We start from the raw sequence: 47,022 nt of genomic DNA, 5'->3' as shown, positions 1-47,022 counted from the left end.
CTCCAGGACTCACAGGGATCGGATGTTGCGTTCGAGGTGCCACGACACCCAGTCGGAGACGAGCTTCGACCCGTCCATCTGGTCGTGGAGGTCCGAGGCCTCGGCGCGTGCCCAGTCCCCGGTGAGGAGGGCTGCGAGGTGGTCGAGGGCGTCGGTGTCGGGCAGGGCGGCACCGCTGGGCCGGCAGCCCGAGCACACCGCCCCGCCGAGGGCCGCGGAGAAGGCACGGTGCGGTCCGGGTGCCCCGCACTGGGCGCAGTCGGCGAGGCTCGGCGCCCACCCGGCCACCGACATCGCCCGCAGCAGGTAGGCGTCGAGAGCCAGCCGGGGCGGGTGCTCGCCCCTGCACAGGGAGCGGATCGCTGCGACGAGGAGGAGGAACTGCGCCCGGGAGACCGGCTCGGCCTCCGTGATCCTGCTCGCCGTCTCCGCCATCACCGAGGCGGCCGAATAGGCATCGTAGTCCGCGCCGATGCCGCGGGCGAAGGGTTCGATGAGCTCGACCTGGGTGACGATGTCGAGGTTGCGTCCGACGTGGCATTGGACGTCGATGAGCATGAACGGTTCGAGGCGGGAGCCGAACCGGGACTTCGTGCGCCGCACCCCCTTGGCCACCGCGCGGACGAGTCCGTGGCTGCGGGTGAGCACGGTGACGATGCGGTCGGCTTCACCGAGCTTGTGGCCCGAGAGGACGATGCCCTCATCACGATAGTTGTGCACTGCACCATTATCGCAGAGTGCACCATCGACCGCGCCGAGGTGGCCCGTGTCGTGCGCACGCGCCTGCCCGAGGTGGCCCGGCCGAATGCGAGCGGCGCAGCCCGGCCACACTGGCCGGCCTCGCCCCGCAGCCCGGCCACGCCCCGCCGACCGGCCACGCCGGCCGGCGGACGGTCACGCGGCCGACGGACGGTCAACCGGTCAGCGGTCGGACTCGGCGTCGCGCGCGGCGCGGTTGACCGCGGAGATGACGGCCTTGAGCGAGGCCTTCGTGATGTTCGGGTGGAGACCCGCACCCCAGCGCACCCGGTCCTCGATGGCGAGTTCGACATAGGCGGCGGCCATCGTGTCCGCGCCCGAGCCGATCGCGTGCTCCGTGTAGTCCTGGAGGCGCATATCGATGTCGAAGTTGTCGTTGAGGACGCGGACGAGGGCGTCGATCGGGCCCTTGCCGCGGCCTTCGTAGGTCCGCTCCTGACCGTCGACGATGAGGTCGACCTCGATGCGCTCGGAGGCGCTCGTGTCATCGACGGCACCGGATTCGGTCCGCAGGCCCACGATCTGGAAGCGACCCCACGTGGAGTCGGGGTCGTCGCTCGGCAGGTATTCGTGGTTGAAGATGCGGCGGATCTCCTCGGCGGTGACCTCACCGCCGGCTTCAGTGTGCTGCTGGACGGCCTTGGAGAACTCGACCTGCATGCGGCGCGGCAGATCGAGACCGTACTCGCTCTTGAGGAGGTACGTCACTCCGCCCTTTCCCGACTGCGAGTTGACGCGGATGATCGCCTCGTACGAGCGTCCCAGGTCCTTCGGGTCGACAGGCAGGTAGGGCATGTCCCATTCCATGAGGTCGACGGGCACGCCGTCGGCCTTGGCGTTGCGCTCCCGGTCGGCGAAGGCCTTGTTGATCGCATCCTGATGTGACCCGGAGAACGAGGTGAACACGAGGTCCCCGCCGTAGGGGTGGCGCTCGTGGACGCCGATCTGGTTGCATTCGGTGACGGTGTGGATGACCTCGTCGATGTCGGAGAAGTCGAGTTCGGGGTCGACGCCCTGCGTGTAGAGGTTGAGGGCGACGGTGACGAGGTCGAGGTTGCCAGTGCGCTCACCGTTGCCGAAGAGGCAGCCCTCGATCCGGTCGGCCCCGGCCATGATGCCGAGTTCGGCGGCGGCGACGCCGGTGCCGCGGTCGTTGTGCGGGTGGAGGGAGACGGCCACCTCGTCGCGGTAGGGCATGTTGCGGCAGAACCATTCGATCTGGTCCGCATACGTGTTCGGGGTGCCGCGCTCGACGGTGGCGGGGAGGTTGACGACGGTTTCGCGCCCCGCGCCGGGCTGCCACATGTCGAGGACGCTGCCGACGATGTCGAGCGCGAACTCCGGTTCGGTGTCGACGAAGATCTCCGGCGAGTACTGGTACCCGAAGTCCGAGCCCGACAGCAGCGTCTCGGCGTGCTTCATCACCGCCTGCGTGCCCTGGAGGGCGATGTCGCGGGTCTGGTCGAAGCCGTCTCCGTCGAACCCGAAGACGACCTTGCGGAAGACGGGGGCTGTCGCGTTGTAGAGGTGGACGGTCGGCATCTTCGCCCCGACGAGGGACTCGACGGTCCGTTCGATGAGATCCTCCCGGGCCTGCGTGAGCACGGAGATGCGCACGTCGTCGGGGATCGCGTCGTCCTCGATGATCGAGCGCACGAAGTCGAAGTCGACCTGGCTGGCGGCGGGGAAGCCCACCTCGATCTCCTTGAAGCCGAGCTTGACGAGGAGATCGAACATCCGCCGCTTGCGGTCGGGGGTCATCGGGTCGATGAGCGCCTGGTTGCCGTCGCGCAGGTCGGTGCTCAGCCAGCGCGGGGCCTTCCGGATGACCTGGTCAGGCCAGGTGCGATCGTGCATGTCGAGCACGATCCGATCCTGGAACGACTTGTACTTCGTGAATGGCATGGGGGTCGGCTGCTGCAGGTTCATCATTCCTCATCATCTGTCGTCGGGGTTTACAGCATGAGAGCCTCCGCGACGAGGGCGCTGTCCGAATCAGGACTCGTCGCGGCACGGAAGGAGGAGGAACCTGTGAGCCACGCCTCCACCGTAGACCGTGATGAGCCGCAGGCGGACACGATGTCCACATCTCAAGACGGGTACCGGGCGGTCACGGACGGCGGAGCCCACCCCACCGAGGCGTGGCCCGATCCCACCGAGACGTGGCCCCACCCCGCCGAGGCAGGGCGCTCAGTCGCGACAGCGGTGCGCTCAGTCGCCGAGGAAGTCGACCGAGGCCCGTCGCATCGTGAAGCCGACGCCCGTGTCGTCGGCGGTGCACGTCATGCCGTCCTCGGCCGAGGTGCACGTCATCCCCGAGGCGGAGATCGACTCACCGTAGCCGAGCACGCGCGCCGGACCAGAGTTCGCCGGGGCCTCCCGGCACGAAAAGCCCGCGCCCTCGCCGTTGGCGACGACGACGGAGCCCCAGTTGTCCATCTGACAGTCTTCGGGCTTCTCCGGGGGCGTGTAGTCGAACGAGGCGATGACGCACCGCGCCCGGTCGGCGTCGATCGTGCATTCGATGTTGCCCGACGGTGATGCGAACGTCTCGACGGCCGCCGGCGGGCTCGAGGTCTCCGACCCCTGGCTCTCCGTCGGCTCGGGTGTGGGCTGGAGGGAGGGTGAGTTCGGCGCCGAGGCGGTCTCCTCCGTGCTCTGCATCGAATCCCAGACGATGTAGCCGACGATCCCGATGGCGAGCACGAGGGCGATCGAAGCGAGCACCCACAGCCAGGCAGGGACTTTCGCCGTCTCCGGTTCGCGCCGGTACGGTCCGCCCGGACCGCCCGCGGATCCGGCCCCGCCGGGTCCCCCCGGTCCGGTCGGTCCACCGGGGCCCGGGTAGCCGCCGTTCTGATATCCCGCGGCGTAAGCGGCTCCGGCCGGTGCCGGAGTCCCGCTGTGCGGGCGACCCTGTTGTCCAGGCTGCCCGGGATGCCCCTGCCCGCTCACCTGTGGAGAGAACTGGCCGGGCGCCGCGGCGCCGAAGCCCTCGGCGGGGCGGGACACTCCTTCGGCCCCGCCGTAGTGCGGGGTGCCCTGCGGGTTCCACTGGCGGGGTGCCGCCGCGGCCTCGGCCTCGGCGAGGTCCGAGGAGTTGACCTTCCGGGGTGCCGCTGCGGGCTCATCGATCTCCGGGTCGCCGCCTTCGGCGGCCGCGATGGCGCGGAGCTCCTCGAGGCTGAGGACCTCGGTCGCCGCGGCGCCATCGGCGGAGACCATCGACTTCAGCCGGTCGATCTCCTCGGCGCTGAGCGCCTGCGTCGAGCCGTCGGCCTGCGGCGACTTGTCCTGGCCGATGAAGAGCTGCGTGGTGATCGAATCCGGAGACTCCTCGGCCGGTTTCCGGCGCCCGGGGCGCGGAGGATGATTCGGCACGGGTGGAATACTCATGAACGCCATTTTCTCACAGCCCCCGGCCTCCCCCTTTTCAGGTTCGTGAGAGGATGACCTCATGTTCAGTCGTCGCACCCGCGCAGGCGCGGGCCTCGTCGGACTCGCCGTCACCGTCTCCCTGGCGTCGTGCGGGCCCGCAGACGACTCCCCCGACCGCACGATCGCGGCACCCGCGCAGCAGGGTCCGACCGGTGACTTCGCCGTTCCGGTCCAGCTCGAACCCGGGACCGCCTCGGCGACGAAGACCGGCGAACAATCCGGCGAACAAGCCCGCGAACAGGACGGGGCGGCTTCCGGACAGGACCCGGCTCCGGCACTGCCGGGACTCGGACCGGAGACCTCGGCTCAGATCCCGGCCGAGACGACTCAGGCGCTCGTCGTCTCGAGCCCGGACGCGGACTCCGAGTCCGGGGAGATGCGCGTCTACCAGCGCACCGGCGACGAGTGGGAGACAGTGAAGACCTTCGCCACGCACAACGGGTCGGCGGGATGGCTGGCCGACCGCCGCGAAGGCGATCAGACGAGCCCGATCGGCGTCTTCACCCTCAGCGATGCCGGCGGCTATGCGAAGAACCCCGGCACCAAGCTGCCGTACACGCGGGACAAGGGCCTCTCCGCCTCGGCGAGCATCGCGTACGGACCCGAGTACGCACGGGTCTTCGACTACGTCATCGCCATCGACTACAACCGCACACCCGGCACTCCCCCGACCGACCGCACGCGTCCGCTGGGCAAGGAGCGCGGTGGCGGGATCTGGCTCCACCTCGACCACGATTCGGGGACGAACGGCTGCGTCACCCTGAAGAAGGACGACCTCGTGTGGCTGCTGGAGAACCTCGACCCGCAGGCGCATCCGCGGATCGCGATGGGTCCGGTCGCAGAACTGGCGAAATAGGAGGCGAGCGCATGCGAGAGGTCATCATCTCCCTCGTGCAGTCGATCAACGGCGCGTATGCCCAGGACGGGTGGTCGACGGGGGTGTCGACGCCCACGGACTTCACCTACTTCATCGGTCTGCGGAGGCGGGCCGGGGCGATCCTCATCGATCGCCGCACGGCGCTCAATCCGCAGCTGCCGATGATCAACGCGCCCGGCAAGGTGCTCGAGCACACCCCCGTCTATGTGCTCACGGAATCCGACGCCGCGGTCCTCTCTGAGCAGCTCGCCGAGCGCGGCCTCGACTACCGTGCCGTCCACTTCACCCCCGAGACCCTGCCCGAGGTGATCGCCGGACTCGAGACGACCGGGGACATGCTCCTCTGCGAGGCCGGCCCCAACCTCGCCTACCGTCTCCTCGACCACGGTCCGGGCGTCGAGCTCCACCTGAGCATCTCCCCGCGCTACCTCAAGGATCCCGGCACGCACTTCTCCGCCCTCGACGCCGACATCCCGCTGCGTGTCCGCGGCGTCGAACAGCGCGACGACCAGGTCATCATCCGCTACGTGCGCGCGTGACCTCGGCGTCGTCGCGCGTGTGACTGCGCCGAGGCGGTCAGGAGTCCATTCGCGTCCCCGCAGAAGCGGTCAGGAGTCCGTTCGCGTCCCCGCGGAGGTGGTGAGGAGTCGTCCGGGTGACTCCGCCGAGGTGGTCGCGCATCCGGTGGATGACTGCGCCGAGGCGGTCTCCCGGCCCGCCCTCGCCGAGGCCGTCGGCCCGCGACCGGGCATCCGATCACCGTCCCGGTGAGAGAAAGGTGACGATCTCCTCGTCGCCCGACGAATCCGCGCCGCCCGGAGAGCCTTCGCCGCCCGACGAATCCACGCCGCCCGGAGATTCCCTGCGCCCGGACTCGACGGAGGCGATCTCGCCACGCTCGAGGATCGCTGCCGCGGCGGCGCTCACCTCGGCGATGTCGATCGTCTCCACTCCCCCAGTGAGGTCGTTGCGGTCATCACCGGAGACGGGGGCGAGGATCGTCAGCTCCCGGAAGCGGACGTCGGCGGTCTCGGCGTCGGCGACGCGGATGAGCATCGACTGGGCGGCGCCGAAGACGCTGATCGCCCCGGATCCGCTCAGCGCCTCGATGCTCGCGACCCCGTTGAGGGCGAGATGCGTGCCCACGCCCAGATCGGCCGAGATCCCCGCAGCGGTGAAGTGTCCGCGCAGATGAGAGGCATAAACCGCGTCGAACGCGGTCAGCCCCCGGGCGAGCACCGGGTCACCGACGGACCAGCCGCCGATCGCGGCGACCGCAGCGTCGACCTCGGCGCCGAGGTCGGCCAGGCCCGCCTTGACGGTCTCGGGATGGTCGACCCAGTCCGGGCACACGAGCGGGGTGTAGGCGACGGGACCCTCGGGCAGCGAGCGGACGACGCCGATGATCTCGTGCTCAGCGCCGAGGTGGGCGGACAGATGCGGGCCGATCCAGCCGGAGGCACCGAAGAGGAGGATGCGCATCGGCTCAGTCTACGACCCCGGAGCGCCGAGACGGCTGCGCAGACATCACCGCCCAGGCGCGACCGCGCAGCGACCCCGGCACCGAGACGACCGTGCGTCCGCTCAGTTCGAGTAGAAGACGCGCACGCCCTCGCTCGCGGTGAACGTCATGTACCCGCCTTCGAAGTTCTGGCGGGTCTTGCCGCCGGAGGAGAACTCGCCGGTCGTCGGCAGACCGAGCCGGCTGCGCTCCCACCCGAGCTCCTTCCACTTGCTCAGCATCCCGTAGCTGAGCGGCTGACCCTTCGTCGCCTGCGAGTACGTGATGATGCCGTGCTCGAACCCCTGGTAGACGGCGTCGGCACGGTACCTGAACGTCACCTCGTCGGTCGTGGGGAACCCGAGAAGCCCCTTCTCGTACTGCAGCGCCGCGTACGCGGAGCGGATGCCGCCCTTGTTGAGGTGGGCACCGGTCGACTTCGACCAGTAGACGACGCCCTTCTCGAAGAACTGGTACGCCCCGTCGGGATTCGACAGGGACCGCTCGGGACCCGTGGGCTCGCCGGTGGCGGCCTTGTTGGCGCGGTAGTACGACCCGATCGCCCCGCCGACGGAGTAGCCGAGGTCGTCCTGGAGGGCGGCGGCATTCGTTCTCATCGCCCCGAGCCGGGAGTAGAACGCGCCGCCCGGACAGTCCGTGTAGCTCGTGTCCCGATGCCCGGAGACGGTCTTGAGCGTGACCTTCTGCCCTGCCGGGTACTTCGACGTCCCGCCTCCGCCGGAGGTCAGGGTCATCGACCCGGTCGGGGAGAATCCGTACGTGTTCGCCTTCCACGCGATGACCCGCTCGACGGCCTTCTGCGCGGCCGAGCTCGGCGCCGATCCCGTGTACGTGCCGAGCACGCTCACCCCGATCGTCGAGGAGTTGAACCCGGACGCGTGCGCCCCGGTGATCGCCTTGTCGATGCTGCCGGCCCGGCCTTCGTAGATGTTGCCGAACCGGTCGACGAGGAAGTTGTAGCCGATGTCGCACCAGCCCCGCGACTGCGTGTGGTAAGCGAGGTAGCCGCGGATGATGCCCGGCGCCTCGGCCTCGGAGTACGAGTTCGACCCGGCAGTGTGGTGGACGAAGACGCCCTTCGCACTCGAGGTCTGATCCGACTGGCAGCGCACGAGGCTCTCATCGGCACCCCATTCGGCGCGGGTGATGATGTTGGCCTTGAGCCCCTCGTTGTACTTCTGCGGGGACAGGCCCGACGGCGATCCCAGATCGGGTCGCTGCGCCAGCGACTCGTCGGCGTCGGTGACCGGGGTCGCGGCAGTCGTGATCGTCAGGTCCGTCGTCGCCGCACCGGCGGCGGAGGCGCGGACCTCGACCGCAGTCGAGTCGAGGACGGGAACGGCCTCGGACTCCCCAGCCGCGTCGGTCGACTGCGCGGCCTCCGGTGAGGACTCATCGGGGCCCGGGTCGTCTGCGGCCGGCAGGTCCTCCCAACCAGTCCAGGTGCCGTTCGTCTCCGAGCGGAACTCGAGTCCGGGGTCCTCGCCGTTCCAGCGGGCACCGAGGATCGTCACCTCGGCGGGGTCGAGGGCGATCCGCTCGACGTCGCCGACGGCGGCGGAGTACGTGTCGACGGCCGTTCCCCCGCCGGCCGTGGAGCCGGTGGAGGAGTCCGGGGACGACGCATCCGGCGCCGAGGCGGGCGCTGAGGACGGCGAGGACGTGGTGTCCGGCGATGGCGCGGAGTCGTCCTCGCCGCCTGCCGGGGCACTGGGCGACGGGGCGCTGCTCGACGGCGCGGACCCGAGCCCGGGTTCGGAGGTCTCGGCGGCGAGCGCCGGCACGCCGATCGAGGCGGCGATGAGGGTGGTGGTCACGGCGGTCACGGTCAGGGAGAGAGCTCTCATGGGCGTCCTGCTTCCTCGCTCGGTCACGGCTGCGACGATACCTCAGCTGAGAGTCACTTGTGAACCCTCTCACACCGATTCCGCGCAGGTTCGCTGCCCGAAATGACCGCGCGGTAGGCTTCTGTGGTCCCCTCCCGCCCGATCCGTGAGAGATCTCCATGCCCCAGCCCAGCGACCCTCAGCGCAGCCGCGAGCTCACGCGGCTCGAAGCGCTCCTCGACACCGTCGCGAACCGCTGGCTCACCCGTGTCCCCGCCGGTCTGCGGGAGTTCCTCGCCTTCGGGATCAAGCAGGCCTGGGCGTGTCTCTTCGGGGCGCTCATGCTCGCCGCCATCATCCTCACCTCGTGGTGGTATCCCGCCGATGCGCCGGTCGCCCGCAACGACGTCCTCGTCATCATCGCCGTGCTCATCCAGATCGGGATGCTCGCCTTCCGCCTCGAGACCGGTCGCGAGTTCCTCGTCATCGTCCTCTTCCACATCGTCGGCACGGTCATGGAGCTCTTCAAGACGGCGGTCGGCTCCTGGAACTACGCCCCCGGCGGCATCCTCCACATCGGCGCGGTGCCGCTGTTCACGGGGTTCATGTACGCGGCCGTCGGCTCCTACATCGTCCGCGTGTACCGGCTCTTCGATCTCCGGTTCAGCCACTACCCGCCGAGGTGGATCACCGCGGTCATCGCGGCAGCGATCTACGTCAACTTCTTCGCCCACCACTTCGTCATCGATATCCGCCTGTTCCTCGTCGCGGCCACCGTCATCGTCTACCTCCGCTGCGTCATGCACTTCCGCGTCCACACCCGCACCCTGCGCATGCCGATCCTCCTCGCCTTCGTCCTCGTCGCGTTCTTCATCTGGATCGCGGAGAACATCGGCACCGCGGCCGGCGCGTGGCTCTACCCCTCGCAGGCCGAGGGCTGGGAGCTCGTGCCCGTGACGAAGCTCGTCGCGTGGTTCCTCCTCATGATGATCTCCGTCGTCCTCGTCACGTTCGTCTACCCGCCCCGACCTCCGGAGGCGACGACACACCGCGGTTCCGCCGCCGACCGCCCCTGAGCACCGCCGCCGGCCCTGTGAAGCACCTATACTCGGGACCAACGACGTCGAAGGGGACTTCATGGCTGCCGCGGAACCGGACGCGCCGAGCGCACTCGAATCGGCCATGCGCCCGCCCTCGGGCACCTATCTCCATCTGAGCAGGAGAATCGTCCTCCGCGTCGTCGCCGGTCTCGTCGTCCTCGTCCTCCTCGCCGTTCTCCTCGGCATCGTCGTCGTCCGCCGCTCCTTCCCCACGACTGACGGTGAGATCAGCCTGCCGGGTCTCGATGCGCAGGTCACCGTGACCCGGGACGGCAGCGGCATCCCGATGATCGAGGCCTCGACCGCGCACGACCTCTTCCTCGCCCAGGGCTTCGTCCACGCCCAGGACCGGTTCTGGGAGATGGACTTCCGACGCAAGGTCACCGCGGGGCGGCTCTCGGAGTACTTCGGCCCCTCGCAGTACAGCACGGACGCCTTCATCCGCACCCTCGGCTGGCGCAAGGTCGCCGAGGAGGAGGTCGCCCAGCTCGATGAGACGACGCTCGGCTATTACGAGGCCTACGCCGAGGGTGTCAACGCCTACCTCAAGGACCGCTCCCCCACCGAGGTCTCCCTCGAATACGGGATCCTCGGCCTCCAGGCCGGACCGATCGAGATCGAGGAGTGGACGCCGGCCGACAGCGTCGCCTGGCTCAAGGCGATGGCGTGGGATCTGCGGTCGAACCTCGAGGACGAGATCGACCGGGCGATCACCAGTGCGGCGCTCACCGAGGAGCAGATGGCCGACATCTACCCCGACTATCCCTACGACGAACGACCGACGATCATCGACGGCCCACCCGGTGACGCCCCGCCGGCCCCCGCCGACGATCCACCCGAGGGCCAGTCCGCGACCGGCGGGACCACAGACTCCAGCGACGACCCCGCCGCAACCTCGGAGGGGAATGACGGGGATCCCGCCACCACCTCGGCGGGGGACGACGGCTCCCCGCAGGCCGGTGGATCCCTCACTCCGGGCAGCGGACCCGCCACCGGTCCCGTATCCGACGGCACCCTGCCGGAGAGCCTCGGCGAACTCGATGCCCGACTGCGGGAGATCCCGGGCCTGCTGGGGATGAACAGCCGCGACATCGGCTCGAACTCGTGGGTGGTCTCCGGTGCGCTCACGGACACGGGCGCGCCTCTGCTCGCCAACGATCCGCACCTGTCGCCGGCGATGCCCTCGGTCTGGTACCAGGTCGGGCTGCGGTGCTCCCAGGTCACGCCCGCATGTCCGTTCGACGTCTCGGGGTTCTCGTTCTCGGGCCTGCCCGGGGTCGTCATCGGGCACAATCAGTCGATCGCGTGGGGCATGACGAACCTCGGCCCCGATGTCACGGACCTCGTCGTCGAGAAGATCGATGACGCCGACGCGATCTACGACGACGAGAGGGAACGCGTCGTCACGCGGCAGGAGACGATTCGGATCGCGAAGGAGGAGTCGCGGACGATGACGGTCTGGGAGACGAAACACGGCCCGATCGTCTCCAGTCTCGACGACACGTATCGCACGGTCCTCGACTCGACCTCCCCGACGGCGAACAGCGGGCTGGCCGGTGCCCGCTACCAGCTCGCCCTCGAATGGACGGCGCTCACCCCCGGTCGCACCGCCTCGGCGATCTTCGCGCTCAACAGGGCGACGAACTGGGAGGAGTTCCGGGCCGCCGCCGAACTCTTCGACGTGCCCTCCCAGAACCTCGTCTACGCCGACGTCGAGGGCAACATCGGCTACCAGGCGCCGGGGAAGATCCCCCGCCGCGGCACCGCCGACGGCATGCTCCCCCGCCAGGGATGGGACTCAGGCCAGGACTGGCAGGGCTGGATCGACTTCGACGAGCTGCCCTCGGCCCTCAACCCTGAGCGCGGGTGGATCGTCACCGCGAACAACCCCGTCACCCGGCCGGGCGAATCCGAGCGCCTCGGCGACGACTACGACGACGGGGACCGGGCGACCCGGATCACCGATCTCCTCACCGAGGCGATCGCGGCGGGTCCGGTGAGCGCCGATGACTTCGCGGCGATCCAGGGCGATGATCTCAATCCCCTCGCCGATACGCTCGTGCCCCGGCTGCTCGCGCTCGACGCGAACGGGGACCCCGACATCGAGGCCGCCCAGGAGATGCTGCGGACCTGGGACGGCCGCGACGCCGCGGACAGTGCGGCAGCCGCGTACTTCAACGTCGTCGTCTCGACGATCCTCGCCGAGGTGTTCGCCCCCAAGCTGCCCCCGGAGGTCCGTCCCTCCGGGGGCAGCCGCTGGTACCTCGTCATCGACGATCTGCTCACCGAACCGCAGTCGCCGTGGTGGACGGACGCCGAAGTCACCGGTCGGGACGAAGCGCTCACCCGGGCGCTCAGGTCGTCGTGGACCCGGACGGCCGACCTGCTCGGTCCCGAACCGGTGACCTGGCGGTGGGGCACCCTCCACGAACTGACGATCAGGAACGCGAGCCTCGGCGAATCCGGGATCACCGCGGTGGAGAAGCTCTTCAACCGCGGGCCCTTCGAGGTCTCCGGCGGCTCGGGCGTCGTCAACGCCACCGGATGGGACGCCGCGGTCGGCTTCGAGACGGACTGGGTGCCGTCGATGCGGCAGATCATCGACGTCGGGGACTTCGACCGCTCGCGGTGGATCAACCTCACCGGCGCCTCGGGTCATGCGTTCAACCCGAACTACGCCGATCAGACGGAGGACTGGGCGGCGAATCGGACCCGACCGTGGGCGTACTCACCGCAAGCGGTGGCCGCAGCCGCGGAGGACACGCTCGTCCTCACGCCGTGACGGGCACCGGCACCGTGCCGGGCCCTCAGTCGCGTGGGAGGACCTTCGTCTCGAGGAAGTTCGCGACATCGTCCTCCCAGCGCACGGGGTCGACGTTCCATTCCTTCGTGTGCCGGGCCTTGACGTACGGGGGCATCGTCACGAGGTCGCGGCGGACCGAGGCGAGGGCATGGGAGGGTGAGGACGGAACGAACTCGTCGTCGTCGGAGTGGATGAGGAGGACGGGCACATCGAGCTCCGCGGCCCGGGTCACCCAGTCCATCCGCCCGAGGTCGAGCGGGGTCTCGAGGCCGGTGATGGGGCGCGCCCACGGCTGCGTGATCATCTCGAGCGTGAGCTTCGCGACCGGGGTCGGGAGCATGTTCTTCTTCGCCTGGCCGTCGAGGACGTTGATCCAGTCGACGACGGGTCCGTCGAGGACGAGGGCGGCGATGTGCTCGCGGTTGCGTCCGCGCGAGGCCGCCTGGAACGCGATCGCCCCGCCCATCGACCAGCCGAAGAGGACGACGTTGCGGGCTCCGTGGGCGAGCGCGAAGTCGATCGCGGCGTCGACGTCGATCCACTCGGTGTCGCCGAGGCCGTAGCGCGAGGAGGACTCGATGCGCACCTCGGCGTCGTTGCGGTAGGACATCGCGATCGCCGGCACGCCGAGCGTGTTGAGCACGGGGGCCGCCCGCAGGCCCTCGGCGCGGGTGCTCGCGCGCCCGTGGATGAGGATCGCCCACGTGTCGCGGGGTTCGGGGTGGTCGGTGGGCAGGTACCAGGCCGGCAGCGTCCCGGCGTCGGAATCGAGGTCGATGTCCTCGAACTTCACTCCCGCCGCGAGCGGGTCCGGGTAGACGACGCCAGTCCAGCGGCCATGCCGGGCGCGGCGTATATCGCCCTTGGTCACGCTGACGACCTCGCGGGAGACGGTGCGCGAGCGCGGATCGTATTCGACGATGTCGCCGATCACCGCATGTCCGGCACCCTGGTTGAAATAGAGGCCGTAGAGGCCCGGCACCGTCGTCTCCTCGTCGGCCGGGAGGTGGATGCGCATGTTCGGGGAGAAGCCGTCGATGTGGAGGATGTCGAGCTCTTCGGGGGCGTTCTCGGGAACGACGATGCGACGGGCGAAGTACGCGGCGAGTCCCGAGGAAGCCACTGAGATCACAGCGCCGATGCCGGCGCCGACGCCGACTGCGGCGAGCAGCAGGCGTGTGGGGAACTGAGAGTCGCGTGCCATGGTGTCATTCTCTCCCACGGAATGAGATCTCTCCAAACGCTGTTGACCTCATGGACGAGTCGTGGACGCCGCAGCGTCGGGCCCGCACCGTCCCGGTGGTGGGACAATGGACACCACCGCACCGAGCAATGAGACCGGAGGTCACCATGAGCCACACTCCCACCCCCGCCGCCGACGGCACCGAGGAGGTCCGCTGGCAGGACGTGCTCACCCCGGAGGAGTTCGCCGTCCTCCGCCAGGGCGCCACCGAGCGTCCGTTCACCGGCGAGTACAACGACACGACGACGGTGGGCATGTACCAGTGTCGGGCGTGCGGGGCCGACCTGTTCCCCTCGGACACGAAGTTCGCCTCGCACTGCGGGTGGCCCTCGTTCTACGCTCCGCTCGCCGAGGACCGGGTCCGCTACATCAGGGACACCTCGATGGGCATGGAGCGCATCGAGGTCCGCTGCGCGAACTGCGACTCCCACTTGGGTCACGTGTTCTCCGGTGAGGGCTACGACACCCCCACCGATCAGCGCTACTGCATCAACTCGATCTCGCTGCGGCTCAACGAGGACACGCAGGATGCGTAAGTGAGCGAGCTTGTCATCAAGCCGTTCGCGGAGCTGACGACGGCCGAGCTCTACGGCATCCTCCAGCTGCGCTCCCAGGTCTTCGTCGTCGAGCAGGACTGCGTCTTCCTCGACCTCGACGGGGTCGACACCCTGCCGGGCACGCTCCATGCGTTCCATCCCGGAGACGGCGGAACGATCCCCGACTCCCACGGCGCCGAGGCCGGCGTGAGCCTGATGCCGCGCGCGTATGCCCGTATCCTCCCGGAGGGCTTCGCAGACGGGCCGGCCGCGGTGCCGGGAGCCCGCAGCATCGGCCGGGTCATCACGGATCCGGCTGCCCGCGGTCAGGGATGGGGCAGGCGCCTCATCGCCGAGGTGGTCGCCGAGTTCGCGCACCTGCCGCTCACGCTCAACGCCCAGTCCCACCTCGAGGGGTTCTACACCGGGTTCGGCTTCGCCCCGAACGGTCCTCGCTTCGACGAGGACGGCATCGAGCACACGCCGATGGGGCGGACCGCGACCCCGGCCGACTGAGCGCCTGTCGCCTGAGGTCCGGGGTCGACCAGGCCGGGGCCCTGAGGCTCGATCACCGGCCGGGGCCCGGGCCCCGGCCCGGAGGTCTACGAGGCCGGTGAGGAATCGCTGACGTTCGAGGCGTCGACGGCGGCGATGATCCGGGTCATCGTCGCATGGAGATCGCGCACCCCCGCCTCGTCGATGTCGAGCTTGGCCATCATCTGGCCGGGAATCGCCTCGGCTGCCCGGCGCAGATCGGCACCGGTCGGGGTGAGCGTGACCTCGACGACGCGCTCGTCGCTGGCGCTGCGCGCACGCGTGACGTAGTCGAGGGCCTCGAGCCGCTTGATCAGCGGTGAGACCGTCGCCGGTTCGAGGCGGAGCAGTTCTGCGATGCGCCGGACCGGCAGGCTGCCGTGCTGCCAGAGGGCGAGCATGACGAGGTACTGCGGGTGGGTGAGGCGCAGCGGCTCGAGCACCGACCGGTACGCGGAGATCACCCCGCGTGAGGCGACGGCGAGTGCGAAGCAGATCTGGCTCTCGAGAGCCAGCGGATCATCCAGGTCCATGAGTGTCCTCCCACGATTAGTTAGTGCACTAATATTCAGTGTACTATTGAGTTATCAGTTTCGTCGCCTCGCACCGGGACGGTCCCGGTGCGATTCCGTCGAGGAGGACCTCCATGACCGAGTACCACGATCCCCAGCGCCGCGTCGCCTGGCTCAATTCCTTCTTCCGCCGCATCGTCGGACCCGCGCAGGTCGACAGCTCGCGCCCCGGCGGCTACTTCGAGGACGAGCACCTGCGCCACGAACGCCTCGACGCCCTCGGCCTCGAGATGCGCACCGACGCCGCCGGCCACTCCTACGTCGTCGCGAAGACTCCGCAGCCGCCGACCGCCGACTGAGGCCCGTCTCCCCCGCACGTCCGGCGCCGCCGGACGCTGTTCCCAGCCTGCTCCCACACACAGATCCACCGACGCGCTTGAGGCCGACACTCCGTGAGAGTGTCGGCCTCATGTGCATCTGCGGTGCTCAGCGCCAGTCGGTGATGATGTCGACGAGGCTGCGGCGCGGGCCCGTGTAGAACGGGATCTCCTCGCGCACGTGCCGCCTGGCCTCGGTGTTGCGCAGGTCGCGCATGAGGTCGACGATGCGGTGGAGCTCCTCGGCCTCGAAGGAGAGCAGCCATTCGTAGTCGCCGAGGGCGAAGGCCGAGATCGTGTTCGCCTTGATGTCCTTGTAGCCGGCCGCCGCGATCCCGTGGTCGCGCAGCATCGTCGACCGCTCGCCCGGGTCGAGGAGGTACCAGTCGTAGGACCGGACGAACGGGTAGACGCAGATGTAGGAGCCGGGCTGATCGTCGGTGAGGAGGGCGGGCAGGTGGGCCTTGTTGAACTCGGCGGGACGGTGGAGTCCGACGACCGACCACACGGGTTCGAGGATCCCGCCGAGCAGGGTCCGGCGGATCGCCGAGTACGCGGCCTGGATGAGTTCGATCGTCGGGGCGTGGTACCAGAACATGACGTCGGCGTCGGCGCGCAGGGCGGAGACGTCGTAGACGCCGCGGACGACGAGTCCCTGGTCGATGAGCGGGGCGAGCGCCTCGTCGACCTCGGCGGCCAGCGGCGCCCGGTCGGCATCGCCGAGCTCACCGGCGGCGGCGAAGACCGAGTACGCGATGTAGCGGATCTCCTGGTTGGCCTGCTCGATCTGTTCCTCGGTGGGTTGCGTGTAGTCGCTCACAGCGTCTCCTTCGTCTCGGTTGGGTGGTGGTCTGCTGGCCGGCTCAGCCTCTGCGCGACGGTCTCAGCGCGGGCGAGGCAGGCGGGGATGCCGACTCCGGCGTACGCCGAGCCGACGAGTTCGAGGCCGGGGATCGACTCGATCTCGGCGTCGAGGTCCGCCATCGCGCCGAGGTGGCCCGGCAGGTACTGCGGCAGCGCATCGTCCCAGCGCTGCACCTGGCTGACGATGATCCGGTCGCCGGTGCGTCCGGTGATCTCCTGCCAGTCGGCGAAGGCGCGGTCGCGCAGCGCCGTGTCGTCAAGCTCCTGCCATGTGCCGGGGGCGTCGCCGAAGCGTCCGACGCTCATCCGGATGAGCGCGGTGCCCTCGGGGAGGCGCTCGGCCAGCCACGGCCATTTGTTCGACGCGAACGTCGAGGCCTTGATGAACGTGTCCGCCGTCGCCGGGACGAGGAATCCCGAGCCCGTCAGCGGTCCGTCGCCGAGGTCGAGGAGGGCGACGACGAGCGCGGTCGAGGCGTAGGGCACCGCACGGAGCCGGCGGGCGGGACCGGGGGCCGCCTCGGCGAGCAGTCCGGCCGTGACCGGGGCGGGCGTGGCGAAGACGACGGTGTCGGCGGTGTCCTCACCCTCCGGGGTCGTCAGCGTCCAGGTTCCGTCGTCGCGCCGCTGCACGGCAGTGACCGGGGAGTTCGTGCGGATCTGCCCGCCGGCCGCCGTGATCGCCGACTCGAGGGCGGGGATGAGACGGCTGATGCCGCCGACGAGGGACATGAACACCGGCGCGGCGTCGGACGCCGCGGCCTGGTCATCGCGGGCGCTGAGCAGGGCGGTGACGAGATCGAGCACCGAGGTGCCCTCGGCGACCGCAGGCAGGAGCGCGGGCACCGTGGCGGCCAGCGACAGATCGCGGCACCGGCCGGCATAGACCCCGCTGAGCAGCGGATCGACGAGCGTGTCGACGAGGTCGTCGCCGAGGCGGGCGGCGAGGAACTCCCCCACCGAGGTGTCGGAGTCGGCGAGCGCGGGGGTGAGCACTTCGGCCGCGATGCGCGCGGTGGCGGCGTCGCCGAGGAGATCGCGGACGACCTCGGGGTCACCGGGCACGCCCATGACCGTGCGCTTCGGGATCGCCTGGAGGCGACCGGCGGCGAGCACCTGCGAGGAGTGGTGAGGCGAGGGGAACTCGAGGTCGAGGCCGAGTTCGGCGGCGAGCTCCCGGGTCTCGGGACGGCGGACGAGGCTCGCCTCGGCGCCGAGGTCGAGACCGACCCCGACGTGACCGCCGAGCGTCGTCGACTTCAGGCATCCGCCGAGGCGGTCGCCGGCTTCGAGCACGGTGACCTCGTGTGAGACGGCGAGGCGGTGAGCGACGGCGAGCCCGGAGATGCCCCCGCCGACGATCGTCATCCTGCTCATCGGGTGCCTGCCGCCTCCTCGGCGATGAGCTGCTGCGAGAGGCGGTGCACCTCGGCGACGATCCGACCGGGCACCTCCGGGTCGGTGTCGGGCAGGACGCCGTGCCCGAGGTTGAAGACGAAGCCCGCATCATGGGCGAGGCCGGCGCGGACGATGTCGGCGATCCGGGGGGCCAGCGCCTCCCACGGGGCGAAGAGCAGCGCCGGGTCGAGGTTGCCCTGGAGGGCCTGTCCGGGACGCACCCGGGTCGCGGCGTCGGCGAGGTCGACGCGGAAGTCGACGCCCATCGCATTCGACCCGGCCTCGGCCATCGAGGAGAGCAGCTCACCGGTCTGGACGCCGAAGTGGATGCTCGGGACGTCGTGGGCGGCAAGGGCGGAGAACACCGCGGTCGAGTGCTCGAGGACGTGGTCGACGTAGTCGCGGCGGCTGAGGTAGCCCGCCCACGAGTCGAAGAGCTGGAAGGCCCGGGCTCCGGCGGACAGCTGGACGTCGATGAACGTCGCGGAGATCCGGGCGAGCTTCGCCAGCAGCAGGGAGAACGTGTCGGGATCGGAGATCATCAGCGACTTCGTCTTCTCATGGTTCTTGCTCGGCCCGCCCTCGATGAGATAGCTCGCGAGGGTGAAGGGGGCGCCGGCGAACCCGATGAGCGGCGTCGCCTCCCCGAGTTCGGCGGTGATGCGCCCGATCGACTCGGCGATGTCGGGGATGTCGGCCGGATCGAGCTCCGGCAGCGCCTCGACATCGGCGCGCGAGCGGATCGGCGAGGCGAGGACGGGCCCGCGCCCGGCGACGATCTCGACATCGACCCCGGCGGCCTGGAGCGGCACGACGATGTCGGAGAAGAAGATCGCGGCGTCGACTCCGTGCCGGCGCACCGGCTGCAGGGTGATCTCCGTGACGAGCTCCGGGTCGCGGCACGAGGCGAGCATCGAGGTGCCCTGGCGCAGCTCACGGTACTCGGGCAGCGACCGCCCGGCCTGACGCATGAACCAGACGGGGGTGTGGTCGACAGGCTCTCCCCGGAGAGCGGCGAGCAAGGTTGAGGTCATGGCCCCATCCTCCCATTCCCGGTGCCCGCGCGCCCAACCGGAAACGGTTTCAAGACGGCGCGTCTTGCGGATTCTTCGCCCGCTGTGCGGCGTGGATGATTCCCCCACAGCATCCGCTGTTCTATCGTGACCAGTGTGGTCAACACCTCACCTCTCAACCGCATTCCGGCGGAGTTCTCCGCCGTGACATCGGTCCTGCGCGAAGCGCGGAACACGAACAACGTCTCGATCTCGGAGATCCCCGCGCCGGCGAAGCTCGCGCCGTACTCGTACGCCCTCGGCGCCGAGGTCACCGCCGATGAGACCTTCCTCTCCGCGAGCGGAGAGTCCATCGAGGAGCTCGCGACCGGACGCATCGTCGTCCTCTTCGATCCCGAGTCCCCCGCCGAGTGGGAAGGCAGGTTCCGGATCGTGTCCTACATCCGGGCGGAGCTCGAACACGAACTCGGCAATGAGACGATGCTCGGCCATGTCGCCTGGTCATGGCTCGAGGACGCGCTCGAATCCAATGACTGCGAGGTCGTCGCGGCGGGCGGGACGACGACGCGGGTGCTCTCGGAGAGCTTCGGCACCCTGGCGACGCGGCCGGCGACGATAGACTTGGAGCTGCGCGCCTCGTGGACCCCGATCATCGACAGTCCCGATGAGATCGGCAACCACCTCGAGGCCTGGATCGATCTGCTGTGCACAGTCGCCGGACTGCCGCCTCTGCCTGAAGGAGTATCAGCCCTGCCCGGGCGCCGTCGATGACTACCGAACCACCGCTCCTGACCGCCCCTGCCCACGGGGTCCCCCCGCTCACCGACACCCCCGCCGGACTCGCCGATGCCGTGACCGCGCTGTCAGCGGTGACCGGGCCGATCGCCATCGACGCCGAACGCGCCTCGGGCATCCGCTACGGCCAGCGCGCGTTCCTCGTCCAGCTGCGCCGCGAGGGTGCGGGCACGTTCCTCCTCGACTCCGAGGTCCTCGGCGACCTCTCCCCGCTCAACCCCGCGCTCGGCTCCGATGAGTGGGTCATCCACTCCGTCACCCAGGACCTGCCGTGCCTCCAGGAGCGCGGCATGGTGCCCGCCGCCCTCTTCGACACCGAGCTCGCCGCGCGCCTCCTCGGGTGGGAGAAGTTCGGCCTCGCCGCGGTCGCCGAGGCCACCCTCGGGATCCGGTTGGCCAAGGAGCACTCCGCGGCGGACTGGTCGACGCGGCCCCTGCCGGAGGAGTGGCTCAACTACGCCGCCCTCGACGTCGAAGTCCTCGTGCCGATCCGCGACATCCTCGCCGAGGAGCTGCGGCAGGCGGGCAAATGGGAGTTCGCGCAGCAGGAGTTCGCGCACCTGCTGTCGTTCGAGCCCAAGGTCCACGCCGAGCCGTGGCGGCGCACGAGCGGAGTCGCGAAGCTGGGGTCCCGTGCGGAGCTGGCGAAGGTGCGCGCCCTCTGGGAGGCCAGGGACGCGATGGCCGCCGAGACCGATCTCGCCCCGTCGAAGGTGCTCCGCGACCGTGAGCTCATCGATCTCGCACGAGCGCGGGTGCGTTCGAGCGATGACATCCTCGACCGCTGGCCCAGGCTCTCCCGCACGGAGTCCGTCCGGCTCTTCCGCGCGCTGCGCAAGGCCGGACAGCTGACCCCGGAGGAGCTGCCGCCGAAGCGGGAGCGTAGCAGCCAGCCGCGTTCGCCGTTCAGCCACACGGAGCTCAAGGAGCGCACCGCCGCCCTGCGCACCGCTGTCGCCGAGGTGGCCGCGGCACAGACGATGCCCCATGAGGTGCTCCTCCAGCCTGCGATCGTCAAGTCGCTCGCGGCCTCGGGCCGCACCGACGTCGAGGAGTTCCTCACCGAGCGCGGGGCACGGCCGTGGCAGGTCGAGCTGACGACTCCCGCGCTGTCCGCGGCGCTCGCCGCGCTCCCGCTGCCGTGAGCGCACCCGAACTCGTCCTCATGGTCGGGCAGGTCGGGGCGGGGAAGACGACTCGGGCCAAGGAGCTCGCGACGGCGCTGCCGGCGGTGCGGCTGACCCCCGATGAGTGGATGCGACCGCTCTTCGACGACCCGGAGGCCGACGGAATGCGCACCGTCGTCGAAGGCCGACTCATCGCCACGGCCGTCGAGATCCTCCGCGCCGGGGCCTCCGTCGTCCTCGACTTCGGACTGTGGACCCGTGACGAGCGGATCGCGCTGAGCTGGCTCGCCGGCACCGTCGGGGCCCGTGCCCGCACCGAGTACCTCGCCATCGATCCCGCCCAGCAGGCGGCCCGCGTCGCCGAGCGCGGCAGGAGCGACAGCACCGCGTGGCCGGTCACGCAGGACGCGCTCGATGAGTGGCGGACCCTGCTCGAGGAGCCCACCCAGGCCGAGACCGCCGGCGATTTCGGACCGCAGGCCGCAGCCGACTGGGGCGACTGGATCGCCCGGAAGTGGCCTAGCGCTCTCACCGAGGTCTAGCGGTTCGGCTCACGCGCCTCGGCGGGTGCCCCGTTCTGCCCGGCTGCGCACCTCGGCGGGGAGGATGTTGACGATCTCGGCGACCATCGAATCGACGTCGAGGCCGACGTATTCGAGGATCTCGTCGCGGGTGCCCTGCGGCAGGAATTCGTCCGGAGCCCCGAGTTCGACGACGCCGATCCGGGAGTCCGCGGCCCGCAGGTCGCTGCGGATGCGGGAGCCGATGCCGCCGAGGCGCACCCCGTCCTCGATGACGGCGACCTGGGAGTGCTCCATCGCGAGGTCGATGACGTCAGTGGGCACCGGCAGGACCCAGCGGGGGTCGATGATCGTCGCGGTGATGCCCTCGGCGGCCAGCGCCTCGGCGACCTCATGGGCGCGGGAGGCGAAGGGGCCGACGGAGACGATGAGGACGTCCTTGGGCTCGCCCTCGGGGATCTCGCGGAGGATGTCGACGCCGCCTGTGGTCCGGCGCACCGCGGGCACGTCGGCGCCGACGCTGCCGCGGGGGAAGCGGATGACGGTGGGCGCGTCGGAGACGGCGACGGCTTCGCGCAGCTCCTCGGTCAGCCGGGCGCCGTCGCGGGGGGCGGCGAGCCGGAGGCCGGGGACGATGCGCAGCATCGCCATGTCCCACACCCCGTGGTGGCTCGCCCCGTCGGGTCCGGTGATGCCGGCCCGGTCGAGGACGAAGGTCACGCCCTGCCCGTGGAGGGCGACGTCCATGAGGATCTGGTCGAAGGCGCGGTTGAGGAACGTCGCGTAGATGCAGACGATCGGGTGGAGCCCGCCGTACGCGAGTCCCGCCGCCGAGGTGACGGCGTGCTGTTCGGCGATTCCGACGTCGAAGACGCGCTCGGGGTAGGCTTCGGCGAACTTCGCGAGCCCGACCGGCAGGAGCATCGCGGCGGTGACGGCGACGACGTCGTCGCGGTCGCGGGCGATCTCGAGGACCTCGTCACCGAAGACGGAGGTCCACGAGGTCTGCTTCGACGGGGTCGACCGTCCCGTCACGGGGTCGATGACCCCGACGGAGTGGAACTGGTCGGCGTCGTCGTTGACGGCGGGGTCGTAGCCCTGGCCCTTCTGCGTGATCATGTGGACGATGACGGGTCCGCCCTCGTACTGCTTGGCGCGGGCCAGGGCCTTCTCGACGGCGGCGAGGTCGTGCCCGTCGACGGGGCCGAGGTATTTGATGCCGAGTTCGTCGAACATGCCCGTCTGCTCGGCGCTGACCATGTCCTTGAGGCCGCGCTTGACGCCGTGGATCGCGGAGTAGGCGGCGCGGCCGGGTGCACCGGACTGCTGGAGGGTCGACTTGCCCCACGAGAGGAGCTTCTCGTAGCTCGTCATCGTCCGCAGGTCGTCGAGGTGGGCGGCGAAGCCGCCGACGGTCGGGGCGTAGGAGCGTCCGTTGTCGTTGACGACGATGACGAGTTTGCGCGGCGGCGTCGAGGTGTCGGCGGCGATCGTGTTGAGTGCCTCCCAGGCCATGCCACCGGTCAGCGCCCCGTCGCCGATGACGGCGACGACGTGGCGGTCGCTCTCCCCCTTGAGCTGGTGGGCCTTGGCGATGCCGTCGGCCCACGACAGGGACGCCGAGGCGTGGGAATTCTCGATGACGTCGTGGTCGCTCTCGGCCCGGCTCGGGTAGCCGGAGAGGCCGTGCCGCTGGCGCAGCGTGCCGAACTCGGCCATCCGACCGGTGAGCAGCTTGTGGACGTACGTCTGGTGGCCGACGTCGAAGAGGATCGTGTCGCGCGGGGAGTCGAAGACCCGGTGCAGTCCCATCGTGAGTTCGACGACGCCGAGGTTGGGGCCGAGATGGCCTCCCGTGCCGGCGACCGTGGTGACGAGGAAGTCCCGGATCTCCTTCGCGAGCACCTCGCACTCGGCCGCATCGAGTCCGCGCAGATCCGCAGGACTCTCGATCGACTCCAGGAATGTCATGCGGCCTCGCTTTTGGGATGTGACGACGGACGATGCTCATCGTCCGCCGAGGGTACGGCTGTTTCCACTCGGAACATTTTAGCGCGTTCCCAAGCCGCAACCCAGCTTGTGAGCGTGGATGTTCCGTCGGTCACAGCTCTCAACGCGAGAGTCCCCCGCCCCGACCCCGGGAAGGAGTCGAGACGGGGGACGCTGCCGGCGGACGGATCAGGCCGTCGCGAGCTGCCGCAGCACGTACTGGAGGATGCCGCCGTTGCGGTAGTAGTCGGCCTCACCCGGGGTGTCGATGCGGACCACGGCGTCGAAGTCGACGGTCGTGCCGTCGTCCTTCGTCGCGGTGACCTTGACGGTCTTCGGGGTGGTGCCCTCGTTGAGCTCGGTGACACCGGAGATCGAGAACGTCTCGGTGCCGTCGAGGCCCAGCGAGTCCGCGGATTCCCCGGCGGGGAACTGGAGCGGGAGGACGCCCATGCCGATGAGGTTCGAGCGGTGGATGCGCTCGAAGCTCTCGGCGATGACCGCGCGGACGCCGAGCAGCTTCGTGCCCTTGGCCGCCCAGTCACGCGAGGATCCCGAACCGTACTCCTTGCCGCCGAGGACGACGAGCGGAATGCCGGCGTTCTGGTAGTTGACCGACGCGTCGTAGATCGTCGTCTGCGGAGCGCCCTCCTGCGTGAAGTCACGCGTGAAGCCGCCCTGGACGCCGTCGAGGAGCTGGTTGGCCAGGCGGATGTTCGCGAACGTGCCGCGGATCATCACCTCGTGGTTGCCGCGGCGCGAGCCGTAGGAGTTGAAGTCCTTGCGCTCGACGCCGTGGTCGATGAGGTACTTGCCGGCCGGAGTGTCGGCCTTGAAGGAGCCGGCGGGCGAGATGTGGTCGGTCGTCACCGAGTCGCCGAGCTTCGCGAGCACGCGGGCGCCCTCGATGTCGGTTACCGGCACGGTCTCGAGCGTCATGCCGTCGAAGTAGTTCGGCTTGCGCACGTAGGTCGACTTCTCGTCCCATTCGAAGATCGCACCCTCGGGCGTCTGCAGCGCCTGCCAGCGCTCGTCGCCGTCGAAGATCCGACCGTACTCGGTGTCGAACATGTCGGTCGAGATCGAGGAGTCGATGACCGCCTGGACCTCTTCCGGCGAGGGCCAGAGATCCTTGAGGTAGACGTCGACGCCGTCCTTGTCCTGGCCCAGCGGCTGGTTCTCGAAGTCGAAGTCCATCGTCCCGGCCAGCGCGTAGGCGATGACGAGCGGCGGCGAGGCGAGGTAGTTCATCTTCACATCGGGGCTGATGCGGCCCTCGAAGTTGCGGTTGCCCGAGAGCACCGCGGTGACGGCGAGGTCGTTGTCCTGGATGCTCTCGGAGATCTCGGCATCGAGGGGACCCGAGTTGCCGATGCACGTCGTGCAGCCGTAGCCGACGACGAAGAAGTTGAGCGCCTCGAGGTCCTCGATGAGCCCGGCCTTCGTGTAGTAGTCGGTGACGACCTTCGAGCCCGGGGCGATCGACGTCTTCACCCACGGCTTCGAGTTGAGTCCGCGCTCCCGGGCGTTGCGGGCGAGCAGACCCGCGGCGAGCATGACCGAGGGGTTCGAGGTGTTCGTGCACGAGGTGATCGAGGCGATCGCCACGGCGCCGTTGGCGAGTTCGAAGTTCCGTCCGTCACCGGTCGACACGGGAGCCGACTTCGACTCCTCGCCGGGAGCGGCGTAGTTGTGGATGTCCTTGGCGAACTGGCTCTTGGCGTCGGAGAGCTCGATGCGGTCCTGCGGACGCTTCGGACCCGAGATCGAGGGCACGACGCTGGAGAGGTCGAGCTCGAGGTACTCGGAGTAGGCGACCTCGTTGGCCGGATCGTGCCAGAGTCCCTGGGTCTTCGCGTAGTCCTCGACGAGCTGGATCTGCTCGGGCGAGCGACCCGTGAGCTTGAGGTAGTCGATCGTCACGTCGTCGATCGGGAAGATCGCGGCGGTCGAGCCGAACTCGGGGCTCATGTTGCCGATCGTCGCACGGTTGGCCAGCGGCACCGAGGCCACGCCCTCACCGTAGAACTCGACGAACTTGCCGACGACACCGTGCTGGCGGAGCATGTCGGTGATCGTGAGGACGACGTCGGTGGCGGTCACGCCCGAGGGGATCTCCCCGGTGAGCTTGAAGCCGACGACGCGCGGGATGAGCATCGAGACGGGCTGGCCGAGCATGGCCGCCTCGGCTTCGATGCCGCCGACGCCCCAGCCGAGGACGCCGAGGCCGTTGACCATCGTCGTGTGCGAGTCGGTGCCGACGAGGGTGTCGGGGTAGGCGCGCAGCACCCCGTCGACCTCACGCGGCATGACGACGCGGGCGAGGTATTCGATGTTGACCTGGTGGACGATGCCCATGCCGGGGGGAACGACCTTGAAGTCGTCGAACGCGGTCTGGCCCCAGCGGAGGAACTGGTAGCGCTCGCCGTTGCGCTGGTATTCGATGTCCATGTTGCGCTCGATCGAATCGGCCGTGCCGAACGAGTCGATCTGGACGGAGTGGTCGATGACGAGCTCGGCCGGGGCGAGCGGGTTGACCTTGTCCGGGTCGCCGCCGAGCTCGGCGACCTTCTCGCGCATCGTCGCGAGGTCGACGATGCAGGGCACACCGGTGAAGTCCTGCATGACGACGCGGGCGGGGGTGAACTGGATCTCCGTGCTCGGATCGGCGCTGGGATCCCAGTTCGCGAGGGCCTTGATGTGGTCCTCGGTGATGTTGGCACCGTCTTCGGTGCGCAGCAGGTTCTCGAGCAGCACCTTGAGGCTGAAGGGAAGCTTCTCCGAGCCCTCAACCTGATCGAGGCGATAGATCTCGTAGTCCGTATCGCCCACGGTCAGGGTGCTCTTCGATTTGAACGTATCGACGTTGCTCATCGTGATTCTCCTGTTTCATTCGACACTCATCCAAGAAACCGGGCGCTCGGCCCTGCGCGCGCACCGATTTACGCGACACAAATGTTTCCAAAAGTATCTTGACGTCAAGATAAATTCTAGCGCATTCGACCGCTCTTGACCACCACCGCGACACCGCTTCCGCCTCGGGTTTTCCACCCGTCGGTCTCCGGTTGGCACCACAGCGCCGGGGACGTCCGCGCTCCTATTCTGGAGGCGGACATCGCCCATCTCCGCACCTGTCGCGGACCACGTCAAGGAGTCTCCATGGACCCGTTCACCCTGGGCGCCGGCTTCGGCTTCGGTGCGCTCCTCGTCGGCATCATCTTCGCCGTCATCTGCAATGCGCTGGCGAAGGAGAAGGGCCGCTCCGCCGGCTGGTGGGGCCTGCTCGGCTTCCTCACGACCTTCCTCGCCCTCATCGTCCTCGTCCTCCTGCCCGCGAAGACCCGGGTCGCCTGATCCGCGCCGAGGCGGTCCCCCGGTCCCGAGGTGAGCACCGTCTCCTCAGCGCCGCAGCACCGTCTGATCAGCGCCGCAGCACCGTGACGGTCTCGACGTGCGCGGTGAGCGGGAAGAGGTCGTGACCGACAAGGCTCTCGATCGTGTAGCCGCCGGCGCTCAGCTGCGCGAGATCGCGGGCGAGCGTCCCGGCGTCGCACGAGACGTAGACGATCGTCTCGGGGCCATCGGCGCTGAGCCGGTCGGTCACCGCCTTCCCGGCGCCGGCACGCGGCGGGTCGAGGAGGAGGACATCGGAGCTCGGGAAGTCGGCCGTGTCGACGCGGCCGGCGACGAACCGGGCATCGATGCCGGCGGCATTGATCCGGGCGTTCTCGATCGCCGGACCGACCCCTTCGACGCCGAAGAGCCTCGCCCCGGTCGCCTCGGCGGCCGTGATGCCGAGCAGCCCGACCCCGCAGTAGAGGTCGGTGAGCGTGCGCGCGTCGGCCGGCACGGCCGCCCGCACCGCGTCGGTGAGGACGCCCGGCGCGTCGACGTGCACCTGCCAGAAGCCGTCGGCGGCGACGCGGAAGTCCCGTCCCGCCGCCGTCTGAAGCAGATGATCGGTTCCCCGGATGACCTCGAGCACCGGCGCCGAGGCGGTCGACCGTCCCGCACCCCGGTGACGGCTGCCTCCCCGGCCCTGACCGCGGCGTCTCCCACCGCGACCGGCACCGGACCGACTCGCCGATCGGGCGGGGGCGGCGGGGCCTGCGAGGATCGACCACTGCTCGGGCAGGGACTCGGCGAGCACGTCGAGTCCGGCCCGGTCGGTCTCCCCGCGGACGATGACCGCGCCGGTGCTGCCCGCCCACGCGAACTCGACCCTCTCGGCACCGGGCAGGCGCAGGGACGTCAGGTCCGCCTCGGCGATCGCGGGCACGGCGAGCGGGGCACGGGTGACGGGGACGACGTCGTGGCTGCGGGAGCGCAGCATCCCGAGCTCACCGGTGCCGCTCACGGCGAGCTGAATGCGGGTGCGCCACTCGAGCCCGGTCTCCTCCCCCGGTGCCGCGGCGACGGTGACGTCCCGGTCGATGCCGCCGATGCGGGAGAGCTGATCGGCGATGACCTGGCCCTTGAGCTCTCGGCTGTGGGCGAGGTCGACGTGGGCGTACTCCATGCCGCCGAAGAGCCCGCCCCCGGCCTCGGCGAGGAAGCCGGCGCGCCGGTCGGGCACGCGGTGCGGCGACGGGTCGAGCACCTCGGTGACCTCGGCGCGCAGGACCTTCCCGGTCTCGGTGAGCCGGGCGCGGATCGACTCGCCGGGCAGGGCGCCGGCGACGAAGACGACACGACCGTCGAGGCGGGCCACTGAGGTGCCGCCCGCGGCCGGCCCCGCGATGCGCAGCTCGACCACGTCACCGGGTGAGAGCGGATCGGCCGTCATGGCTTCGGCACCTGACCGTAGAGCGGGGCCTCCGAGTCCGGACCGTCGCCGCTGTGGGCGCGCGAGTACGAGCGCAGCCGCCACGGGACGGAGACGACGACGACGTTGGGGACGAGGAGCAGGCGGGTGCGCAGCTTGATCGCGATCTGGTTGTGGAGAAGGTGCTCCCACCAGCGTCCGACGATGTACTGCGGGATGTAGACGATGACGAGGTCGCGCGGTGAGCGCCGCCGGATCGCGAGGACGTGGGCGATGAGCGGGCGGACGAGTTCGCGGTACGGCGAGGCGAGCACCGTGAGCGGGACGGGCAGCTCCATCTCGTTCCACCGCTTCTGCAGCTTCTCCGCCGCCTCCTCGTCGACGGCGACGGTGACGGCTTCGAGCTGGGTCGACCGCGCCACCCGCGCATACGACAGCGCCCGCAGGGTCGGTTTGTTGATCTCGTTGACGACGACGATCGCGTGCGTGTTCGACGGGATCGTCCGCGAGTCGACGTTGGCCTCGGGGGCGAGTTCGCTCGCGACCCGCGAATAGTGGCGGTGGATGGCGCCCATGACGAGGAAGAGCCCGGCCATCGCCGCCACCGCGATCCACGCCCCGGCGAGGAACTTCGAGACGATGACGACGATGAGGACGCCGGCAGCGATGACGCAGCCGACGGTGTTGACCGCCCGGTTGAAGCGCATCCGCATCCGCGCCTTGGGGTCGATGACGAGCCGCAGGCGCTTGTTCCAGTGGAGCACCATGCCGAGCTGGCCGACGACAAAGCTCGCGAAGACGCCGACGAGGTAGAGCTGGATGAGGGTCGTCGCCGAGGCGTTCGTCGCGACGACGAGGACGATCGCGGCGACGGCGAGGAGGAGGATGCCGTTGGAGAACGTCAGCCGGTCGCCCTTCGTCGCGAGCTGCCGGGGCAGGAAGCCGTCACGGGCGAGCCGGGAGGCCAGCCCCGGGAAGCCCTCGACCGCGGTGTTCGCGGCGACGATGAGGACGAGAGCGGCGACGAGGACGACGAGGAAGAACATCAGGGGCGTGTCGGCGAAGATCGTGTGGGCGAGCTGCCCGAGGACCGGTTCCTGCTCGTATTCGGCCGAGACGGGGCTTCCGTCGGGGCGGACGAGGTAGAGGTGCGGGTCGTCGACGTACTTCACCCCGGTCACCGAGGCGAGATACGTCAGTCCGGTGAGCATGACGGCGGCGAGGAATCCGGAGAGGACGAGCGTGTTGCCGGCGTTCTTCCCCCGCGGCTTCTTGAAGGCCGGCACCGCGGTGGCCACGGTCTGGACGCCGGCGAGGGCCACCGACCCGGAGGAGAACGCGCGGAGGACGATGAGGACGGTCGCAAGCCCCAGGGTCGCCTGATCCGTCACCGCATCGTGGACGATCGTGTAGTTCGCGGTCTCGGCCTGCGGGGTCTCACCGAGCCCGACCTGGACGAGGCCGACGATCATCGTGAGGAACACCGCGCCGAGGAAGAGGTACGTCGGGATCGCCAGGAGCACCGGGGTGGCCCGGGACCCGCGGAGGCCGGCGAGGGAGATGACGAGGATGCCGACGATCGCCACCGGCACCCGGTAGGGCGCGAGCAGCGGGAACGCCGTCGTGATGTAGGCGGCGAAGACCGTCATCGACACGGCCAGGGTGAGGACGTAGTCGACGAGGAGGGCGGCGGCGACGATGAGACCGGCGCGGGGGCCGAGGTTCTTCGACGCGACCTCGTAGTCCCCTCCTCCCGACGGGTAGGCGCGGACGTTGAGGCGGTAGCACGCGACGATGACGAGGATGACCGCGCCGACGGCCGCGCCGATCCACGGGGCGGCGGTGATCGAGACGAGCGTCGTCAGGGACAGGGCCAGGAGGATCTCATCCGGGGCGTACGCCACCGAGGAGAGCATGTCCGAGGCGAACACGGGCATGGCGATGCGCTTCTTCAGCGCAGGAGCACGCCTGTCCTCACTGCGGAACGGCCGTCCAACGAGTAGTCTTTTGACGGCATCAGAAAAACTGCTGGCCACGAGCACCAATGGTAGAGCAATTGTCGGAAGGGATGACCATGCACTTCGTCATCATGGGCTGCGGCCGAGTCGGGGCGACCCTGGCCAGGGCACTTGATGCCAACGGCCATTCCGTCGCCGTCGTCGACCGGGACCCCGATGCCTTCCTCAAGCTCGGGCCGGACTTCACAGGATCGACGATCACCGGCCTCGGATTCGACCGGGAGACCCTCACGCAGGCCCGCACCGCCGACGCGTTCGCGTTCGCCGCGGTCTCGAGCGGAGACAATTCCAACATCCTCGCCGCGCGTGTCGCCCGGGAGACCTTCGGTGTGCCCAATGTCGCGGCCCGCATCTACGATCCCGATCGGGCGCAGGTCTTCGAGCGCCTCGGCATTCCGACGGTGCCGACCGTGCGGTGGACGGCCGAGCAGGTGATGCGCAAACTCGTCCCGCAGGGGTCGATCACCGAGTACCGGGAGCCCTCGGGCAACCTCGTCCTCGCCGAGGTGCACCTCGACCCCAGCTGGGTGGCCCGGCCGATCGCGGAGATCGAGGAGGCCACCCAGGCCCGCGTCGCGTATGTCACGCGACTCTCGGAGGGCATCGTCGCCACCGACGACCTCCTGCTCCAGGACGGTGACCTCGTCCACCTCATGTGCCCCGTCGACCGCCTCGACGAGATCGCGCGCATCCTCGACAAGCCCGTGACCTCCAGGGAGGAAGAAGAATGAGAGTCGTCATCGCCGGAGCCGGGTCGGTGGGCCGTTCGGTGGCCAGGGAGCTGCTCGACAAGGGCCACTCCGTCCTCCTCATCGACCAGAGCAAGGAGGCCCTCGCGCACGAGAAGATCCCCGGCGCCCAGTGGCTCCTCTCCGATGCGTGCGAGCTCGCCGGTCTCGGGGAGGCGAAGCTCGAGGAAGCCGACGTCGTCGTCGCCGCCACCGGTGACGACAAGACGAACCTCGTCCTCTCCCTCCTCGCGAAGACGGAGTTCGGGGTGCCCCGCACCGTCTCCCGGGTCAACAATCCGAAGAACGAATGGCTCTTCGACGACAACTGGGGCGTCGACGTCGCGGTGTCGACGCCGCGGCTGATGACCGCGCTCGTCGAGGAGGCCGTCGAGGTCGGCGGTCTCGTCCATCTCATGAGCTTCGAACGCGGGCAGGCCGGCCTCATGGAGTTCACCGTCAACGAGTCCTCGGACCTCGTGGCCTCCCGGATCGGGAACATCGCGTTCCCCGTCGACACCGTGCTCGTCGCGATCATCCGCAACGCCCGCGCCTTCGCGCCGAGCGCCGATGACGTCGTCGAGGCCGGCGACGAGCTCTTCTTCCTCTCCTCCCCCGATCAGGAAGGGGCGCTGCTCAGCCTGCTCCAGGCCGCGGCCAGGGCCGACAGCACGGACTGAGCACTCCGACGCGCTGACCGCTGACGATCAGTCGGCGCTCACTCGTGGTCGTCGCCCCGGGCGACGAGTTCGTAGACGGGGTTGTGGGCGGCGAGCACACCGTCGCGGTCGCAGAACCGACCCTCGAGGACGAGGAGCGCGCCGGGCTTGATGCCGCTGATCTCGCGGCGGCCGAGGAACTGGGCCTCGACGTCGCCGGTGCCGTCGGAGACGGTGATCGTCAGGCGCGGGTTGTCGGCGTTCGTCGACCGCGTCACGGCGCTGACGACCCCGGCGACGCGGACCATCGCCCGCGGGGCGATGTCGCCGATGCTCACGACGCCGGGAATCCGGCTGGCCATCCGCAGGTCCTCGCGGGCATCGTCGTCGCGGGAGCCCAGGCTCTGCGTGAGCCGGCTGAGAAGATCGAGCATGGCGATCAGCGGACCTCGGTGATCTCGGGTCCGCGGGCGAACGGGTTGATGTCCTCGGTCTCGTCCTCGGGCTCGGGGGCCGCATCGACCTCGGGGGCGGTGAGGGCGATGAGCTCACGGGGAGCCATCGCCTCGTCGCCGCGGTCGACGACGACACCGCGCACGAGCGCGCTGAGCTCAGCGCGCACCTCGGCGTCGGTGACGGCCTTGCCGGAGAACACGGCGCGGACGAACCAGCGCGGACCGTCGACGCCGGCGAACCGCATCGCACGCTTGCCGGGACGTCCGTCCTCGGTCTTCGCGGGCACCTCGACGGCGAGCTCACGGCCGAGCCCGGTGTGGAGTTCGGTGCACTCCCCGCCCTGGGATTCGACGGATTCGGTGAGCTGCCGGCGCACGGTGTTCCACAGTCCCTCGGATCGCGGGGTGGCGAACGCCTGGAGCTGGACTCCCCCACCGTCGTGGATGAGGGTCACGGCGAGCACGCGCTGCGAATCGTCGTCGGTGTCGAGGCGGATCTGCATGCCGTCGACGACGGGCACCTTGAGCGCACCGAGGTCGAGGCGGTTGAGCTCGGGGTAGTCCTCGGCCGCGTCGAAGGGGCCCTTCTCGGCCCGGTCGAGCGGTGCGGACTTCTCCAGGACCTCATCGTCGTCGAGGTCCTCGGCCTCCGCCTCGGTCTCGGCGACCGCCTCGGCGTCATCAGCGCTGTCGTGATCGTCAGCGCTGTCGTGATCGTCAGCGACGTCCTCGTCGACGATCTCCTCGTCGGTGCTGCGGTCGCTCGCGGACTCCTCGTCCACGGTCGATGACTTCTTCGAAAAACGTGAGAACAGTCCCATTGTCCTTCACTCCACTTCTGCGTTGAGACCGGAGACGACTCCGCCGGTGGAGCCGAATCCGCCGGTGCCGCGGTCGCTGTCGTCGAGGGTGTCGACGACGGTGAATGCGGCCTGTCGGATCTCCTGAATGATGAGCTGGGCGATGCGGTCACCGCGGGTGATGCGCAGCGGCACGGTCGGGTCGAGGTTGATGAGCGGCACCTTGATCTCGCCGCGGTATCCGGAGTCGATCGTCCCCGGAGCGTTGACGACGGTGACGCCGTGCCTGCTCGAGAGCCCCGAGCGGGGGTGGACGAAACCGGCATGGCCGGGCGGGAGCGCGATCGCGATCCCGGTGGGCACGGTGCGCCGTTCGAACGGTTCGAGGGTGAAGTCGATCGCCGAGCACAGGTCCGCGCCGGCGTCGGACGCGTGGGCGTAGCTCGGCGGGGCCATTCCGTCGTCGACGAGGGTGATTTCGATGCGCAAGCCTTCTGTCACAAGGTTGCACTCTAGTGCCCAAGCCTGAGCGCTTCAAACATGCGCGCTGTGGGAGAATGGAGGACATGGCTCAGACTCATACCGATTCGCAGGTGGCCTACCGGGAGAAGGTCAGCCCCTCGCCCGCCATGTGGGTGCTCATCGCCGTCGCCGCCGTCTCGACAGCGGCCATGGTCCTCCCCGTCTGGACGCTCGGCGCCTTCATCCTGCCCGTCGTCACGTTCGCTCTGCTCGCGTGGTGGCTGCGCTCGCTGGGGATCACGATCATCGTCACCGACCACCAGCTCTTCGTCGGCGATGCCCACATCGATCGCACGTTCCTCGGCGGCGTCGAGGCCCTCGGCATCGAGGCGGCCCGTGAGGCCCGTGGCACCGGACTCGACGCCCGCGCCTTCCTCGTGCTCCGCCCCTGGGTGAAGACCGCAGTGCGCATCGACATCGACGACGCCTCCGACCCCACCCCGTACTGGCTCGTCTCGAGTCGGCACCCCGAGGAGCTCGCCGCCGCCCTGCGCGCCTGAGGACGGCCGCGCCGCGCGCCCGCGCCGCCGGTGCCCGCCTGCACCACAAGCGCCCGACCAACGAAAAACGCGCCCTCGAAGGGGCGCATTCGTCTTGGTGGGGATGTCGCGACGCTCAGCCTGCGCAGTCCGTGCAGATGAGGATTCCGCCCTCATCGCTCGCCAGCTGCGAACGGTGACGGACGAGGAAGCACTCCATGCAGGTGAATTCGTCGTTCTGCTTCGGAAGCACGCGCACCGAGAGCTCTTCGTTCGACAGGTCGGCGCCGGGAAGTTCGAACCCTTCGGCCGCTGCCGTCTCGTCCTCGTCGATCTTGCTGGCCTGCGCCTGCGAGCGCTGCGCCTTGAGCTGCTCGATCGAGTCGCTCTTGATTTCGTCGTCGTGCTTGCGAGGTGCGTCGTAGTCGGTTGCCATATGGCCTCATCGCTCTCTGTCGGGTGTGCTGAAATGGAGTTTCAGCCCCTGTCGCCTATCGTGTCCCCAGCATTGTGCACTGCCCAGTACCCTTTGGCAAGAGCAGATGGTACCCTGTCACGGTGATTCTCGTCACGATGACGAAGGACACACATACGACTCTCGAAAAGCTCTGCGAGAATGCAGGAGACGACGCTGAGCGAGCATGCCGGCCTCGGAGAGAAACGACCACACGTCGGCGATGACTCGACCTCATCCCCGGCGGCCTATTGTCGGAAGGACGGATGCACGATGAGTGAATTCGCAGATCAGCTCGATAACAGAATCGACGATGTCCGTCATCGCCTACACGACGCCAGGGATGCCGGCGACGACTTCCTCGTCGAGAGCCTCATCGACGACCTCGAGAACCTCCTCGAACTCGCCGACCGCAACGACGTCGACACCGGCCCGATCGCCGAGGTCATCAAGGCCGAGACCGGCGCGATCCCGGTCATCCCCGAACCGCGGGAATCCTGACCCGAGCAGCCACGCCTCAGGCGCACAGACCTCAGACACACGGATGCGGCCCCTTCCGAGATCATTCGGGAGGGGCCGCATCCGTGTGGGCCGGGCTGCTGCGCCGGTCTCAGGCCGAGGGCCAGTTCGGCAGGGTCGGGCGCTCGACCCGGCCCCGGCAGCATTCGATGCTGCACGCCCCGCTGCCGGGGGTCAGCGCACGTGTGCCGGGGATCGCCGGGGTCTCCGGAGTCTGCCCGGACAGCTGCGCGATGCGCTCCTCGACGAGGTCGACGAGGCCTGAGACGAACGTCGGATGCGTGCCGACGGTGGCCACGCGGGTGAACGCGAGGCCGAGCTCCTCCGCCGTCTCCTTCGCCTCGGTGTCGAGGTCGAAGGCGACCTCCATGTGGTCGGAGATGAAGCCGATCGGGGCGAGGACGACACCGGTGACGCCCTCGGCGGCGAGCTCCTCCATGCGGTCGTTGACGTCGGGTTCGAGCCACGGCACGTGCGGGGCACCCGACCGGGAGCAGTAGACGAGCTCCGCGGGCAGCCGGTCCGCCTCGGCGAGACCGCCGAGGAGGTGCTCCATGAGCTCCTCATGCTGGGCCTGGTAGCCCACGGTCGCCACCGCCGAGGCCTCCTGCATGACATCGGGGATCGAATGCGTGACGAAGAGGATCCGGTGACGGGCCGGGTCGAGGGCGCCGACCTGGGTCCGGAAGTCGTCGAGACCTTCGCGCAGCAGCGCCGCGCACGCCTCGGCGTAGCCGGGATGGTTGAAGAACTGACGGACCTTGTCGAAGCTCACCTCGACGCCCTCGTCGGCGAGACCTGAGACCGTGCCGGCGAAGTCCTCACGGTACTGCCGGCACGAGGAGTAGGAGGAGTACGCCGAGGTGTCGATCGCGAGGAAGCGGGAACGGCCGGCCGCCGCCTCGGTGCGGGCGACATCGGTGAGGTAGGGCTCCCAGTTGCGATTGCCCCACACGAGCGGGAGGTCGAGGCCGCGCCGCTCGAGTTCGGCGCGCAGAGCCGCCAGCAGCGCCTTGTTCTGGTCGTTGATCGGGGACTTGCCGCCGAATCCGTAGTAGTGCTCTCCGACCTCCTCGAGGCGCTCGTCGGGGATGCCGCGCCCCGCAGTGACGTTCTTGAGGAACGGAACGACCTCCTCGGGCGATTCCGGTCCGCCGAAGGACATGAGGACAAGGGTGTCGATGGGGGCTGTCGTATTCACGTCAGAGATTTTACAGCGTGTAGAGATCGCTTGCCCGTTGTCCGCACCCTGAGCACGATCGACTCACGATCGCCGCCCGCCGCTGCCCGTGCGCACCCCGGCCCGCCGAATTCGCCGGGATTTCGCGACTCGCGAGCAAATCTGCGGGGCTGAGCGGTGTGGTCGTGACACGATTCTTCATGAGAAGCGATAAAGGAGCGAAATGCGTGAACTCATCTTGCACGGGGTCGATGCCGACGGCACTCATCTGCTCCTCGGCGATGACTCCGGGGCACAGTATCGACTGAGACTCGACGAGTCCCTCTATGCGGCTGTGCGCAAGGACAGGGCTGTCGTGCGCTCCGACTCCCCCATCCGCCCGCGCGACATCCAGGCGATGATCCGCGGCGGGATGAGCGCCGAAGAGGTCATCGCGGCCACCGGCGCCGACCCCGACCAGGTCCGCACGTACGAACGCCCGGCCCTGGCCGAACGCGCCCACATGGCCCACACCGCGAGCCGGCACCCCATCTACTCCGATCACGACCCCAACGGCGACCCGACCCCGCTCGTCGAGCTCAGCCAGACCCGTCTGGCGATGCGCGATGTCGACATCGAGACGATGGACTGGGACGCGTGGAAGCAGCAGGACGGCAACTGGTACGTCGAGCTCAGCTTCATCGCCGCCGACCGCAAGCGCACCGCCGGGTGGAACTACTACCGCGGCTCGCTCACGGCCCTCGACGATGAGGCGAAGTGGCTCGCGGACTCCGGTCCCACGGACACCGGTCCGATCCCCGGCTACAGCTCGAGCCGCCGCACCACCGAGGAGATCGACACCCCCGACCCGCAGGCGCCGGAGCGGCCGGCCGAGCAGCCGGCGACGCTCGGCGACCACCAGGCCGAGACCGGGCGAATCCTCGAGAACCTCCGTCGTCGCCGTCGCGATGACGATGAGCCCCGCGGTCGCCTCCGCGCCGTCACCGAGGATCCCGAGACCCACCCGCAGGGCGCGCACACCGCGCCCGGGCGTCCCGCCGATGCCACCGACGATGAGGTGTTCGCGTTCGAGGACCGGATCGCCGAGGCGGCGAACCGCTCGAGCGCGGCGACGGTCGGCGACCGTGAGCCCGCGCAGGCCGAGGTCTCATCCGGTGGCGATGAGGAGCCGCAGGAGCCGACTCAGGAGGTCGGCACGTTCGACGACGACAACCAGCTCTCCCTGCTCAACGAGCCCGGGGTCAGCGACGGTGTCGAGACCTCGAAGGACACCGAGTCGAAGGCGAAGAAGAAGAGCAGCCGTGCCTCGGTTCCGAGCTGGGACGAGATCATGTTCGGATCGAAGCGGGACTGACGTCCGTTCCCAACCGCAGCACGCGGTCGCCGGAGTCGATGAGGCTCTCATCGTGGGTGACCATGATGACCGTGTGACCCGGAAGGTTGGCCCGCAGGTCCGCGACGAGGCGGTGCGCCGTGGCCGCATCGAGGTGCGCGGTGGGTTCGTCGAGGACGATGACCTCGGCCCCGCTGAGCAGGGTGCGCGCGACGGCGAGGCGCTGCCTCTCCCCTCCTGAGATCTCCGACCCGTGGTCCCCGACCCAGCGGTCGAGGCCCTCGGGGCTCGCCCAGTGCCCGAGCCCGGCCGCGGTGAGCGCGGCGAACATCTCCTCATCATCCGGCACATCCCGGCGCGCCAGGGCGAGGTTGCCGCGCACCGTCGACCGGAACACGTGCGCCTCCTGCGGGCACCACGCGATCCGACCGGCGAGCTCGGCGGGATCGAGCGCGAGGACGTCGATGCGCTTCCCGTTCCGCTCCCGTGCGTCGTAGCGCCCGCGCCACGGGGTGAGGAATCGCAGGAGGACGCTCACCGTCGTCGTCTTCCCGCTGCCGCTCTCCCCGCACACGACCGTCCACCGGTCCGCATCCGCGAAGAGGTCGAGATCGTCGAGGACGGGGACGCCGTCCCAGCCGACGGTGACGTCGGCGAGGTCGAGGTCGGTGAGCGCCGAGGCGGCCGCCGGGCTGACGGCGGCCTCATCGTCGTCGACGGCCTCGTCGTCGGCCTCATCGTCGTCGTGGCGGGAGTCCGCGGTGACGGGCGGCAGCCGGTCGAGGGCGATCCCGAGGGCGGGCATCTGCCGCCATGCCGTGAGCGCCGAGGCCAGCGGGTCGACGAGACCGAAGGTGCTGAGGACGACGACGGCGAGGATCTCCGTGGGCGCCGGGGAGATGAGGGCGATGACGATGGCGGCGAGCACCGTGGTCACCTCGACCCACAGCTGGGCAGCCCCGAAGTTCCGCGCCGAGGCGCGCTGCGCGGTCTCGAGCTCGTCTTCGGCCGCAGTGAGCCGGGCGAGGACGGCGGCGGTCGCGCCGTTGGCGCTGAGATCGGTCTTCGCCCCGAGCGCGCGGGCGAGGAGGGAGAGGATCCGTGCCTGTCCTGCGCGGATCCGCCGGGCCCACGGCGCCTCGGCGCGGACGAAGACGAGGGGGACGACGACGAGATTGACGAGCGCGAGAGCGACGAGGACGGGCACCGACCCCGGATCGAGGATCGCGGTGGCGACGATGACGGCGACGACGACGAGCGCGGAGACGACGGGCGGGAAGAGGGTGCGCGGCACGAGGTCCCGGACCTCGTCGGCATCGGCGACCATCGTCGTCAGCGCCGTGTCCGAGGTGAGCATCGTGCGGTCGCTCATGCCCGCGCGCTCGAAATGCGACCACAGCACCGAGCGCAGGCGCCCGAGGGCGGAGAAGATCGCCGAATGGAGGTTGAGGCGGCTGACGTAGAGGAAGATCGAGCGGCTGAGACCGAAGAAGCGCACTCCGACGATCGCGACGAGCAGCGTCATGATCGGCGGCCCGTACGAAGCTTCGACGATGAGCCACCCGGAGAGTGCGGTGAGCGAGATCGCGGCGAGGCTCGAGGCGCACGCGGTGAGGAGGGCGATGAGCATCGTCCACCGCATCAGCGGCAGTGCGGTGCGCAGCGTTGCCGCGCGCCGGCGCAGACTCCCGGGTACGGGCACGTCGTCGTGGCCGCGTTCGGGCGGCTCGACCGTCGTGTCCCCGGAGCGGTCGTCGGCCGCCGGGGTCCCAGCGGATGCCCGCGCCCGGGCCTCAACGGTCGCCGTCGTGCCCGGGGTCGTCGTGCCCGGGGTCGTCGTGCCCGGATCACGCGACTCGGCCGTCGCGGTGCCCGCGGTGCTCTCCTCGACCGGGCCGGCGGAGGCGGAGACCGGGGCCGCGGTGACACGCGGGGTGATCGTGTCGGTCGCGAGCGCGAGCACCCGCGGGTCATGGCTGGCGAGGACGACGCGGGTCGAGGCGGCCGCCTCGGCGATCATCGCGATGATGGTCTCCGCATTGTCGTCGTCGAGGTGGGCGGTCGGCTCATCGAGGATGAGGAGATCGGTGTCCCTGCCGCCCACGCGCACGAGGGCGAGCCGGCGCAGCTGTCCGGGGCTGAGCGCGCCGGTGGGCAGGTCGAGAGCAGTGGGAAGGCCCGCGGCGCGCAGTGCGGCCTCGGCGGTGGCACCGGTGAGTCCGAAGGTCGCGAGCTCTTCACCGAGCGTCGCCCCGAAGGTCCGCGGGGTCTGCGGCACGAGGGCGGCGCGGGCGGGGTCCAGGGTCGCCGTCGCTCCCGCCGCGAGGCTGCCCGAGAGCGCCGCGAGGATCGTCGACTTCCCCGCCCCGGAGGGGCCGAGGACCGCGGTGATGCCCGGGGTGGTCGGGATGGAACCGTCCCAGGCGACGGTGGTTCCGTCGGCGTAGGTCACGGCATGACCGGCGTGCGCAGCCGCCTCGGCGGGACCGGTTTCATCCTCGGCCTCGGCGAGGAGTGCCTGGGCCCGGTCGTAGGACTCGCGGCCGTTCTCACTGGCGTGGAATCCGGCGCCGAGGGCGCGCAGCGGCATGAAGCACTCGGGGGCGAGCAGCAGCGCGAGCAGTCCGTCGCTCAGGTCCATCGTGCCGTAGACGAGGCGCACGCCGATGACGACGGCGACGAGGGCCACGGAGATCGTCGCGATGAGTTCGAGGGCGAGGCTCGAGAGGAACGCGATGCGCAGCGTCGCGAGATTCGCCTGGTGGTAGTCGGTGCTCAGCCTGCGCAGGGTGCGGGCGTGCTCCCGGGACCGGCCGAGTCCGATGAGGACCGGCAGGCCTTCGGCGAGTTCGGCGAGGTGGTCCGACATCCGCTCGAGCGCGCGTGTGCTCTCTGCCGTCGTCTCCTCGGTGTAGCGGCCGATGAGAACCATGAACAGCGGGACGAGCGGCAGGCACGCGATGATGATGACCGCCGAGAGGAGGTCGGCGAAGAGGATCCGCACGAGGAGCACCGCGGGCACGACCGCAGCCTGGGTGAGTGCGGGCACGACCGTCGTGAAGTAGTCGTCGAGGTCGTCGACCCCGCGCGTCACCGTCACCGCGGCCTTGGCCCGGGGCATCCCGCGCCTGGCCAGGAGCGTGGAGAGGATGCCGGCGCGCAGTCCGCGCTTCGCCGCGGCGGCTGCCCCGGTGCCGAGGCTGTGGTCGGCCCACAGGCTCGCTCCGCGCAGTCCGGCGCCCAGGAGGCCGAGGACGATCCACAGTGGGAGCGAACCGAGGTCGAGGATCGTGCGCACGAGCGCCTCGGCGATGAAGACGATGCCGACAGCGCGTGCTGCCGCGCTCGTCACGGAGAGGACGAGGCTCCTCCTGCCGTCGGGCAGCGACAGGAGGATCCCCAGTGGCGAGCTCACGAGCGGATCGCCGCCGGCACCTTGTGGGCGTCGGGGATGTGCGACTCCGTGAGTCGGTTGAGGTACTGCCGGTAGCTGAAGATCTGGTAGCCGAGCACGATCGGGAAGAAGATCGCGGTGACGACGAGCATGACTCCGAGCGTGTAGTCCGACGACGACGCGGTGGCGATCGTCAGCGAGAACGCCGGATCGAGCGTCGAGGGCAGGACGTTCGGGAACACACCGGCGAAGACCGCGCCCATCCCGGCGAGGAGGAAGACGCCGTGGAGGAAGAACGCCTTCTTCTCCGCCCCGGCCCGCAGTGCGACGAACGAGGCGATGAGCGCGATGAGGGCGATCGCGACCGGCACGATCAGCCACGCGCCGTGGCGGATCGAGAAGGCGAACCAGAGGAGGAAGGGAATCGCGAACGGCAGGGTCGTCGCCCGTGCCCAGCGGCGGGCCTTGGCCCGCAGCTCACCGTCGGTCTTGAGGCAGAGGAACATGAGCCCGTGGACGAAGCTGAAGCCGACACCGCCGAGTCCGCCGAGGAGGGCGGGCCAGCCGAGCCATGCGAAGGGACCGCCGACCATGTCGCCGTTCTCGTTGAGCGGCAGACCCGTCGTCGTGATGACGAGGAGGGCGCCGATGAGGAACGCGACGACGGCCGAGCCGATGGCCATCGCCCAGGTCCAGAACGTCAGCCAGCGCTGCGTGTGGCCCTTTCCGCGGTATTCGATGGCCACGGCGCGGAAGATGAGCCCGAGCAGGCAGAGCGTGAGCGGGATGTAGAGGGCGCTGAAGAGGGAGGCGTACCAGTGCGGGAACGCCGCGAACATCGCGCCGGCCGCCGTGATCAGCCACACCTCGTTGCCGTCCCAGACGGGTCCGATCGAGTTGAGCAGAACGCGCCTGCCGCGCTCGTCCTTCGTGAAGATCGGCATGAGCATGCCGACTCCGAGGTCGAACCCGTCGAGGAACAGGTAGCCGATCCACAGGACGGCGATGAGGACGAACCAGATCGTTGCCAGGATTTCCATCTGTCTTCTCCTCCTCAGTACGCGAACGACAGAACGTCGTCGTCGTTGCCGGTGATCGTGGGCTTCTTGTTGGACTCGGCGAGTTCGGGCATCGCCGAGGCGACCCCTCCTCTGGTGTACTTGATGATGAGTTTGAGTTCGACGACCATCAGCCCGCCGTAGACGAGGGTGAGGCTGATGAGGGAGAACAGCAGCATCGCCGGGGTCAGCTGCGGTGAGAGGGCAGCTTGGGTGAACATGTAGACACCGTCGAGCTGGGCCGGGTTGGGGGCGACGACGAAGGGCTGGCGGCCCATCTCGGTGAAGATCCACCCCGCCGAGTTCGCGATGAACGGTGCGGTGATCGCCAGCAGCGCCCCGCGCATCATCCAGGGCGACGCCGGCACCGTGCCCTTCCTCGTGATCCACAGGGCCAGCGCGCACACTCCGACGGCGACGAAGCCGAAGCCGATCATCGCACGGAAGCCCCAGTAGGTGACGATCATGATGGGCTGGTAGTCGATCGGCTCGCCGGCGTGCTCGCCGTAGCGCGGATCGTCGGGTAGGTTCGTCCCGTACCGCTCCTGGTACTCCGGCAGGAGGGTGTTGACCCCGTGGACCGGGGTGCTGAAGTCACCCTTGGCGAGGAACGAGAGCAGACCGGGGATCTCGAGCACGGACTGGACGTCGGAGCAGTTGTTCGACTGCAGGTCGCCGACGGTGAGCACGGAGAACTCCGTGCCGTCGTGGCAGGCGCCCTCGGCCGAGGCCATCTTCATCGGCTGCTGCTCGAACATCAGCTTCGCCTGGATGTCACCGGTGATCGAGACGCCGGCGAAGGCGATGATGCCGGAGATCGCGCCGATGCGCAGGCACTTGATCCACACGCGGTAGTCGATCGCGTCGCGACCGGGCACATCGGGGGCGCTGCCGACGATGACCCTGCCGTCCTTGCCGACGGTGTCGATGCCGTCCTTGCGCCGCCGGTAGAGGTGGTACCACGAGATGCCGACGAGGAAGCTGCCGCCGACGGCGACGGCGCCGAAGAGCGTGTGGGTGTAGGCGGCGATCGCCGTGTTGTTGCCGAGCACCGCCCAGACGTCGGTCATCACCGGCTTGCCGTCGACGAGTTCGACGCCGACGGGGTGCTGCATCCACGAGTTCGCGACGATGATGAAGAACGCGGAGATCCACGAGCCGATGACGGCACACCACAGCACGGTGAGGTGGACGGGTCGGCTGAGCCTGCCCCAGCCGAAGATCCACAGACCGAGGAACGTCGATTCGAGGAAGAACGCGATGAGCGCCTCCATCGCCAGCGGGGCGCCGAAGACGTCGCCGACGAAGCGGGAGTACTCGCTCCAGGCCATGCCGAACTGGAACTCCTGGACGAGACCGGTGGCCACGCCCATGATGAAGTTGATGAGATAGAGCTTGCCGAAGAACTTCGTGGCCCGCAGGTAGACCTCATTGTCGGTGCGGTGGTACATCGTCTGGAGGATCGCGACGAGCATGCCGAGCCCGAGCGTGAGGGGAACCATCCAGAAGTGATAGACGGTGGTGATGCCGAACTGCCAGCGTCCGATGAGCACCGGATCCAGTTCCATGGGCTTCTCCGTTCTAGTCGTCGAGGGGAAACTTTCTACAACACGTAGAATTCTACGCTTGGTAGAACTCTGAAAGCCACTGTCTCACATTCCAGCCCGGACCATCCCGGCATCCGTGTCCGCGCAGGTCAGCACCCACAGACGGGAGAATAGGCACGGCTGACGCAGAGGCGCGTCTCACATGGAATTCGACACCATGTAGAGGTAGAATGGGGGCTCCAGCCGGACCGGCGCCGCAGGCGGCGCGGTCACTACCGAGGACAAGGACATCGTGGGAACTCTGGGCGAACTCGAACGCAGCGTCATGGACGCCATCTGGGCGCACGAGGACGGCCTCAGCGCCGCGGAGCTGCGTGACGCCCTCGCCGACCGTGACCTCGCCCTCACCACGGTCCACACCGTGCTCACGCGCCTGGAGAAGAAGGGCTTCGTCACCCGCGATCGGAGCATCCGCCCGCATCGCTACCTCGCGGTCTCGACCCGTGAGGACCACGTCGCCGAGCTCATGACCGAGGTGCTCTCGCAGGCCCCGGATCGTCAGGCCGTCCTCGCCCGCTTCCTCGGCACCGTGTCGGAGGCCGACGAGAAGACCCTGCGCAGCCTTCTGGGGCGCAACCACTCGACGCGCTCCTGACGGCGGGCCGAGTACCACCATGAGCATCGTCGGGTGTCTCCTGGGAGTGTTGGCGTTCCTCCTCGCCTGGCCGGTTCCCGCGCTGCTGCGCCGGTTTCGCAGCGACCCGATCTCCGAGGTCATCCTCTGGCAGGCCGTCGGACTCTCAGGCGGGCTCTCGCTCATCGGCGCGGCCTTGGCCTTCGCCGTCGAGCCCGGAGCACCGAATCTTCCCATCGGACTGTGGGATCTCATCCGCGGCGAATCGCATGCACAGCTGTCGATCCTCGCGTGGATCTTCCTCATCATCGCGCTGGTGCTCATCGGGCGCCTCCTCGGCTGCCTCGCGCTGACGTTCTACTCAGCGCGGAGAACTCGACTTCGCCATGCCGAGATCTTACACCTGCTCAGCGAGCCGTCGCAGAATTATCCCGACACCCGCATCATCTCCTCGGACGAGCCCGTCGCCTACTGTCTGCCCGAAGGGCCGCGCAAGGGCACGGCGGTCCTGTCGACAGGCCTCCTTGAGGTTCTCAGCGAGGCCGAGCGCTCCGCGGTCATCGCGCATGAGAAGGCGCATCTCGACTTCCGCCACGACATCCTCGTCATCCCGTTCGCGGCGTGGCATCGGGCGCTGCCGTTCTTCTCGGCCACGGCGATCGGCCTCAATTCCGTCAATCGCCTCATCGAGTTCATGGCCGACGACCAGGCGCGTCAGACCGTCGACCCGGCGGTGCTCGCACGCGCCGTCGCTGCGGCCGCGTCGATCAGTCCCGAGCATCGGGAGGGTCTGAGCGCCGAGCGCATTGCACGCCTGTCCCAGCCGCGCCATCCCGCACGCACGATGGTGCGCCTGTGCGCCTGCCTGGTGGCAGCGGGCCTGCTGCTCATTCCGACGGTGCTCCTCTTCGTGCCCGTCGCTCCCCTCCACTGATCCGCGCGCATTGCGCTGAGCACCGCCTCGGGCACCGTGGGAGCACGGTCGCTCCCCCGCGCCGAGGCGGTTGCCGCGCCCTCAGCTGTCGATGCGCTCGGCGTCGAGGACGGCGGCGCCGGAGACGATGAACTCCTTGCGCGGGCCCACCGAGGAGCCCATGAGGAGTTCGAAGGTCCGCTCCGCCGCCTCGGCGTCGGCCATCGTCACCCGCCGCAGGGTGCGGTCGGCAGGATCCATCGTCGTCTCCGCGAGCTGATCGGCGTCCATCTCTCCGAGGCCCTTGTAGCGCTGGATCGGCTCCTTGTACGACTTCTTCGACTTGTCGAGCTTCTTCAGCAGCGCGTGGAGTTCGGCCTCGGAATACGTGTAGACGATCTCGTTCGGGGTGCCGCGCTTCGTCACGACCTCGACGCGGTGGAGCGGCGGCACGGCGGCGAAGACCCGGCCCTCCTCGACGAGCGGCTTCATGTAGCGGAAGAAGAGCGTGAGCAGCAGTGTGCGGATGTGCGCGCCGTCGACGTCGGCGTCGGTCATGATGATGACCTTGCCGTAACGGGCCGCCTCGAGGTCGAAGCTGCGACCGGAACCGGCGCCGATGACCTGGATGAGGGCGGCGCATTCGACGTTGGCGAGCATGTCCGCCAGCGAGGCCTTCTGGACGTTGAGGATCTTGCCGCGGATCGGGAAGAGCGCCTGGTGGTCGGAGTTGCGCGCCGACTTCGCCGTGCCCATCGCCGAATCGCCCTCGACGATGAAGAGCTCGGTGTTCGCGACCCCGCTGTCGCGGCAGTCGTAGAGCTTCGCCGGCAGCGAGGACGCCTCGAGCGCGGTCTTGCGGCGCTGGTTCTCCTTGTGGGTGCGCGCCGAGATCCGCGACTTCAGCTCCGCGACGACCTTCTCCATGAGGACCGCGGCCTGCTGCTTCTCCGCGCGCTTCGTCGAGGCGAGGATGCCGCCGAGCTGGGCTTCGACGGTCTTCGCGACGATCTGGCGGACCGCGGCGGTGCCGAGGACCTCCTTCGTCTGCCCCTCGAACTGCGGTTCGGCGAGCTGGACGGTGACGACGGCGGTGAGGCCGGCGAGGACATCGTCCTTCTCGAGGCGGTCCTTGCCGAGTTTGAGCTTGCGGGAGTTCGCCTCCACGGCCTTGCGCATCGCCTTGAGCGTCGCCTGTTCGAAACCGGCGAGGTGGGTGCCGCCGTGCGGGGTGGCGACGACGTTGACGAAGCTCTTGATCTTCGTGTCGTAGCCGGTCCCCCAGCGCAGGGCGACGTCGACGCCGACCTCGCGTTCGACCTCCTTCGACACGAGATGTCCCGAGGAGTCGAGGACGGGCACGGTCTCCTTGAACGAGCCCGTGCTCTGCATCCGCCAGGTGTCGGTGATCGGCGGGTCGATCGAGAGGTGGTCGACGAACTCGGTGATGCCGCCGTCGAAGCGGAAGTCCTCGACGCGTTCGGCGATGACGGCGCCGGTCTCATCGCGGGCGACGCCGCGGCGGTCGACGATGGTGAGTTCGAGGCCGGGGACGAGGAACGCCGTCTGCCGAGCGCGCTCGACGAGGTGCTGGTAGTCGAACTGGGCGCTGCCGAGGAAGATCTGCGGGTCGGCCCAGTAGTGGACCTTCGTGCCGGTCACTCCCCGCTTGGCCTTGCCGACGATCTCGAGGCCGGTGGCCTCGTGGAACTCCTCGAACGGGTTGTCCGGGCTCGGTGCCTTCCCCTTGTCGTCGAAGCGGCCGGGCACCCCGCGGCGGAAGGACATCTTGTGGATCTTCGAGCCGCGGGTGACCTCGACGTCGAGGCGCGAGGACAGGGCGTTGACGACGGAGGCGCCGACACCGTGGAGGCCGCCGGAGGCGGCATACGACGAGCCGCCGAACTTGCCGCCGGCGTGGAGCTTCGTCATGACGACCTCGACGCCGGTCAGACCGGTCTTCGGTTCGATGTCGACGGGGATGCCGCGGCCGTGGTCGGTCACGGCCACGGAGCCGTCGGCCTCGAGTTCGATGAGGATCGAGGAGCCGAACCCGCCGAGCGCCTCGTCGACGGCGTTGTCGATGATCTCCCACAGACAGTGCATGAGCCCGCGCGAGTCGGTCGTTCCGATGTACATGCCCGGACGCTTGCGCACCGCCTCGAGCCCTGAGAGCACGGACAGATGCCGTGCGCCGTAGCTTTCCTCTTCCACACTCTTCCTCTCGTTCGATTGAATTCTAATCGCCGTGGTCCCCCGCGCCCGGGTGCGGGGTCGCCGTGTCGGCCAGGTTTCCTGGAACAATGGCCCCATGACCCGCCCACGTCTCC

41 protein-coding genes are annotated in these 47,022 nt (G+C 69.2%); 18 read left to right on the top strand and 23 right to left on the bottom strand.

Annotated elements, in window-relative coordinates; all coding sequences use genetic code 11:
* Positions 1–9 precede the first annotated feature (9 nt).
* From recO to FFS20_RS17950, 3 genes are all read right to left on the bottom strand, one after another.
* Positions 10–720, bottom strand: a complete 711-nt coding sequence (recO, locus tag FFS20_RS10450) for a DNA repair protein RecO (RefSeq protein ID WP_137825787.1) — start codon at positions 718–720, stop codon at positions 10–12.
* A 201-nt stretch (positions 721–921) separates the two neighbouring features.
* Positions 922–2,691, bottom strand: a complete 1,770-nt coding sequence (gene leuA / locus FFS20_RS10445) for a 2-isopropylmalate synthase (protein ID WP_137825786.1) — start codon at positions 2,689–2,691, stop codon at positions 922–924.
* A gap of 279 nt (positions 2,692–2,970) precedes the next feature.
* Positions 2,971–4,155, bottom strand: coding sequence for a DUF6636 domain-containing protein (locus tag FFS20_RS17950; RefSeq protein ID WP_171007053.1), 1,185 nt, complete (start codon positions 4,153–4,155; stop codon positions 2,971–2,973).
* 61 nt (positions 4,156–4,216) lie between these two features.
* Here FFS20_RS17950 and FFS20_RS10435 point away from each other — a divergent pair, with 61 nt between their 5' ends.
* Together FFS20_RS10435 and FFS20_RS10430 are read left to right on the top strand one after the other, a co-directional pair.
* Positions 4,217–5,053: a L,D-transpeptidase family protein gene (locus FFS20_RS10435; RefSeq protein WP_137825784.1), complete on the top strand. Its 837-nt coding sequence runs from the start codon at positions 4,217–4,219 to the stop codon at positions 5,051–5,053.
* Between the two features lie 11 nt (positions 5,054–5,064).
* A complete protein-coding gene (locus tag FFS20_RS10430) occupies positions 5,065–5,613 on the top strand; it encodes a dihydrofolate reductase family protein (RefSeq protein ID WP_137825783.1) in 549 nt (182 codons plus the stop codon).
* Positions 5,614–5,830: 217 nt separating this feature from the next.
* Here the strand turns inward: FFS20_RS10430 and FFS20_RS10425 are convergent, their stop codons facing one another.
* Complete coding sequence (locus FFS20_RS10425) at positions 5,831–6,556, bottom strand: NAD(P)-dependent oxidoreductase (protein ID WP_212743328.1); 726 nt, start codon at positions 6,554–6,556, stop codon at positions 5,831–5,833.
* Positions 6,557–6,658: 102 nt separating this feature from the next.
* Entirely contained in the window at positions 6,659–8,443 is a 1,785-nt protein-coding gene (locus tag FFS20_RS10420) for an N-acetylmuramoyl-L-alanine amidase (RefSeq protein ID WP_137825782.1), read from the bottom strand.
* A 158-nt stretch (positions 8,444–8,601) separates the two neighbouring features.
* On the opposite strand from FFS20_RS10420, the gene FFS20_RS10415 reads away from it, so the two are divergent.
* The gene (locus tag FFS20_RS10415) at positions 8,602–9,498 is read left to right on the top strand and encodes a DUF817 domain-containing protein (protein WP_137825781.1); all 897 of its coding nucleotides are present in this window, start codon (positions 8,602–8,604) and stop codon (positions 9,496–9,498) included.
* A 61-nt stretch (positions 9,499–9,559) separates the two neighbouring features.
* On the top strand, positions 9,560–12,304 hold the full coding sequence (locus FFS20_RS10410; protein WP_137825780.1) for a penicillin acylase family protein: 2,745 nt from the start codon (positions 9,560–9,562) through the stop codon (positions 12,302–12,304).
* A 25-nt stretch (positions 12,305–12,329) separates the two neighbouring features.
* Here FFS20_RS10410 and FFS20_RS10405 read toward each other — a convergent pair whose 3' ends face one another.
* Positions 12,330–13,529: an alpha/beta fold hydrolase gene (locus FFS20_RS10405; RefSeq protein WP_137825779.1), complete on the bottom strand. Its 1,200-nt coding sequence runs from the start codon at positions 13,527–13,529 to the stop codon at positions 12,330–12,332.
* A gap of 146 nt (positions 13,530–13,675) precedes the next feature.
* On the opposite strand from FFS20_RS10405, the gene msrB reads away from it, so the two are divergent.
* Positions 13,676–14,104 carry a peptide-methionine (R)-S-oxide reductase MsrB gene (msrB, locus tag FFS20_RS10400; protein WP_137825778.1) on the top strand — a complete coding sequence of 143 codons (429 nt, stop codon included), beginning with the start codon at positions 13,676–13,678 and terminating at the stop codon, positions 14,102–14,104.
* The gene (locus FFS20_RS10395; protein ID WP_137825777.1) at positions 14,105–14,620 is read left to right on the top strand and encodes a GNAT family N-acetyltransferase; all 516 of its coding nucleotides are present in this window, start codon (positions 14,105–14,107) and stop codon (positions 14,618–14,620) included.
* Positions 14,621–14,706: 86 nt separating this feature from the next.
* Here FFS20_RS10395 and FFS20_RS10390 read toward each other — a convergent pair whose 3' ends face one another.
* Positions 14,707–15,171, bottom strand: a complete 465-nt coding sequence (locus tag FFS20_RS10390) for a MarR family transcriptional regulator (RefSeq protein WP_137825776.1) — start codon at positions 15,169–15,171, stop codon at positions 14,707–14,709.
* 113 nt (positions 15,172–15,284) lie between these two features.
* Between FFS20_RS10390 and FFS20_RS10385 the strand changes: the two genes are divergently transcribed.
* Positions 15,285–15,509 carry a hypothetical protein gene (locus FFS20_RS10385; RefSeq protein ID WP_137825775.1) on the top strand — a complete coding sequence of 75 codons (225 nt, stop codon included), beginning with the start codon at positions 15,285–15,287 and terminating at the stop codon, positions 15,507–15,509.
* Positions 15,510–15,636: 127 nt separating this feature from the next.
* On the opposite strand, the gene hemQ is transcribed toward FFS20_RS10385, so the two are convergent.
* The 3 genes from hemQ to hemE are packed head-to-tail and all read right to left on the bottom strand — an operon-like array spanning position 15,637 to position 18,823.
* Positions 15,637–16,347 (bottom strand): hydrogen peroxide-dependent heme synthase, encoded by a 711-nt coding sequence (hemQ, locus tag FFS20_RS10380; protein ID WP_137825774.1) that lies wholly within the window; start codon positions 16,345–16,347, stop codon positions 15,637–15,639.
* Positions 16,344–17,768, bottom strand: a complete 1,425-nt coding sequence (hemG, locus tag FFS20_RS10375; protein ID WP_137825773.1) for a protoporphyrinogen oxidase — start codon at positions 17,766–17,768, stop codon at positions 16,344–16,346. The genes hemQ and hemG overlap by 4 nt, the downstream gene beginning before the upstream one ends.
* Entirely contained in the window at positions 17,765–18,823 is a 1,059-nt protein-coding gene (hemE, locus tag FFS20_RS10370) for a uroporphyrinogen decarboxylase (protein WP_137825772.1), read from the bottom strand. Before hemE ends, hemG begins: the two co-directional genes overlap by 4 nt.
* A 135-nt stretch (positions 18,824–18,958) precedes the next feature.
* Here hemE and FFS20_RS10365 point away from each other — a divergent pair, with 135 nt between their 5' ends.
* From FFS20_RS10365 to FFS20_RS10355, 3 genes are read left to right on the top strand one after another with little or no spacing between them, the layout of a single operon-like run.
* Positions 18,959–19,573, top strand: coding sequence for a DUF3000 domain-containing protein (locus FFS20_RS10365; protein ID WP_137825771.1), 615 nt, complete (start codon positions 18,959–18,961; stop codon positions 19,571–19,573).
* Complete coding sequence (locus FFS20_RS10360; protein ID WP_137825770.1) at positions 19,570–20,742, top strand: HRDC domain-containing protein; 1,173 nt, start codon at positions 19,570–19,572, stop codon at positions 20,740–20,742. Before FFS20_RS10365 ends, FFS20_RS10360 begins: the two co-directional genes overlap by 4 nt.
* Entirely contained in the window at positions 20,739–21,266 is a 528-nt protein-coding gene (locus FFS20_RS10355) for an ATP-binding protein (RefSeq protein WP_249356786.1), read from the top strand. Before FFS20_RS10360 ends, FFS20_RS10355 begins: the two co-directional genes overlap by 4 nt.
* 9 nt (positions 21,267–21,275) lie before the next feature.
* Here the strand turns inward: FFS20_RS10355 and dxs are convergent, their stop codons facing one another.
* A complete protein-coding gene (gene dxs, locus FFS20_RS10350; protein WP_137825769.1) occupies positions 21,276–23,216 on the bottom strand; it encodes a 1-deoxy-D-xylulose-5-phosphate synthase in 1,941 nt (646 codons plus the stop codon).
* Positions 23,217–23,423: 207 nt separating this feature from the next.
* Complete coding sequence (acnA, locus tag FFS20_RS10345; RefSeq protein ID WP_137825768.1) at positions 23,424–26,108, bottom strand: aconitate hydratase AcnA; 2,685 nt, start codon at positions 26,106–26,108, stop codon at positions 23,424–23,426.
* A 285-nt stretch (positions 26,109–26,393) separates the two neighbouring features.
* On the opposite strand from acnA, the gene FFS20_RS10340 reads away from it, so the two are divergent.
* Positions 26,394–26,588: a hypothetical protein gene (locus FFS20_RS10340; RefSeq protein ID WP_137825767.1), complete on the top strand. Its 195-nt coding sequence runs from the start codon at positions 26,394–26,396 to the stop codon at positions 26,586–26,588.
* Positions 26,589–26,655: 67 nt separating this feature from the next.
* Here FFS20_RS10340 and FFS20_RS10335 read toward each other — a convergent pair whose 3' ends face one another.
* Both FFS20_RS10335 and FFS20_RS10330 read right to left on the bottom strand, forming a co-directional pair.
* The gene (locus FFS20_RS10335; RefSeq protein ID WP_137825766.1) at positions 26,656–28,020 is read right to left on the bottom strand and encodes a TRAM domain-containing protein; all 1,365 of its coding nucleotides are present in this window, start codon (positions 28,018–28,020) and stop codon (positions 26,656–26,658) included.
* Positions 28,017–29,936: an APC family permease gene (locus tag FFS20_RS10330; protein ID WP_137825765.1), complete on the bottom strand. Its 1,920-nt coding sequence runs from the start codon at positions 29,934–29,936 to the stop codon at positions 28,017–28,019. Before FFS20_RS10330 ends, FFS20_RS10335 begins: the two co-directional genes overlap by 4 nt.
* A 137-nt stretch (positions 29,937–30,073) precedes the next feature.
* On the opposite strand from FFS20_RS10330, the gene FFS20_RS10325 reads away from it, so the two are divergent.
* Together FFS20_RS10325 and FFS20_RS10320 are read left to right on the top strand one after the other, a co-directional pair.
* Entirely contained in the window at positions 30,074–30,748 is a 675-nt protein-coding gene (locus FFS20_RS10325; protein ID WP_137825789.1) for a TrkA family potassium uptake protein, read from the top strand.
* Entirely contained in the window at positions 30,745–31,425 is a 681-nt protein-coding gene (locus tag FFS20_RS10320; protein ID WP_137825764.1) for a TrkA family potassium uptake protein, read from the top strand. Before FFS20_RS10325 ends, FFS20_RS10320 begins: the two co-directional genes overlap by 4 nt.
* Before the next feature lie 38 nt (positions 31,426–31,463).
* On the opposite strand, the gene FFS20_RS10315 is transcribed toward FFS20_RS10320, so the two are convergent.
* Genes FFS20_RS10315 through dut form a run of 3 tightly spaced genes read right to left on the bottom strand, consistent with a single transcriptional unit; the run spans position 31,464 to position 33,160 of the window.
* Positions 31,464–31,838 (bottom strand): OB-fold nucleic acid binding domain-containing protein, encoded by a 375-nt coding sequence (locus FFS20_RS10315; protein ID WP_137825763.1) that lies wholly within the window; start codon positions 31,836–31,838, stop codon positions 31,464–31,466.
* A 5-nt stretch (positions 31,839–31,843) separates the two neighbouring features.
* Positions 31,844–32,641, bottom strand: a complete 798-nt coding sequence (locus FFS20_RS10310) for a DUF3710 domain-containing protein (protein WP_249356785.1) — start codon at positions 32,639–32,641, stop codon at positions 31,844–31,846.
* Between the two features lie 45 nt (positions 32,642–32,686).
* A complete protein-coding gene (gene dut / locus FFS20_RS10305; protein WP_137825761.1) occupies positions 32,687–33,160 on the bottom strand; it encodes a dUTP diphosphatase in 474 nt (157 codons plus the stop codon).
* 65 nt (positions 33,161–33,225) lie between these two features.
* On the opposite strand from dut, the gene FFS20_RS10300 reads away from it, so the two are divergent.
* Positions 33,226–33,681, top strand: a complete 456-nt coding sequence (locus tag FFS20_RS10300; protein WP_137825760.1) for a DUF3093 domain-containing protein — start codon at positions 33,226–33,228, stop codon at positions 33,679–33,681.
* A 115-nt stretch (positions 33,682–33,796) separates the two neighbouring features.
* Here the strand turns inward: FFS20_RS10300 and FFS20_RS10295 are convergent, their stop codons facing one another.
* Positions 33,797–34,096 (bottom strand): DUF4193 domain-containing protein, encoded by a 300-nt coding sequence (locus FFS20_RS10295; RefSeq protein ID WP_009376994.1) that lies wholly within the window; start codon positions 34,094–34,096, stop codon positions 33,797–33,799.
* Positions 34,097–34,387: 291 nt separating this feature from the next.
* Between FFS20_RS10295 and FFS20_RS10290 the strand changes: the two genes are divergently transcribed.
* Complete coding sequence (locus FFS20_RS10290) at positions 34,388–34,615, top strand: hypothetical protein (RefSeq protein ID WP_137825759.1); 228 nt, start codon at positions 34,388–34,390, stop codon at positions 34,613–34,615.
* 109 nt (positions 34,616–34,724) lie between these two features.
* On the opposite strand, the gene FFS20_RS10285 is transcribed toward FFS20_RS10290, so the two are convergent.
* The gene (locus FFS20_RS10285) at positions 34,725–35,834 is read right to left on the bottom strand and encodes a ferrochelatase (protein WP_137825758.1); all 1,110 of its coding nucleotides are present in this window, start codon (positions 35,832–35,834) and stop codon (positions 34,725–34,727) included.
* Positions 35,835–36,036: 202 nt separating this feature from the next.
* Between FFS20_RS10285 and sepH the strand changes: the two genes are divergently transcribed.
* Positions 36,037–37,167, top strand: a complete 1,131-nt coding sequence (gene sepH, locus FFS20_RS10280; protein WP_137825757.1) for a septation protein SepH — start codon at positions 36,037–36,039, stop codon at positions 37,165–37,167.
* On the opposite strand, the gene cydC is transcribed toward sepH, so the two are convergent.
* The 3 genes from cydC to FFS20_RS10265 are packed head-to-tail and all read right to left on the bottom strand — an operon-like array spanning position 37,142 to position 43,160.
* Positions 37,142–40,561, bottom strand: a complete 3,420-nt coding sequence (cydC, locus tag FFS20_RS10275) for a thiol reductant ABC exporter subunit CydC (protein ID WP_137825756.1) — start codon at positions 40,559–40,561, stop codon at positions 37,142–37,144. The genes sepH and cydC overlap by 26 nt on opposite strands.
* A complete protein-coding gene (cydB, locus tag FFS20_RS10270) occupies positions 40,558–41,580 on the bottom strand; it encodes a cytochrome d ubiquinol oxidase subunit II (protein ID WP_137825755.1) in 1,023 nt (340 codons plus the stop codon). The genes cydC and cydB overlap by 4 nt, the downstream gene beginning before the upstream one ends.
* Positions 41,581–41,594: 14 nt before the next feature.
* Complete coding sequence (locus FFS20_RS10265; RefSeq protein ID WP_137825788.1) at positions 41,595–43,160, bottom strand: cytochrome ubiquinol oxidase subunit I; 1,566 nt, start codon at positions 43,158–43,160, stop codon at positions 41,595–41,597.
* Between the two features lie 277 nt (positions 43,161–43,437).
* Between FFS20_RS10265 and FFS20_RS10260 the strand changes: the two genes are divergently transcribed.
* Entirely contained in the window at positions 43,438–43,800 is a 363-nt protein-coding gene (locus FFS20_RS10260) for a BlaI/MecI/CopY family transcriptional regulator (protein ID WP_137825754.1), read from the top strand.
* Between the two features lie 19 nt (positions 43,801–43,819).
* Positions 43,820–44,713 carry a M56 family metallopeptidase gene (locus FFS20_RS10255; RefSeq protein WP_137825753.1) on the top strand — a complete coding sequence of 298 codons (894 nt, stop codon included), beginning with the start codon at positions 43,820–43,822 and terminating at the stop codon, positions 44,711–44,713.
* Between the two features lie 81 nt (positions 44,714–44,794).
* Here the strand turns inward: FFS20_RS10255 and FFS20_RS10250 are convergent, their stop codons facing one another.
* Positions 44,795–46,906, bottom strand: a complete 2,112-nt coding sequence (locus FFS20_RS10250) for a DNA topoisomerase IV subunit B (protein WP_137825752.1) — start codon at positions 46,904–46,906, stop codon at positions 44,795–44,797.
* Between the last annotated feature and the right edge of the window lie 116 nt (positions 46,907–47,022).

This window comes from Brevibacterium sp. 2SA (assembly GCF_005502845.1).
Taxonomy (GTDB): domain Bacteria; phylum Actinomycetota; class Actinomycetes; order Actinomycetales; family Brevibacteriaceae; genus Brevibacterium.
The sequence above is the reverse complement of the archived record's forward strand: the minus strand, read 5'-3'. Positions and strand labels throughout refer to the sequence as shown.

Coding starts and splice junctions, on each gene's coding strand:
- leuA (WP_137825786.1), bottom strand. CDS start 2,691: ATGATGAACCTGCAGCAGCCGACCCCCATGCCATTCACGAAGTACAAG.
- FFS20_RS17950 (WP_171007053.1), bottom strand. CDS start 4,155: ATGAGTATTCCACCCGTGCCGAATCATCCTCCGCGCCCCGGGCGCCGG.
- FFS20_RS10435 (WP_137825784.1), top strand. CDS start 4,217: ATGTTCAGTCGTCGCACCCGCGCAGGCGCGGGCCTCGTCGGACTCGCC.
- FFS20_RS10430 (WP_137825783.1), top strand. CDS start 5,065: ATGCGAGAGGTCATCATCTCCCTCGTGCAGTCGATCAACGGCGCGTAT.
- FFS20_RS10425 (WP_212743328.1), bottom strand. CDS start 6,556: ATGCGCATCCTCCTCTTCGGTGCCTCCGGCTGGATCGGCCCGCATCTG.
- FFS20_RS10420 (WP_137825782.1), bottom strand. CDS start 8,443: ATGAGAGCTCTCTCCCTGACCGTGACCGCCGTGACCACCACCCTCATC.
- FFS20_RS10415 (WP_137825781.1), top strand. CDS start 8,602: ATGCCCCAGCCCAGCGACCCTCAGCGCAGCCGCGAGCTCACGCGGCTC.
- FFS20_RS10410 (WP_137825780.1), top strand. CDS start 9,560: ATGGCTGCCGCGGAACCGGACGCGCCGAGCGCACTCGAATCGGCCATG.
- FFS20_RS10405 (WP_137825779.1), bottom strand. CDS start 13,529: ATGGCACGCGACTCTCAGTTCCCCACACGCCTGCTGCTCGCCGCAGTC.
- msrB (WP_137825778.1), top strand. CDS start 13,676: ATGAGCCACACTCCCACCCCCGCCGCCGACGGCACCGAGGAGGTCCGC.
- FFS20_RS10390 (WP_137825776.1), bottom strand. CDS start 15,171: ATGGACCTGGATGATCCGCTGGCTCTCGAGAGCCAGATCTGCTTCGCA.
- FFS20_RS10385 (WP_137825775.1), top strand. CDS start 15,285: ATGACCGAGTACCACGATCCCCAGCGCCGCGTCGCCTGGCTCAATTCC.
- hemG (WP_137825773.1), bottom strand. CDS start 17,768: ATGAGCAGGATGACGATCGTCGGCGGGGGCATCTCCGGGCTCGCCGTC.
- hemE (WP_137825772.1), bottom strand. CDS start 18,823: ATGACCTCAACCTTGCTCGCCGCTCTCCGGGGAGAGCCTGTCGACCAC.
- FFS20_RS10360 (WP_137825770.1), top strand. CDS start 19,570: ATGACTACCGAACCACCGCTCCTGACCGCCCCTGCCCACGGGGTCCCC.
- dxs (WP_137825769.1), bottom strand. CDS start 23,216: ATGACATTCCTGGAGTCGATCGAGAGTCCTGCGGATCTGCGCGGACTC.
- acnA (WP_137825768.1), bottom strand. CDS start 26,108: ATGAGCAACGTCGATACGTTCAAATCGAAGAGCACCCTGACCGTGGGC.
- FFS20_RS10340 (WP_137825767.1), top strand. CDS start 26,394: ATGGACCCGTTCACCCTGGGCGCCGGCTTCGGCTTCGGTGCGCTCCTC.
- FFS20_RS10335 (WP_137825766.1), bottom strand. CDS start 28,020: ATGACGGCCGATCCGCTCTCACCCGGTGACGTGGTCGAGCTGCGCATC.
- FFS20_RS10330 (WP_137825765.1), bottom strand. CDS start 29,936: ATGCCCGTGTTCGCCTCGGACATGCTCTCCTCGGTGGCGTACGCCCCG.
- FFS20_RS10325 (WP_137825789.1), top strand. CDS start 30,074: ATGCACTTCGTCATCATGGGCTGCGGCCGAGTCGGGGCGACCCTGGCC.
- FFS20_RS10320 (WP_137825764.1), top strand. CDS start 30,745: ATGAGAGTCGTCATCGCCGGAGCCGGGTCGGTGGGCCGTTCGGTGGCC.
- FFS20_RS10315 (WP_137825763.1), bottom strand. CDS start 31,838: ATGCTCGATCTTCTCAGCCGGCTCACGCAGAGCCTGGGCTCCCGCGAC.
- FFS20_RS10300 (WP_137825760.1), top strand. CDS start 33,226: ATGGCTCAGACTCATACCGATTCGCAGGTGGCCTACCGGGAGAAGGTC.
- FFS20_RS10295 (WP_009376994.1), bottom strand. CDS start 34,096: ATGGCAACCGACTACGACGCACCTCGCAAGCACGACGACGAAATCAAG.
- FFS20_RS10290 (WP_137825759.1), top strand. CDS start 34,388: ATGAGTGAATTCGCAGATCAGCTCGATAACAGAATCGACGATGTCCGT.
- sepH (WP_137825757.1), top strand. CDS start 36,037: ATGCGTGAACTCATCTTGCACGGGGTCGATGCCGACGGCACTCATCTG.
- cydB (WP_137825755.1), bottom strand. CDS start 41,580: ATGGAAATCCTGGCAACGATCTGGTTCGTCCTCATCGCCGTCCTGTGG.
- FFS20_RS10255 (WP_137825753.1), top strand. CDS start 43,820: ATGAGCATCGTCGGGTGTCTCCTGGGAGTGTTGGCGTTCCTCCTCGCC.